General features: G+C 50.7%; 51 protein-coding genes (1 of these 51 running past the window's edge). 21 read left to right on the top strand and 30 right to left on the bottom strand.

All coding sequences use genetic code 11. From position 1 onward, the window contains the following. From KKH67_10190 to KKH67_10160, 7 genes are all read left to right on the top strand, one after another. Positions 1-898 carry the 3' portion of a sigma-54 dependent transcriptional regulator gene (locus KKH67_10190; protein ID MBU1319546.1) on the top strand. Its footprint begins 482 nt before the window's first position, so only the last 898 of its 1380 coding nucleotides appear in the window; the start codon falls outside the window, past its left edge; it ends in the stop codon at positions 896-898. Positions 899-1161: 263 nt separating this feature from the next. After that, positions 1162-1704 (top strand): hypothetical protein, encoded by a 543-nt coding sequence (locus KKH67_10185; GenBank protein MBU1319545.1) that lies wholly within the window; start codon positions 1162-1164, stop codon positions 1702-1704. 41 nt (positions 1705-1745) lie between these two features. Beyond that, positions 1746-2816: a tetratricopeptide repeat protein gene (locus tag KKH67_10180; GenBank protein MBU1319544.1), complete on the top strand. Its 1071-nt coding sequence runs from the start codon at positions 1746-1748 to the stop codon at positions 2814-2816. 9 nt (positions 2817-2825) lie between these two features. Further along, positions 2826-4736, top strand: coding sequence for a tetratricopeptide repeat protein (locus KKH67_10175; GenBank protein MBU1319543.1), 1911 nt, complete (start codon positions 2826-2828; stop codon positions 4734-4736). Positions 4737-5251: 515 nt separating this feature from the next. Beyond that, positions 5252-6349 (top strand): ribosome small subunit-dependent GTPase A, encoded by a 1098-nt coding sequence (rsgA, locus tag KKH67_10170; GenBank protein MBU1319542.1) that lies wholly within the window; start codon positions 5252-5254, stop codon positions 6347-6349. A gap of 3 nt (positions 6350-6352) precedes the next feature. Further along, positions 6353-7057 carry a GNAT family N-acetyltransferase gene (locus KKH67_10165; protein ID MBU1319541.1) on the top strand — a complete coding sequence of 235 codons (705 nt, stop codon included), beginning with the start codon at positions 6353-6355 and terminating at the stop codon, positions 7055-7057. Between the two features lie 249 nt (positions 7058-7306). Further along, on the top strand, positions 7307-9451 hold the full coding sequence (locus tag KKH67_10160; protein ID MBU1319540.1) for an RNA-binding transcriptional accessory protein: 2145 nt from the start codon (positions 7307-7309) through the stop codon (positions 9449-9451). Positions 9452-9468: 17 nt separating this feature from the next. Here the strand turns inward: KKH67_10160 and KKH67_10155 are convergent, their stop codons facing one another. The 4 genes from KKH67_10155 to KKH67_10140 all read right to left on the bottom strand — a co-directional run bounded on the left by KKH67_10155 (position 9469) and on the right by KKH67_10140 (position 13529). Then, positions 9469-10815 (bottom strand): hypothetical protein, encoded by a 1347-nt coding sequence (locus tag KKH67_10155; GenBank protein MBU1319539.1) that lies wholly within the window; start codon positions 10813-10815, stop codon positions 9469-9471. Between the two features lie 285 nt (positions 10816-11100). Beyond that, entirely contained in the window at positions 11101-12534 is a 1434-nt protein-coding gene (locus KKH67_10150) for a M48 family metallopeptidase (protein ID MBU1319538.1), read from the bottom strand. Positions 12535-12561: 27 nt separating this feature from the next. Then, on the bottom strand, positions 12562-13119 hold the full coding sequence (locus KKH67_10145) for a LemA family protein (GenBank protein ID MBU1319537.1): 558 nt from the start codon (positions 13117-13119) through the stop codon (positions 12562-12564). Between the two features lie 23 nt (positions 13120-13142). Next, a complete protein-coding gene (locus KKH67_10140; protein ID MBU1319536.1) occupies positions 13143-13529 on the bottom strand; it encodes a zf-TFIIB domain-containing protein in 387 nt (128 codons plus the stop codon). Positions 13530-13850: 321 nt separating this feature from the next. Between KKH67_10140 and KKH67_10135 the strand changes: the two genes are divergently transcribed. Next, the gene (locus tag KKH67_10135) at positions 13851-14669 is read left to right on the top strand and encodes a hypothetical protein (protein MBU1319535.1); all 819 of its coding nucleotides are present in this window, start codon (positions 13851-13853) and stop codon (positions 14667-14669) included. A gap of 6 nt (positions 14670-14675) precedes the next feature. On the opposite strand, the gene KKH67_10130 is transcribed toward KKH67_10135, so the two are convergent. The 7 genes from KKH67_10130 to KKH67_10100 form a co-directional block, all read right to left on the bottom strand. Continuing rightward, positions 14676-14972 (bottom strand): 4Fe-4S binding protein, encoded by a 297-nt coding sequence (locus tag KKH67_10130; GenBank protein MBU1319534.1) that lies wholly within the window; start codon positions 14970-14972, stop codon positions 14676-14678. A 13-nt stretch (positions 14973-14985) separates the two neighbouring features. Continuing rightward, the gene (locus KKH67_10125; GenBank protein ID MBU1319533.1) at positions 14986-16134 is read right to left on the bottom strand and encodes an acetyl-CoA synthase subunit gamma; all 1149 of its coding nucleotides are present in this window, start codon (positions 16132-16134) and stop codon (positions 14986-14988) included. Positions 16135-16146: 12 nt separating this feature from the next. Then, entirely contained in the window at positions 16147-16842 is a 696-nt protein-coding gene (locus KKH67_10120; GenBank protein MBU1319532.1) for a hypothetical protein, read from the bottom strand. 16 nt (positions 16843-16858) lie between these two features. Further along, positions 16859-17401: a hypothetical protein gene (locus KKH67_10115; GenBank protein MBU1319531.1), complete on the bottom strand. Its 543-nt coding sequence runs from the start codon at positions 17399-17401 to the stop codon at positions 16859-16861. A 33-nt stretch (positions 17402-17434) separates the two neighbouring features. Then, positions 17435-17782, bottom strand: a complete 348-nt coding sequence (locus tag KKH67_10110) for a metalloregulator ArsR/SmtB family transcription factor (protein ID MBU1319530.1) — start codon at positions 17780-17782, stop codon at positions 17435-17437. A gap of 128 nt (positions 17783-17910) precedes the next feature. After that, positions 17911-18939 carry a cytochrome d ubiquinol oxidase subunit II gene (gene cydB / locus KKH67_10105; GenBank protein MBU1319529.1) on the bottom strand — a complete coding sequence of 343 codons (1029 nt, stop codon included), beginning with the start codon at positions 18937-18939 and terminating at the stop codon, positions 17911-17913. Then, positions 18936-20282 carry a cytochrome ubiquinol oxidase subunit I gene (locus KKH67_10100; protein MBU1319528.1) on the bottom strand — a complete coding sequence of 449 codons (1347 nt, stop codon included), beginning with the start codon at positions 20280-20282 and terminating at the stop codon, positions 18936-18938. Before KKH67_10100 ends, cydB begins: the two co-directional genes overlap by 4 nt. A gap of 397 nt (positions 20283-20679) precedes the next feature. Here KKH67_10100 and KKH67_10095 point away from each other — a divergent pair, with 397 nt between their 5' ends. The 4 genes from KKH67_10095 to KKH67_10080 are packed head-to-tail and all read left to right on the top strand — an operon-like array spanning position 20680 to position 23570. After that, on the top strand, positions 20680-21411 hold the full coding sequence (locus KKH67_10095; GenBank protein ID MBU1319527.1) for an SDR family oxidoreductase: 732 nt from the start codon (positions 20680-20682) through the stop codon (positions 21409-21411). After that, complete coding sequence (locus KKH67_10090) at positions 21411-22274, top strand: CDP-alcohol phosphatidyltransferase family protein (protein MBU1319526.1); 864 nt, start codon at positions 21411-21413, stop codon at positions 22272-22274. The genes KKH67_10095 and KKH67_10090 overlap by 1 nt, the downstream gene beginning before the upstream one ends. Positions 22275-22303: 29 nt before the next feature. After that, complete coding sequence (locus KKH67_10085) at positions 22304-22711, top strand: 6-carboxytetrahydropterin synthase (protein ID MBU1319525.1); 408 nt, start codon at positions 22304-22306, stop codon at positions 22709-22711. 31 nt (positions 22712-22742) lie between these two features. Then, a complete protein-coding gene (locus tag KKH67_10080) occupies positions 22743-23570 on the top strand; it encodes a GTP cyclohydrolase I FolE2 (GenBank protein MBU1319524.1) in 828 nt (275 codons plus the stop codon). 164 nt (positions 23571-23734) lie between these two features. On the opposite strand, the gene KKH67_10075 is transcribed toward KKH67_10080, so the two are convergent. After that, positions 23735-24898, bottom strand: a complete 1164-nt coding sequence (locus tag KKH67_10075) for a DUF401 family protein (protein MBU1319523.1) — start codon at positions 24896-24898, stop codon at positions 23735-23737. 67 nt (positions 24899-24965) lie between these two features. Further along, positions 24966-26357, bottom strand: a complete 1392-nt coding sequence (locus tag KKH67_10070) for an MFS transporter (GenBank protein MBU1319522.1) — start codon at positions 26355-26357, stop codon at positions 24966-24968. A gap of 362 nt (positions 26358-26719) precedes the next feature. On the opposite strand from KKH67_10070, the gene KKH67_10065 reads away from it, so the two are divergent. After that, positions 26720-27295 carry a DUF1579 domain-containing protein gene (locus tag KKH67_10065; protein ID MBU1319521.1) on the top strand — a complete coding sequence of 192 codons (576 nt, stop codon included), beginning with the start codon at positions 26720-26722 and terminating at the stop codon, positions 27293-27295. Between the two features lie 163 nt (positions 27296-27458). On the opposite strand, the gene KKH67_10060 is transcribed toward KKH67_10065, so the two are convergent. From KKH67_10060 to KKH67_10035, 6 genes are all read right to left on the bottom strand, one after another. Next, entirely contained in the window at positions 27459-28349 is an 891-nt protein-coding gene (locus KKH67_10060; protein ID MBU1319520.1) for a DMT family transporter, read from the bottom strand. Positions 28350-28669: 320 nt separating this feature from the next. Further along, positions 28670-30622 carry a DUF3857 domain-containing transglutaminase family protein gene (locus KKH67_10055; protein MBU1319519.1) on the bottom strand — a complete coding sequence of 651 codons (1953 nt, stop codon included), beginning with the start codon at positions 30620-30622 and terminating at the stop codon, positions 28670-28672. Between the two features lie 40 nt (positions 30623-30662). Continuing rightward, positions 30663-32654, bottom strand: coding sequence for a DUF3857 and transglutaminase domain-containing protein (locus KKH67_10050; GenBank protein MBU1319518.1), 1992 nt, complete (start codon positions 32652-32654; stop codon positions 30663-30665). A gap of 312 nt (positions 32655-32966) precedes the next feature. Further along, positions 32967-34067, bottom strand: a complete 1101-nt coding sequence (locus KKH67_10045) for a radical SAM protein (protein ID MBU1319517.1) — start codon at positions 34065-34067, stop codon at positions 32967-32969. Positions 34068-34095: 28 nt separating this feature from the next. Continuing rightward, positions 34096-34554: a radical SAM-associated putative lipoprotein gene (locus KKH67_10040; protein MBU1319516.1), complete on the bottom strand. Its 459-nt coding sequence runs from the start codon at positions 34552-34554 to the stop codon at positions 34096-34098. Positions 34555-34745: 191 nt separating this feature from the next. Further along, entirely contained in the window at positions 34746-35312 is a 567-nt protein-coding gene (locus tag KKH67_10035; protein MBU1319515.1) for a hypothetical protein, read from the bottom strand. A 299-nt stretch (positions 35313-35611) separates the two neighbouring features. Here KKH67_10035 and KKH67_10030 point away from each other — a divergent pair, with 299 nt between their 5' ends. After that, a complete protein-coding gene (locus tag KKH67_10030) occupies positions 35612-37171 on the top strand; it encodes a hypothetical protein (GenBank protein MBU1319514.1) in 1560 nt (519 codons plus the stop codon). Between the two features lie 71 nt (positions 37172-37242). Here KKH67_10030 and KKH67_10025 read toward each other — a convergent pair whose 3' ends face one another. After that, a complete protein-coding gene (locus KKH67_10025) occupies positions 37243-39522 on the bottom strand; it encodes a putative Ig domain-containing protein (GenBank protein ID MBU1319513.1) in 2280 nt (759 codons plus the stop codon). A 111-nt stretch (positions 39523-39633) separates the two neighbouring features. Then, on the bottom strand, positions 39634-41484 hold the full coding sequence (gene aspA / locus KKH67_10020) for an aspartate ammonia-lyase (protein ID MBU1319512.1): 1851 nt from the start codon (positions 41482-41484) through the stop codon (positions 39634-39636). A 217-nt stretch (positions 41485-41701) separates the two neighbouring features. Here aspA and KKH67_10015 point away from each other — a divergent pair, with 217 nt between their 5' ends. Genes KKH67_10015 through KKH67_10005 form a run of 3 tightly spaced genes read left to right on the top strand, consistent with a single transcriptional unit; the run spans position 41702 to position 44121 of the window. Further along, the gene (locus KKH67_10015) at positions 41702-42622 is read left to right on the top strand and encodes a DUF4412 domain-containing protein (GenBank protein MBU1319511.1); all 921 of its coding nucleotides are present in this window, start codon (positions 41702-41704) and stop codon (positions 42620-42622) included. Positions 42623-42682: 60 nt separating this feature from the next. After that, positions 42683-43438 carry a hypothetical protein gene (locus tag KKH67_10010; GenBank protein ID MBU1319510.1) on the top strand — a complete coding sequence of 252 codons (756 nt, stop codon included), beginning with the start codon at positions 42683-42685 and terminating at the stop codon, positions 43436-43438. Next, entirely contained in the window at positions 43435-44121 is a 687-nt protein-coding gene (locus KKH67_10005) for an HAD-IA family hydrolase (GenBank protein ID MBU1319509.1), read from the top strand. The genes KKH67_10010 and KKH67_10005 overlap by 4 nt, the downstream gene beginning before the upstream one ends. Before the next feature lie 61 nt (positions 44122-44182). Here the strand turns inward: KKH67_10005 and KKH67_10000 are convergent, their stop codons facing one another. The 8 genes from KKH67_10000 to KKH67_09965 form a co-directional block, all read right to left on the bottom strand. Next, entirely contained in the window at positions 44183-45931 is a 1749-nt protein-coding gene (locus KKH67_10000; protein MBU1319508.1) for a hypothetical protein, read from the bottom strand. Between the two features lie 304 nt (positions 45932-46235). Further along, a complete protein-coding gene (locus KKH67_09995; GenBank protein ID MBU1319507.1) occupies positions 46236-46790 on the bottom strand; it encodes a transposase in 555 nt (184 codons plus the stop codon). Positions 46791-46854: 64 nt separating this feature from the next. Beyond that, a complete protein-coding gene (locus KKH67_09990; GenBank protein ID MBU1319506.1) occupies positions 46855-47478 on the bottom strand; it encodes a hypothetical protein in 624 nt (207 codons plus the stop codon). A 165-nt stretch (positions 47479-47643) separates the two neighbouring features. Further along, the gene (locus tag KKH67_09985) at positions 47644-48873 is read right to left on the bottom strand and encodes an aminotransferase class I/II-fold pyridoxal phosphate-dependent enzyme (protein ID MBU1319505.1); all 1230 of its coding nucleotides are present in this window, start codon (positions 48871-48873) and stop codon (positions 47644-47646) included. A 30-nt stretch (positions 48874-48903) separates the two neighbouring features. Next, positions 48904-49866, bottom strand: a complete 963-nt coding sequence (locus KKH67_09980; GenBank protein ID MBU1319504.1) for an L-threonine 3-dehydrogenase — start codon at positions 49864-49866, stop codon at positions 48904-48906. A gap of 192 nt (positions 49867-50058) precedes the next feature. Continuing rightward, positions 50059-51240, bottom strand: coding sequence for a Fic family protein (locus tag KKH67_09975; protein MBU1319503.1), 1182 nt, complete (start codon positions 51238-51240; stop codon positions 50059-50061). Positions 51241-51491: 251 nt separating this feature from the next. Then, positions 51492-52076 carry a NifU family protein gene (locus KKH67_09970; protein MBU1319502.1) on the bottom strand — a complete coding sequence of 195 codons (585 nt, stop codon included), beginning with the start codon at positions 52074-52076 and terminating at the stop codon, positions 51492-51494. A gap of 27 nt (positions 52077-52103) precedes the next feature. Then, on the bottom strand, positions 52104-53282 hold the full coding sequence (locus KKH67_09965) for a P-loop NTPase (protein MBU1319501.1): 1179 nt from the start codon (positions 53280-53282) through the stop codon (positions 52104-52106). Between the two features lie 235 nt (positions 53283-53517). Here KKH67_09965 and KKH67_09960 point away from each other — a divergent pair, with 235 nt between their 5' ends. From KKH67_09960 to KKH67_09945, 4 genes are all read left to right on the top strand, one after another. Beyond that, entirely contained in the window at positions 53518-54348 is an 831-nt protein-coding gene (locus tag KKH67_09960; protein ID MBU1319500.1) for a DUF4846 domain-containing protein, read from the top strand. Positions 54349-54443: 95 nt separating this feature from the next. After that, positions 54444-55058 carry a hypothetical protein gene (locus KKH67_09955; protein ID MBU1319499.1) on the top strand — a complete coding sequence of 205 codons (615 nt, stop codon included), beginning with the start codon at positions 54444-54446 and terminating at the stop codon, positions 55056-55058. Between the two features lie 272 nt (positions 55059-55330). Beyond that, positions 55331-55942, top strand: coding sequence for a hypothetical protein (locus KKH67_09950; GenBank protein ID MBU1319498.1), 612 nt, complete (start codon positions 55331-55333; stop codon positions 55940-55942). A 278-nt stretch (positions 55943-56220) separates the two neighbouring features. Then, positions 56221-57027, top strand: coding sequence for a class I SAM-dependent methyltransferase (locus tag KKH67_09945; protein MBU1319497.1), 807 nt, complete (start codon positions 56221-56223; stop codon positions 57025-57027). A gap of 15 nt (positions 57028-57042) precedes the next feature. On the opposite strand, the gene KKH67_09940 is transcribed toward KKH67_09945, so the two are convergent. Next, positions 57043-57671 (bottom strand): hypothetical protein (locus KKH67_09940; GenBank protein MBU1319496.1); only part of this gene is annotated, 629 nt, incomplete at its 5' end.

The raw sequence follows: 57671 nt of genomic DNA, 5'->3' as shown, positions 1-57671 counted from the left end.
CAGCGCATTGATTCTCGGAGAGACCGGGACGGGAAAGAGTCTCGTGGCGAAGATACTGCACAATGCCGGTCTCAGGTCCATCCACAATCTCGTTGAGGTCAATTGCTCCGCGATCCCCGACGAACTATTCGAGTCCGAGCTTTTTGGACACGTAAAGGGTGCGTTCACCGATGCCAGAAAAGACAAGAAGGGTCTTTTCGAATATGCCCAGGAAGGAACTCTTTTCCTGGACGAGGTCGGGAATCTGTCCGCATCAGCGCAGGCGAAATTACTGAAGGCGCTTGAGGATAAGAAATTCCGAAGAGTAGGTGCTCTCGCCGAGGAAACGATTAACGTGAGGGTTATCGCCGCCACAAATCTTCACCTGAAAGATGCCATAAGTGCCGGCAAATTCAGAGAGGATCTATACTATAGACTAAACCTCCTCACAATAGAGATTCCGCCGCTTCGCGAGCGACCGGATGATATCCAGGATCTTGTGGAGCATTTCCTCGAATACTACTCATCAATCTACAAGAAACCGAGAGTCGGAATCGCGGCATCGGCGCTCGATAAAATGCGATTTCACCAGTGGCCCGGCAACACGAGAGAACTCTGCAATGTAATAGAGAGAGCTGTTCTGCTCGCGAAAGGTAAATACATTCGCGACAATGACATCGGGGCAGCCTTCAGCAGCGATAGAGTCAATCTGGCCGACAGGCAGCAGATCACAATTGATGTGCCTCCTCAGGGGATCACTCTGCGCGAAATAGAAAAACGCGTGGTCAAGCATGTGCTCGACACGTGCGAATGGAATAAATCTGAAGCCGCGAAGTTTCTCGGGATATCGCGCGCGCGCCTGAGGCGAATCCTTGAAGACGCCGGATTGAACCAAAACAGACGCCAGAACCGATCCTGACACGAAATGCACCACACGGAGCTTGACGGCTTTATCCATCATACTCGCAAAGAGTTGCCCGTTTTCTATTGAAACAGGTGGTACAGACCGTTCCAACCCGACCCATCAGAATCCTTGATTGAGAATCCCTGTGCTTTGCTGTAAGCCGTTGGAAATGAATCAGATGTCCAGATTCCACGGGGATGGCACGTCGCTTGCTCAAGAACAACGACAGGAACAATGCAATGAAAGAAATGACGTTTACCTTTAGAAGGAGAGACGCGATGACAGGAACAAAGCTTACCAAGTCACTGTGTGCCACCGTCGCGATAGTAATTTTCGCGGCATTGGTGTTCTCAGGATGCTCGAAGTCTCCGATGAGTGTTCAGAAAGTCACCGAAGAACCGAAAGTGCTTTCGCGCTCAGCGAGTTACTCGGCGTTTTCCAGCCCGACTTCACCAAGCTTGTACGCAGAGAAAATTATCTCTGCCAGCACGGGTGGCAGGCTGGAACTTCTCGATGTGATCCTTGACGTTCCGCCGGGAGCTGTCGATGTTGACACTCTATTCAGCATCACCATTCCGGATGTATCGGTTTTCTTCAACGATTTCGGGACCAACGGTCTCGTATTCAACAAGCCCGTTTCTGTGACGATGTCTTATCGCGATGCCGATCTATCTGGTATAGATGAATCTACCATTCGCATAGGCTGGCTCGATAAAGATTCAGGCGAATGGGAAGATATGGTATGTGAAGTCGATTTTATGAACAAGGTTGTAACGGCAGAACTCGATCATTTTTCGGCATACGGATTGATCTCGGACTGACAATCTTAAAGGATCAATTTCTCTTACGAGGAAATTATCAGATGACAAACACACTGGTTACAAGCAAGGCCTTAAGCGGAGATCGAGCGAGAATCCGGGACAGGAGAACGCTCCTGCTACTGGCTCGCGGCTGGCTCAGACAGGGTAACCCTGTAGTAGCTCTTGAGCTGCTGAAGTCAGCTATCGATTCCGCAGAAGCCGAGTTGGATCAGGATCTCCGGGCGCAAATCCTCAAAGAGACCGGTCGTGCCATGATGATGCAATCAGATTGGGAAGTTTCAGAGTCGTACTACCTTGAAGCTCAGTGGTTGTTCCTGAATATCCACAACTACAGGGGAGCCGCCGAATGCGCCAGGAACCGGGCCAACATGCATTTTCAGCAGGGAAATTACGGCGACGCAGAGCAGCTCTGTGAGAAGGCGCTCGAGTTCACTTCCACATTGAATGACCATGAGTTGAGAGCTACAATTCTGAACACGCTGGCGGCTATTAAATCGGCTACAGGTGATCTCAGAGAAGCGATCAAGGCGTTCAAACTCTGTCTGGCTGATTTCCGCGCGTCGAATAACGTGATGCGGCAGGGGTACGTCTTACTCAATATCGGTCTTACTCAGAATGACCTCGGTGAACATGACGCCTCCATCGAGAGCCTGAACGAATCTCTGGCAATCGCTCTGAGCGAACAAGATCTCAATCTGGTGGAGATCTGCTACCAGAATATAGCGAAGTGCTACATGGAGCAGAAAGAAATCGGAATGGCCAAATCGGTCATAGATACTGCCCGTAGAATCCTTCCGGGGCTCAATTCCGCAGCTCTGGAAACAGAACTCAATCTTGTCGACTGCAAGATAATGAGGATGATGGGTGATACTGAAAGCGCAGTCAAGCTGCTGCGCAAAACCTACAAAATGACAGTCATTAACAAGCTGGCTGCCCTGAGGGCCGATGTGCTCTTCGAGCAGGGAGTAGTCAGCAGAAAGTTAGGCAAGATCGATGTTGCGGTGGCTAAGTTTGATGCGGCTGCACATCAGTACAAAGAAGTTGGTATCGATAAAGGCTTTAAAGAAGCAATTCAAGTACTCGAGCAACTGGGAAGATCAACCAGATCGTAGGGCAATACGATGAACAAGTCATTCAGATATTCCGACACCAAACCTGATGCTCCCGCTCTTTTTGGAAAGGCTCATTCTGAACCTGACTGGGCAAGCACACTACGAAATCTGATGACTCTTGCAAAGGATGCCTCCAGGTCATTCGACTACGATAAGGCAATTGACTACCTTTGCACTCTCGAAGAAATCTGGGATTCCAAAGGTCTTCCCGAGTTCTCTCTTCCGCTCCGCTTTGAATTGCACCAGGAAAAGGGCAAGGCTCTCGCTCTGCAAGGCAAACTGGATCAGGCAATCGAGGAATATCAGAAGATTCTGAAGTTTTGCCGCGACACGAGCCACCTTTCATACAAATCCGAAACATTTGCTCAGATCGGTCAGTTGCTGTGCAAGCAGGGTGACTACGACCGCGCTCTGGGATATATTCAGAGGGCGATCGGCGTTTATCGCAGGATCGAGGACAAGACCGGAATGTGCAAAGCGTTACGAAACCTGGGAGTCATATATATCGAACTGGGCGAACTCGAGGAAGCTGAGATGACATACCAGGAAGCCATTGCAGTGGCGCAGGAGATAGGCGATCTCATTCTCTATGCGGATCTTGTGAACAACCTTGGATCTATCATGAACATGAGGGGTGATTGCGAACGAGCGCTGGAACTGTTCCATAAATCTCTGGAAGTCTATACATCGCAGAATGAGATCAGAAAAAGCGCCTATACAAAGAACAACGTCGCAATCACACTCGCGGAGAAGGGAATGAATGACGAAGCCTTCACTTTCTTCAGGGAAGCTCACGAGATCGCGACTCAAATCAAGGATGCTTCGCTGACTCTGATAGTAGACATCAATCTGGCAGATCTCTATCTAAAGAGAGGAACGCCGGATAAAGCGAAGGAACACTGCCAACGTGCTGAAAGTTACCTTATTGAGTCCAATCTCACGAACAGCCACCTGGTCGAAATCAAGAAGATAGCAGGGAAAATCGCATGCTATGATAGCGACTATGATTCTGCGTTGGAGTCTTTTGACGAAGCTTACGATCTAAGCCGGCAGATCGGTGCCCGGTTTCTTGAAGCAGATGTGCTGCTTGAACGAGGAACATTATTGAGCACAGTCGGGCGGCATTTCGATGCCCTGAGTGATCTGGAATCCTCCTACCAGATATACAACAACTTGAAAGCTGAAGGGAAACGTGAAAAGACTGAAGGCATCATCGGCTCAATTGAGGTCTTGTATCTCGAAATCTTCGATTCGATGGCGAATGAAGTCGATCTCAAAGATAAGTATACCAAGGGTCATTCCGACAGGGTCGCTTCCCTTGCCCTGCTTCTCGCCAAGGAACTCGGACTGCACAGCGGCATGCTTAAGACTATAGTGGCCGGAGCCCTTCTCCATGACATCGGTAAAATCGGCGTAGAGGATAATATTCTCAAGAAGCCGGGCAAGCTATCCGAATCTGAATTTGCATTTATCAAGAGACATTCGGAACTCGGTGTTGAATTGCTGAGAGGCAAAGAGTTCCCCTGGGATGTCAAGCCGCTCATTCTCCACCATCACGAGAAATTCGATGGCCGCGGGTATCCTCTCGGGTTGAAGGGTGAAGATATCCCCCTTGGTGCCAGGATAATCTGTGTAGCGGATGTCTTTGACGCTTTGACCTCGGACCGGATCTACAGGTCGGCATTTGAACCTCAGAAAGCGCTCGAAATGATGGCCGAGGAATCGGGATCATCTTTTGATCCGGTAGTGCTGAGGTGCTTCACGAACATGATCAATAAGGGTGCTGCGGACATGGTTATCAATGCCCGCACGAGTGAAAAAGAGATGTACGGCATCTGGTCCAGATGTATGCTCGAAGTTGCACCACAGGACACGGAATCTGAAGAGATATCGACGGTGCAGGAGCAAGCTCCCGCTTAGATGCCGATCATCGACGTTCGTTGACGCAGATCCGTTCGCTCTCTGTCGTCGCCCGATTTCACTTGACAAAACTCGGTTTTAGAGTACCCTAAGGACGTTGACAGATAGAGTTTAACCATATTCTCCTGAAAGGAGGCGTGATTTATGACAGTGATTGTGAACACAGAAAATGTAGATTCACGCCTCGGGAATGTCTGATTCTGGACGACTGATCTGAGATTCAGCAGACCGCTATCTTCCACCAAGCGAGGGTATTTTATATCCGGATTGTATCCGCAGGCGTGATTTGCGCCCGCGGCTTTTTGTTGAACTTACCGCAGAGCCGTGGATAACAGTGTCACGGCAATCTTTCCATCGAAAGGAGCATATAATGTCGGTCGATGAATATGTATACATGGATTCTGAAAATCTGAGGAATTCGCAGAGGTGAAACATAAGCAGACCAACTGTATCCTTTGCGTATCACAACAATTCAGTCAATCATTTGCATGCCCAATGCAAAGAGGACTACAGCGATGAACATAAATGAATTAGGTTGGAATAGCTTCTTTGAGAAACACTTCGGAGATTCAAAGAGAGGCGATTTCATACCTGCCAGAATTGCATGTCAGCACAAGGGACGCTATGATATCCATTGCTCGCATGGCAGCATGACAGCCGAAATCTCCGGGAAGCTTCAACATGAATCAGTCTTCATGGCGGAGTATCCTGCGGTTGGAGACTGGGTGGTCGTCACAGCGAGACCTCATGAAGGCAAGGCGATAATCCACAAGATTCTTCCGAGGAAGAGCTGTTTCTCTCGTAAGGCAATTCTTGCCGGGGGGCGCAAGGGTATCGGAGGCGAGACCGAAGAGCAAATTCTGGCTGCGAATATCGATACAGCGTTTCTTGTAAGCGGTCTTGACAGGGACTTCAACATCCGTCGAATCGAACGCTATGTAGCGATAGCGTGGGATAGCGGCGCAAACCCGGTTGTCATTCTCAACAAGGCAGATGTCTGCCGGAATTTGGAAGAGCCTATCGAAGAGGTCGAAACAGTCGCAATGGGCGTCCCGGTTCACGCGGTGAGCGCCATTGAGAAGACCGGCCTCGATGCGCTGCAACAGTATCTGGCACGGGGCAGCACCGTCGTCTTTCTCGGATCATCCGGTGTCGGCAAATCGACAATCATCAACGGCCTTCTCGGAGACGATCTTCTGAAAGTCGGTGGACTCCGCGTACACGACCAGCGCGGTCGGCACACGACGACCCAGCGGGAGATGATTATATTGCCATCAGGTGGCATAGTGATCGACACTCCCGGCATACGAGAGATTCAACTCTGGTCTGACGACGAGGGATTGAGCAGGACATTCGCTGATGTTGAGGAGATCGCTGATCAGTGCCGATTCAGGAATTGCAGGCATCAGGGTGAGCCGGGATGCGCGGTCGAACAGGCACTGGAGGACGGTACTCTCGACCGGGATCGATTCGATAGTTACGGAAGACTCCAGAAGGAACTTAAGTATCTGTCTATCCGTAAGGATCAGAAGGCGCGTCTTGTTGAGACCGCCAAGTGGAAGAAGATCACCAAGTCGATGCGACAGCGATACAAGATGCGTGGAGAGAAATAGCCAATGTTCGAAAACGTTCATCTGGAGACTGAACGACTGCTGATTCGGCAATACGCGATCGACGATCTCGACGGATTCTATGACATTGTGAGTCAGGAAGAAGTCGTCAAATGGGTCGGCGAGACGGTTCGGCCGAAGGATGAGATTGCGCCCAGATTCAAGAAAATGGTTGAATCGTACGGACTGAACAGGCCCGACGACATCGTCAGATTCTCTCTTGCAGTTATGCACAAAGCTGATGGCCGACTCGCAGGATGGGTCGGCCTCGGCCCTCTTCCGATCAATACTACAGAGACTGAGATCTACTACGGTTTTTCGCAGGATTATTGGGGACAGGGGATTGCGACAGAAGCCGCAGATGCGATGCTCCAACATGGCTTTGAGACAATCGGCCTGGATCGCATCGTCGCGATAACGCTGCCCGACAATCCGGCATCGGCGAAAGTTCTAGAGAAAATCGGGATGAAGTTCCGCTGGACAGTTCACGATCTGCCACCCGACCTGGCGCTACTCGAAGGCGTAGGGTATTTCTCGCTGACGAAGAAGGAATACAATCAAGGGCAGGATTCCACGAAGTCTGCCATCTTCCCGCAAGCATCATGCGCGGGCAGGATTCCCCGAAGCCTGCCATCTTCTGCGCGGGCAGGAACCCTGCACGCTCTGATGACTGACATAAAGATTGCCACGTCGCTTCGCTCCTCGCAATGACGGACTCTTGTTGAGCATCGTAGGGCAGGATTCCCCGAAGCCTGCCATCTTCTGCGCGGGCAGGAACCCTTTCCTGCACGCCCTGATGATTGACATAAAGATTGCCACGTCGCGCCGCGCCCCGCGATGAGATGTACTGTAAGGCAGGTTTCCCCGAAACCTGCCATCTTCCCGCGCAATTTCTGTTTCTTTTTCTCCTCATTGGACATATCTTTATGAGATAATGCAGGCATCTTACCGAGGACGAAAATGAACAGCGTACATACAGCAAAAATAGCCACCGAACTGAGCCTTGCCTCTAATCAGATCGAAGCGACACTTTCGCTTCTCGACGACGCCGCCACCGTTCCGTTTATCGCACGGTATCGCAAAGAGGCAACCGGCAGTCTTGACGAAGTCGCGATAACGAACATTCGCGATAGAATCGCACAGCTCCGTGAATTGGACAAACGGCGTGAGGCGATTCTGAAATCGCTCGAAGAGCGCGACTTGCTCACCGACGAGCTGAAGCAGGAACTTGAAGCCGCCGAATCGATTGCGGTGCTCGAAGATATCTATTTGCCGTACCGTCCGAAACGCCGCACACGTGCCACAATCGCGCGCGAACGTGGGCTCGAACCGCTCGCCGAACTGATCTTCGAACAGGATGATATCGATCCCGAACTCGAAGCAGACTCGTTCATCGATCCTGAGAAAGAAGTCGAGACTATCGAGGATGCACTATCCGGTGCGCGAGATGTCATTTCCGAATGGATCAACGAGGATAGCGACGCCCGCGCGAAAATGCGCAGACTGTTTACCGAGCAGGGCGTGATTCAATCCAAGGTGATTTCCGGTAAGGAGACCGAAGGCGCAAAGTACTCTGACTATTTCGATTGGGAAGAACCGATAACCGGCGCAGCGTCGCACAGGATTCTCGCACTGCGACGCGGTGAAAACGAATCGATCCTGAGCCTGCACATTGCACCGCCCGAGGAGGATGCGCTTGCGATTCTCGATGAGATGTTTGTCACCGGCGACAATGCCGCATCGGAGCAGGTCCGGCTCGCAGTGCAGGATGGCTACAAGCGCCTCCTCTCACCCGCGATGGAGACAGAGATTCGAGCTGACTCCAAGCTCTGGGCGGATGAAGAGGCGATCAAGGTCTTCGCTGACAACCTGCGCGAACTCCTGATGGCGTCTCCGCTCGGCAGGAAGAATGTCCTCGCGATCGATCCCGGATTCCGCACCGGATGCAAAGTCGTCTGCCTCGACAAGCAGGGCAAGTTCAATTACAACACAACGATATTCCCGACCGGTAGCGAGAAGCAGAAGAGCGATGCTGCAAACGAGATCGAAGCGCTCTGCGGGAAGTACAAGATCCAGGTGATCGCAATCGGAAACGGCACAGCCGGACGCGAGACTGAGGCATTTGTGCGCGCAATCGGCCTGCCGGATCATATTCAGATCGAGATGGTCAACGAATCGGGCGCGTCGGTATATTCGGCTTCCGAAGTTGCGCGCGAGGAATTCCCCGATCAGGATATCACCGTGCGCGGTGCGGTGTCGATTGGTCGCCGTCTGATAGACCCGCTCGCAGAACTGGTGAAGATCGATCCGAAGTCGATCGGTGTCGGGCAGTATCAGCACGATGTCGATCAGTCCGCGCTCAAGCAGGGTCTCGATGACACCGTGATGAGCTGTGTTAACGCGGTCGGCGTCGAGGTCAACACCGCAAGCAAGCAGTTGCTGACGTATGTTTCCGGTCTCGGACCGAGCCTTGCGAAGAACATTGTCGCATACCGCGATGAGAAGGGCGCGTTTAGATCACGTCATACGCTCACGAAAGTTACACGGCTCGGACCGAAGGCGTTCGAGCAGGCGGCGGGATTCCTGCGGATCGCCGATTCCGACAATCCGCTCGACCGTAGCGCGGTGCATCCGGAGAGCTATCATGTTGTCGAGAAGATGGCGAGCGATCTCGGCTGCACGGTCGAGGATTTGATGACCGACGATAGCCTTCGCAGCAAGATCGATCTGAAACAATATATCACCGACAAAGTCGGAATGCCGACTCTGCGCGACATCATGGATGAACTTGCGAAACCGGGACGCGACCCGCGTAGCGAGTACGAGTCATTCAGCTTCGACGAATCGGTGCAGAAAATCGATGATCTCGAGGTTGGCATGGTGCTTCCGGGGATTGTCACCAACGTCACGAATTTCGGCGCGTTTGTCGACATCGGCGTGCATCAGGACGGCCTCGTGCACATCAGCGAACTCGCGGATCGGTTTGTGAGCCACCCTTCGGATGTTGTCAAAGTGCATCAGAAAGTCACGGTCACCGTCCTCGAAATCGACCTCCCTCGCAACCGGATTGCGCTGTCGATGAGGGAGAAACCGACGATCAATTAACCGCACATCGCCGCATGTCATTCCGTTGTCGGATGCATGTCATCTCTGAGCGCGGAAGAAATATCCCGAGCTTCTGGATCATGGGATTGATCTAGCCAAGTTACCAGTTCGCTGGCTTCTTCAGATGACCTGAGAATGTCAAACAAATTAGAGAGATTCGCGACGGCAGCGCTCTGTGCAAGTTTGACAAATCCGAACAAGGTCCATCTTGCAGCAAGTAGCATTGTGTTGTAGTGCGACTTGGTCATCAGAAACATATCACTTCCGTGAATCACTTTCGAACGTAACTTGTAAATCCAGAGAATCTTCGACGGATTCAAGAAGTGCTCCTTCTGGACAGCACTCAGAAGGACCATTCTGTATGCAATCCTCTCTCCTTTCATCCTATCATCCCTTGTTGTTAACAAACACTCCAGAGCGCTGCAAAGGTAGATGACCTTTAGATCAAGCTCTTCTTCCCTTATCGCATTTCCGATCCAGTTGATCGCTCTCAAAGCAGCGACTTTGATCTTGGTTGGTAACTTCTCTATCCCTTCTGCAACAGCGAATGCTGGGCCGCAGCTTTCGATTATATCCTTGCCTAGGTGCATGCCCCACGCATCACGATGGCGTGTCCACCGTGAACTTACGATCTCGTTGGTTGACGTGTCAATTATGAACGCACGATCCGACAGGTCAAAGAGAAGATTCTCGTCATGGACAAAGCGATTCTCAGTTAAGATCGTCCTTAACATGTTTATGTTCATCCTGGCCTTGGAAGTAGCGCGCTGAAACACTTGATCCAGTCCAGTGCCTTCCTCTTCTACTCGCATGACTGTAGCGCCGTCAAAATGCAATGCGAGTTCTTTATAGCGCCCCGAGCTCTCAGCCATGCCACACTCTACTAGTTCAAGTGCATTGAACCCAGTAATGCCGAAGTCGCCGATCACTATGGGTGCGTTTTCGATTTCTAGACTACATACCCTGTATACGACGTGGTATCTCTTGAGCGGTTTACACACGTCTTCGATGAACTGATCAATGCGGATATTTAGTCTCATTGCGTCGCGATACTCAACACGATTCACCCAAACATCACATAGTTGATACCACATCTTGTTTTTGACTTCTTTGTCTTTGAGATATTCGGTTGAGCGATCATGTGTCAGATTCTCTAGAATTGCATTGTACTCTTTGCACGTATCGCCTTCCAGACAAAGCCAAGTATGGTCAAGTTTCTTCATCTTCTCAGTTAGCAAGTCAACTGGTATAATACTTTCATATGTCGGATAGCGCGGCCCAGCAGCCGCACTGCTCTCTTCTGGCACTTTGGCTACTCCCCTAAGGAACTTTCTTAATATAGCTTTGAGTTGCTTTTCGCTCACAGACATCCCTGCTTGAATTGCATTATGCTGCTGCTATTGCTGAAGAGTATGGTGACCAAGCCAACTTGTCAATTGGATTCGCATGTGAATGCGGATTCTGTGGAATTGACTGGATCGCTACGTTACTCGTTGCGTGGCTTCGGATCGCTGCCCTACGGGATAGATTCCGTTTTTCAACGGAATGGCATGTATCACTATTCGGCCCAGCGCTGTCAGGAATCCTTTCCTGACAGTCCGTGATTCGGGCAGGAAGGGATTCCTGCCCGCGCAACTGCCGACGGATATCTATGATTCGATCTTGATTTTCCGGTTGCAGTTGCTGCAGGTGATCTCTGATGTGTTGAAGGCGGGTGATATCTGGATCGGATGGCCGCACGAACATTTGAACGATTCCCAGCCGGTCGTCGTGCGATGGTATGTCATCTCCGGTGCGAACATATCCTGCTGTGAGGCTTTCCCCTGTTTGCCGAGGCTGTCCGCTATCGCACCGACAGCCGCAAGTTCCGCAACGGGAACCTGAATGTCGCGGCTGCATCGCGGACACGGAAACGTCTTCTTCTTGAAATCGGGCGGAATCTTGATCCGCAATCCGCAGACGCATGACACAAAGAGATACTTATTGACCGCGCGCATCAAATCGCCGACATCGCGCTGCTGCTTCCTTCCGGTCGAAACCGCCTCACGCAAGCCGTCACGAATCGGCACCGCCTCAGTGTCTTTCAGTCCCGACGGCGGAATGACCGCCATCTCGCGCCCCTTGATCCTATTGTACGCTTCCTGATAATTGATCAGACTCGCGCCGTGCGACATCGTGCGAAGAATCCTGATCCGCTCGCTGATAGGAGGATGCGTGCTCGTGAGATCGGAAAGCTTCTTCCCTTTCGCTTTGAGCGGATTGGCAATATACATCGGCGCAGTCGCCTTATTAACCTGTGGCATGTCTTCGGTCGATTGCGAAATCTTCTCCAACGCCGACGCCAGCCCTTCGGGATAGCGCGTCAGCCGTGCACCGGATGCATCGGCGAGATATTCACGTTTGCGTGAGATCGCAAAATATAGAAGCTGCGCGAGAATCGGCGCGAGAATCGCCACGACGATTGCGACAACAAGCATGATTAGCTGCGCCTGCCCACCACCTGAATCTTTCGAACGATACCGGCTCGACCGTCCTCCGCCAAACATCGCCCCGCGCAAGAATATCTGCGAAATCAACACGATACTTCCGAGCATAATCCCCGCGAACGTCATGAACAAAATATCCCGATTGCGAATATGCGACATCTCGTGCGCTATCACACCCTGTAGTTCGTCGCGGGTGAGTCTCGAAAGAAGCCCTGCCGTGACCGCCACCGCGCATTTCTCCGGATTGCGACCGGTCGCGAATGCGTTCGGTGCGGGTGAATCGATGATATAGATTTTCGGCATTGCAGGCAGCGATGCGGCGATTTTCATCTCTTCGACGACATTGAATAACTGCGGATGAACGTCGCGAGTCACCTCACGCGCGCCGCTCACGGAAAGTGCAATCGAATCACCATTGAAATAGCTGACCAGCGAAAGGATGCCCCAGATTACAAAAGCCAGGAATATTCCGATATAGCCGCCGTCGGGAGGAAGAAATGCCGCACCTACCAGATACCCAAGCAGGATGAGACAGAGCCCCATCATGATAAAGAGGACAAGCGACTTGCGCTGGTTTTGTCGAATCAGTTCCCACATAGCTTATCTATCTCGAACCCGCAAATCCTATGAGAAATCAACTTTCGGAACATCCCGTTCGCCCTTGTCTTCAAGCTCGAAGAACTCAGCCACCTTGAAGTTGAACATACCGGCGATCATGTTCGAGGGGAACATCTGGATCTTGTTGTTGAAAAACAGGACCTGATCGTTGTACGCCTGTCGCGAAAACGCGATCTTGTTCTCGGTCGATGTCAGCTCTTCCTGCACAGCCAGGAAATTCTGATTCGCCTTCAGGTCGGGATAGTTTTCGACGACAAGAAAGAACTTGCTCATCGCGCCGGAAAGTTCGCCCTCGGCTCTCGCTTTGTCCCCGACAGATTCGGCAGACATCGCCCGGCTGCGGGCATTGGTGATGCCCTCGAGTGTGCCCCGTTCATGCTTCATATAGCCTTTGGCGGTTTCGACGAGATTCGGGATGAGATCGTGCCGTCTTTTCAACTGCACATCAATCTGCGACCACGCATTCTTGACCTGATTGCGCAATCTCACGAGCGAATTGTAGATGCCGACCACGAACATGACGACAATGGCTACAATCGCAACAAGTACGATAAATCCAACCATATTCCCTTCCTATCTAATTTAGATCACTCACTTCTGAACATGTCTTCAAGCAGCTTCACAACCTTACCGCTCTTATCGCCACTGAACATTTCTAATACTTCTCTGAGCTCTCCTTTATCGAACCAGAGCCCATGATTCTGCGTGCAACGGTCGATTTCGATTTTTGTGTCGGTGCCGAACAGGGCGGCTTCCATGCGTTTGCCGCAGATAGGACACTTACGATCACTGCGCATCACCTCCGCCTCAGATACAGCTTGATCGAGCAGATTATTCACTTTGGAAGGATCATCGATCAGAAGATCGAGTTCACCGGAATCGAGCCAGATGCCGCCGCAATCAAGGCAATGGTCAATCTCGATCTCGTCGAGTTCAAGCACGATCATCGGTTCTTTGCACGCTACACAGTTCATTGATGCCTCTCAAAATGCTTATACACTCAAAATGATATCATTAGCACTATCATTTGTCAACAAACACCGTTTTATCGATTCGGGTCCATCTCAAACTATGAATTTACGCTTGATCTGACGAGAAAAAGTTCTACTTTGTTGCATGTTGGATGAATCATAGGCATCGCAGAATTCGTCATCGCGAGGAGTGAAGCGACGTGGCGATCTCGATCAGTGCGTGGCAGGAATCCTTTCCTGACAGCTGAGTGAATCGGGCAGGAAAGGATTCCCGCCCTCGCAAACAACGCGGTACGCCACCGCCGAATATCAGGAGCGAATCTCATGAAACGCCCATTAGTGTTCTGGATTCTCACAATTGTGATCACTCTCTCGTCTGCAGTGTATCAGCGACTGACAGGACCGACCCGTCCGGTTCGGGGGAGTGTTGAGGTTGGCCAGATTGACGTAAGGTACAAGCTCCTGCGCACTCACAACAGCACCGACGACGCGATCATGAGCATTACGGTCGCCGATCCGGGCATTTCCGGGGAGCTGCAATTTCGACGATATAAGAGTCATGACAATTGGTCGGCCGTGCCGCTCGGGCGGGATGGTGATGATCTCGTGGTTGTTATTCCTCAACAGCCGCCGGCAGGGAAAGTCGTATATCAGGTTAGTCTGATCGATGGAGACGGCACAAGGTACCCGCTGACCGATGAGCCTGTCATCATTCGATTCAAGGGTCCGGTACCGCTGTATGTACTGATGTTGCATGTGGCATTCATGTTTTCTGCGATACTTCTGTCGACAAGAACGGGGTTAGAGGCAGTCGCAGGGGGCAAGAGATGCTACTCGTTCACATTCGCCACAGTAGTACTCCTATTCATCGGCGGGCTGATCCTGGGGCCGATTGTCCAGAAGTATGCATTTGGCGCATATTGGACCGGCTGGCCGTTCGGTCATGACCTGACCGACACGAAGACCGCGTTTGCGATGCTGTTTTGGGTAGTCGCACTGTGGCGGTCGCGGAGTGTTGGCAAAGGGAGAGTCTGGATTGTAATTGCCGCGGTGGTCACGCTGGCCATCTATATCATTCCGCACAGCGCATTCGGCTCAGAGTTGGATTACACGAAGATTGATCAGGTGAAAAGCGCAGTATAGCGGTAATCAGCAGCAGGAAGTGTCTCCTCCGCAGTCGCAGGTCGATTCGGTCCCTCGCAGTTTTCCGATGATGATCCCGTATGCGCATCCAACGCCCGCCCGGACTGTCAGTGCCTCTTCAGGGCAGTTGCCAGCGCACGCACCGCATTCCATGCATGCGTTGCGATCCATAAGACGCGCCTTTTTCTTCTCGACGGCGATCACGGCGTGAGGGCAGACGAAAACGCACATACCGCAACCGGTGCATTTGTCGACATCGAGTTCGAGTGTAGTGACATCGGGTAAGTATTGTAATCCGAACAAAGCATGACCTCCGTTACACGAACAAGCCTGCAGTCCAGAGCCCTACACCCGCAACTGCGACAATGATCTGACTAGGTACAGCAATCCGCATTTCCCTGAGAACTCCCGACAGGGACGTATAAGTTGAACTACCCGTAAAATTCATCGCCATAAAACTCGTGACCGCCGTCATCACGCAGAACCATCCGGCGGCGCTGAACCAGCTCCGCAGCAGATCGGGATTACCAAGATAGATCCATCCGAGCAAGGCCGACATCGCAATACCGATCCAGACACCTTTAACAGAGAATGATTTTCCGGGGAGATACGGCAGAAGCAACGGCGGCAGTATCGCCCCCGCGACCGCGGTCAGAACACAAAGCACGACACTCACCAATCCAAACGACACAACGCGGTCAAGAGAGTATATACCGGGACCGAGTCCGGAAAGTAGCAACATGCATGCGGCCACAATAAGGAGATACTTCTCAGTCTGTCGCAGCTCGATCGGTGCGAGCACAATGCGGCCGCGAAGAGGAAATCTGATTCGCCTCATTTCCGGCGTGGCCTTAAAACCGGCTTCAAGATATGCCGGGATATCCGATGCGCGCACCGGACCATATATTACGTGAAATCCGCTCTTGTTCTTCACTTCGTGCGCACGCACTCCGGGTGCGCCAAGCTGCGGGAGGATCAGTCGACGGTGCAACACAACCTCGCTAAGTCGCACCGCCGCAATTCGCCTTACGATTTCATCCGTCCCGAAAGTACCTTTGCCAGCAGCGCACCAGACATTGATTCCCTTGGTGTCGATCACCATGATCCACGCATCGATATTCTTAAGCTCGGACCTGACTCGATCAAAACTCATTTTGTAGTTCGCAGAAACAAATACGTGTGACTTCTCAGTCGGCTTTCCGATAGCGTACAGACCTGGAGCAACAACATAGCTCATCCGGCCGATCCCCCAGCGCGCTTTCCATGATCCGATTCGATCCGATGACTGCAGACTAGTGCTGACGACCGGGACTTCGCCAATTGCAGTCTGTACTCTCCCTACAATCCATGCATGATCCAGAGACGGTACAAAAGTATCGATGCCTGCTGTCAGATCAGCCAGGTTTGAATCTGGCTGGCAGCAGGCTGTGCCTGGAACGGATTCGCTTCGCTTTGAATCATCCATTGGCCATTATCCTCATACAGTTGCAAGCAACCAAAACCCTACGCCTATAAGTACAATTCCCGCAACAATGCGAATCGGCTTGATCGCCCTCTGAACCACTGTGGTCACTCTCCCCATTCCGACGCCAAGCATCAGCAATGCAAGCGGCAGGCTGTATCCTATGGCGAATGAAGTCAGAATCGCTGCGCCCCATGCGCTCTGGCCTCGCAGGGCTGCCATGCCTAATACGACCGGAAGCAGCGGTCCGCTGCATCCGAGTGTACATGTAATGCTTGCTGCTCCGACAGCAAATCCGAACAGAGTAGCGCCAACGGGGCCGGGTGCTTTGTACTTGTCTGACAGGTTGATCGATGGCAGACGAAACGGCAACAGGTTCAGAGTTGCCAAGCCGAAAATTATGGCCGCAAATCCTGTAGCCATCGTTCCGTATCTGCCTACTCCTGCATTCGCAAACTTGCCGAAATAGCCAACAATGAGCCCGAGAATGGCGAGTGATACGACAGTGCCGAATAAGAAGCTGACGGACGTGAAGATCGCGTCGCGGCGACGGAACGAATCATCACGGCTTCCTGCATATCCCGCAATCGCAGCAATTATCCCGAGATTGCAGCAGGAACTGAATGCCGTCAGAAGACCCAGCAGAATGCTTGCCGGAAGGATTGCCATTCCGAATTCGCTCGACTCAAATATCTGTCTAACCCATTCCATAAGTGCTCTATCCCTGTTATTTCGGCCCCGAAGATGGACAGCACGAAACTGCTGACGCCTGCTCATAGGCTCTCATCAGTTCCGTCTCTGAATATGTTCCACGTGTAACGACAACACTGTTTGACTTCGCGAGTGCGATTACTACGGGATATTCAGCCACCTTAAAAAGGTTGGTAGCTTCCGCAAAACCGGGATTGTCCGGATGTAAAATCAACGTCCTCGTGCGAAGCTTCTTCGATTCTATCTTGATGGAGGCCGAGACGACAGATTCTGAAAGTTCTTCCGGAAGGCTCTGGTCAGAACCCAGTAGAACAACAAATGCGAAATCATATCCGGAGAGTTTCTCGTTCCAAGCTTCGACCGACAAGATGTTCCCGCAGGGTGTAGAACATCCGCCGTCAGTTCCGCGCGTAAGCATCGAATATGCGGCGACAGTTACTGCTGCGAGAATAACGACGACGAAGGCTATTGTCTTCCAAGGGCTGTTTCGGGATGTCCGTGGCGTGCAACAATTGGGGCCGTTGCAGTTTGCATCATCACCGCAGTTGATCTGTGTCATTATTCCCTCTCGTGCAATTATAAGAGTTTCGGATCAATCTGGTATCATGAGAGCTTCGCGAGACGATCCACACAGAAATCGCCGCAGATCCTTTAGCGTATCTTTGTCCACCCAGCAGCGGATCGACTGACCGCTTCTCTCCATTCTGATCAAGCCAGCCATGTGCAGCTCCTTAATGTGATGGGAAACGGTAGATGGCGAGATTTGCAGGTCAGCGCCAAGTTCACCAACACAAGCGCTCACCTCGTCTTCAGTGCAGGAATGTTGCTCTGAGTCACAGCAGGATGCCAGTTGAGAGAATATATTGAGACGGTTTGGATTGGAAAGAGCCTTGAAAAGCCTTGCGAAACGCTCAATATCATCATTTCGATTATTCGACATATATCGAATATATGAATTGGGGGAGATTTGTCAACACTTGTATCCTTGTTAGTCCTCATGTTTGAATTGGACAAATCATTCTGGTGAACACGCCTCTGAGTGTCAATCCCCAAGCTGGATTTGCAGACCTAATAACTCGTCTCGGTGATTTTGACTTTTCCCCGGAAGATCCAGTAGATGCTGACCGTGTAGGCAATAACAAGCGGCATACCCATCAGGGCCATTATCAGCATGATCTTGAGAGTCTTGGCGGAGGATGCTGCATTGTAAATGTTCAGGCTATTGGCGCCATCCGGGCTAGAGAGAATCAGGTTCGGAAACAGACCGAGACCGAACAATGCCAGCAGAGCAGCCATCGAAGCGCACGACGACAGAAACGCACGAAAATCTCTGCCATGATGTATTTCGCGAGGGATATTCGCTATCGCAAGTGCATTCAGAATAGGCAGAATGAACCAGACGGGAAAATTCCTCATATGCGCCAGCATGTGCGGAAGATAGATCAGAGTAGCTATGGTCGTTAGTGCATAGCATATAATGAACACTATGATCGTGCGATTCACCCATCCGCGAATCTTCGCATGCAGATCACCCTCTGTTTTCATCACGGCATAGATTGCGCCATGCATCATGAAAAGCGCGACGGTAGTGACGCCGACGAGAACCGCGTATGGATTCAGAAGGTCCCAGAATGATCCGATGTACTCATGTCCTACATCGAGAGAAATCCCCCAGGCAATATTGCCGAGTGCGACACCGATAAGCAGACCAGACATGATGCTGCTGACGCTGAAACTGATGTCCCAGAACTGCCGCCACCATTTCATCGGCTGCTTGCTTCGGAAATCGATAGCTACCGCGCGAAAGATCAATCCGAACAGAAGCAGCATCATTGCAACATAGAATCCTGAAAACGATGTTGCGTAGACTTCAGGGAACGCCGCGAATAATGCACCGCCACCGGTGACCAGCCAGACCTCGTTGCCGTCCCACACGGGGCCGATTGAATTTATCATAATGCGGCGCTCAGTGTCTGTTTTGGTGAAGAGATGCAGCGCGCCGACGCCGAGATCGAAACCATCAAGGATGGCATAGCCGGTGAAAAGAACACCCACCAGCATAAACCAGATAGTATTGAGATCGAGGCTGAAGTTCATGCCAGGTGCCTCCCATCGTTCCCATCAACTGTCTCTGGGCCGTGCTGGATTTTCTCATTTAGAAGATAGAAGAATAGCGCGAACAGTAACATATAGATCAAAGAAAACATCACGAGAGACAGAGTAACCTGGCCGGAACCGACGCTCTTCGAGAGCCCCTCCGATGTTCGCAGGAGACCGTAGACAATCCACGGCTGCCTCCCGACTTCGGCTGTGAACCATCCAAGCTGATTAGCCAACTGCGGAAGGAACACCGAGAAGACGAACACCCAGAGCAGCCACTTTCGTCTGAAGAGGCTCCCGCTCCAGAGCCAGATCGCACCGAGAAGTGCGATAAGTATCAGCAGCATCCCAATCGAGACCATCACGTGATAACTCTGGAAAACAAGGTTAACCGGCGGCCTGTCTTCCGGCGGAAACGCTTTCAATCCGGTAACAGGTTCATCGGCGTCGCCATTTACCAGAAAACTCAGCAGCCCCGGAATTGCTATGCCGCTGACAGTCTCATTATCGTCATCGACCCAACCGAACAGATATGCCCCGGCTGGTGCACTTGCCGGATAGTGCCCCTCGAATGCAGCCAGTTTCGCGGGCTGAGTTTCGGAGACTGTGATGGCGCTTGAATGCCCGGTAACAAGTTGCATCACCGATGCGAATAGCGCTACGACTACCGCAATCTTGATCGAGGCCTTGGCAAATTCAGTGTGCTTCTTCTTCAATAGATAGAATGCACTTACACTGAGGACAAAGAACGCCCCCGCCTGCCATGCACCCATGTAGACGTGGCTAACCCTGTCAAGAAATGACGGATTGAAGACTACCTGCCAGAAGTCGACAATCTCCGCTCGCATTGAATCGCCGGAATTCACAATGTGGTGACCTGCCGGAGTCTGCTGCCATGAATTCGCGACAACAATCCAGATCGCGGACATGTGCGCTCCCAATGCTACCAGGAGTGTCGAAATGAAATGTGTCCTCGGCTTAACCTTGTCCCAGCCGAAAAGGAGTATCGCGAGGAATCCGGATTCCAGGAAAAACGCGAATATGCCCTCGGCAGCCAATGCGCTCCCGAATACATCACCGACATAGCGTGAATAGGAGGCCCAGTTCATGCCGAATTGGAACTCCATCACGATTCCGGTGGCAACGCCGAGAGCGAATATCAGGCCAAATATTTTGACCCAGAAGCGGGTCATCTGCTCGTAGAGTGGTTTGCCGGTCTTGAGAGCAATCCCCTCCATGATGACAAGGATCACGCCGAGGCCGATACTCAGCGGGGGGAATATGTAGTGGAATGCGATTGTGATGCCAAACTGCAGTCTCGATAAGAACTCAAGATCCATAAAATAACACCCATCCGATCCACACTTCAGAGCTTGTTGAAGAGCCCTTGAAACCGTTATTGCGAGCGCAGCGTGGCAATCTCCACCTTTCCCGATAGCATGATTGACATCGAGATTGCCACGTCGCTTCGCTCCTCGCGATGACGACTTCCGACAACTCCGCCACTTGCTAACACGCTCGTCAGAGCAAGCTACACTTGCGGTCAATTCTTACGATATTGCATGCGAATCGTCAAGAATAAAACCAACGGGAAAATGCAATACTTGAATACTCCTATTCTAGCCAGAAATATCAACCAAAGTACTTGTCAACTCGCGGTAATGACCATAACTTGACAGAGTTGTGAGCGCATCAGCCCTTGGTGTGACAGCACTATAAGAAAGGACTCAGGAAGATATGATTGCAGGTAAATTAGCCGGAAAAACGGCTCTAATCACAGGAGCCGGGAGAGGCATCGGGAAGGCGACCGCGGTACTCTTCGCCGATCAAGGAGCGAGTGTAGTCATTATATCCCGCACCAAGAGTGAACTCGAAGCGACAGCGGTTCTCTGTGCTGAGAGGGGTAATAACGAGCTCGCAATGATGGTGGATGTATCAAAAGTGAGTGAGGTCGATCTACTATTCGAGAATATCGCAGAGCAGTTTCCACGAGTTGACATCCTGATAAACAATGCGGCACTATTCGACTCCGGCCTTATGGCAGAGTATCCAATAGACAGGCTGGAGACCATGCTGCGGACGAATCTTCTGGCACCGTGTTACCTCGCACAGAAGATGATCGCTTCGGTTGACCCGGCGATTGGTGGCACCATTGTCAACGTCTCATCATATTCCGGATGTGTCGGTGTCGAGAAATTCCCGGGATTTGGAGCGTACAACATCACGAAATATGCTCTCTGGGGATTGACCGAAATTCTCGCTCTCGAGAACAAACATCATAATATTCGCGTAAATCAGGTTTCGCTGTCCGGAGTCGACACAAAGATGTTCCGCGAGGCAGTCCCACCGGGTACCGAGGCCGAACTCTCAGCGGATGAAGTTGCAGAAAAGATTCTCTATCTTGCATCTGAGGACTCTGCTCCACTGACCGGACAGAACATCCTGCTACCGGGACCTGGGCAGATGTAATGATCGATTGGGAGAAAGCAGAGAAGCTTCCGCCCGAACACAGATACCTGAACATCTCGAGTCTCTGGATATTCTACTACAGGTCAGTCGTCAAGATCCTCTACAAACTGCGGGTTCCACATGAAGTTGTGACAATCTTCTCGATAGCATGCGGTGTCGTTGCGGCGATTCTGTTTTACGATTCAAGATACATTCTCGCGGCAATCGCGTTGCATTTCAAAGACATCTTCGATGCGTGCGACGGCTCTCTCGCCCGATTGACCGGACGCGGACATTTGATCGGGCGGTACCTTGACTCAGTTGGAGATTTTTTCTCACTCGCTCTCGTGATAATAGCAATTGTGTTCTCAGCGAGTCGGTCCGGATCTGATGCATACATGCTTTGGGGAGTCGCCACGATATTGTCGGTGTTTATCCAGTGTTCATTTTTCAACTACTATCAGCTTGCTTATCTGGAGATCCACGGAGTCGACAGGCTGCTGTCTCGAAGAAACGAGACCACACGCGACGATTTGAATGGTACGGCACGGAGTGTGGCGGGAAAACTACTGGTGTCATTCCTGCGCTTCTGCTATCTCATCATCTATAGCTGGCAGGATCGCCTGGTAGCTGCAATCGACAAGTCGATGCTGAAGGGCTCCGGAGCATCAGAACGCAATTGGTATGGAGACAGGCTACTCATGGTTCCTCAATCGGCGTTATGCTTTGGCACGCATATATTTGTGATTATCGTCTTTTCAATTGTGAACAAACCTGAGTATTCGCTCATCTTCATTTCGACGGTTATGAACATTTTCCTCGTTTCCCTGTTGCTAATTCGCAGATATAGGTTTAGACTGAAGGGTTCGCGAATTCGAATCTGAAACAGATAGAGTATTCTGAGGATCGCAAATTGAACGTGACAGTAACGAGACGGGTGACATTTTCTGCCGGGCACCGGCTGCATAATCCGAAGTTCGACGAACAGAAGAATCGTGAGATATTCGGAGCCTGCGCAAACGCAAGCGGGCATGGTCACAATTATCGTCTTGAAGTGCAGGTGACCGGCCCCGTAAATGCAGAAACCGGAATGGTTGTCAATCTGAAGGAGATAAAGCAGATCATAGAAGAAGAGGTTATTTCGAAGGTCGACCACAAGAATCTCAATACAGATGTTGATTTCATGAGGAATGTCATTCCGACCACGGAGAATCTCGCAGTGAAGATATTCGAGATACTTGATAGTCGGATCGGCAAGGGGTTGCTCTCACGCGTCGTTCTTTGGGAATCGGAGAACAACCGCGCAGAAGTATGCAGATAGACTGGAGGAAGAATTGAAAGATATACAGAACATGCCGGATGAACGCAACATCCATATAGACAAGGTCGGCATCAAAGACCTCAGACTGCCGGTCGTGGTGCAGGATCGCGCACACGGTACTCAGCATACTGTGGCAGATGTGAACTTCTATGTCGATCTGCCGCATCAATTCAAGGGTACTCACATGAGCAGGTTTGTCGAGATTCTCAACGACTATCGCGAATCGTTCGAGATATCCCGCATGGATGAAATACTTGCGACTGCACGCACGAATCTTAACGCTGTCAAAGCGCATCTGGAACTGACTTTTCCCTATTTCATCGAGAAGAAGGCGCCCGTGTCGAAAGCACCCGGAATGATAGACTATTTTTGCACCATCTCAGCCGCCGGAAACGGGAATCGCAAGGTCTCGATCACATTGACAGTCAGAGTTCCTGTGACATCGCTCTGCCCATGCTCGAAAGAGATTTCCGATTACGGCGCTCACAATCAGCGATCGATCGTTACCGTTTCCGTTATGACATCGAAATTTATCTGGCTTGAGGAACTAATCGATGTCGTTGAAGAGCAAGCATCATGCGAGGTGTATTCTCTATTGAAGCGCGAAGATGAGAAGTTTGTTACTGAGAAAGCGTACAACAATCCTGTCTTTGTAGAAGATATCGTTCGCGGAATTACCGACGTGCTTTCGAAAGACTCCCGCATCGACTGGTTCAGTGTGGAGTCGGACAACATCGAGTCGATCCACAATCACAATGCCTACGCGTCGATTGCGCGCAATCTGAAGGCTGAACGCGAAGAGACGCAGAAGCTCGCGGGAAGCAGCGTTCGAGACGAAGATGTAGTAGCACGAAAATAACCACTTACTTCCTGCGCTGTCAGGAACCCCTTCCTGACAGCTGAATAAATCGTGCAGGAAAGGATTCCTGACAGCGCGAAACAATACGTCGAATAATAGCCCTTGACAACGCGCTCTCAGAGATGACGATTCTCGGGGTTGCTCAACAAGCCCTTAAATCCAGTTTACATCACGAGAATGGACAAGAATATTACGATGCCCATCACAATCGCAGTCGGCACGGCAAGCCTGTTGATCATTCTCTTGATCGGGACGTGGAAATATTCGCATGTCACAACAAGACAGGGATGAACCGGCGAAATAATGTATCCGAAGAATATCGCAACATAGATGAGCGCGAACAAGATGGGGGTAATGCCGCCGGTCGCGGCAAGATACACCGGATAGACTATCGATCCCGGAAGTTGGACTCTGCCTGTCAGCAATCCCAGCACGAAGCCAGCCACTATCGCCAGCGTGAGCGGGGGAAGCGAAATCCCGGCAATCAGATTGCTCGCATCGGATTCCTGAAAAACATACAGATAGAGAAACATACCGACAAGGATCAACGAAAAATTCCACGGTTTCATTTTGGCTGCAATGTGCTTCAGATCAAGTCGCCGTCTGCTCAGAGCAATCGAAAGAACCAGCCCGGTAACAACGCCGATCAATGTTGCTAAGCTGCCGATCGAAAGGATTCTTTTGAGACTGAAATCGAGAATTGGTGCACTCAGAATGACAATGAGCGGAATCGAGAGCTCTTTCCACGAGAAGATGTCATCGTGCTTCAGTTTGCCGTGCACTTTCCTCAGGTAGAACACATATCCGATCAGCGCCGCCAATAGAGCACCCGGAATCAGATAGATCACGGTGACATAGAGATCGAGATCGCATATTTTGGCAGAGGCAATCAGCGCCGGACTGAGCGGATACATCATGATGAATAGATGGCGGAACCAGTTGTTGATTGCCGCCTTGAGATCGTCAGCGACTCCCTCGCCCGCCTTCTCGATAATCGGCGCAGACAGTAGCGCTCCGCCCGGCATCGGCAGAAGTCCCATCAGCGCAGCCGAAAAGGGCAGCATGTATCTCTTGCTGATTCTGACATTGCTGACAAGACTGTCGATCTGTCCGCTCTCTTTCATCGTTCCGCCAATCATCGGGATCACTCCCATCGCGAGGGCGAGCAGCATGATGGAGGAGTCGGTAATTGTATAGAAGATGCGATCAAGAAGCGAATCTAACGACAGAGTGAAGAGTCCGAGTATGATTGCTCCCGATATGAGAGCCAGCGCGAGGTTTTTCCGGGATATTACCAGAATAGCTGCGAGCGAGACAATGAAACCCATCCAGACCATTCAGACATATACATAGGACAACCGCTGTTGTCAAGCTAACTTGAAGCATCTTCCGGCTTCACTCCTCATGCCGTTTCGGCGACCACGACAGCAACTGTCGTCCGACAGAGAGTCTCTTGAGCATGGCGTATCCCATAAACTGCATCATGATCGGGACGCTCTTCTCTTTAGCCTCATGGAACGTTGTGATCAGACCGGCTGAGATCAATCGAAGCACGGCTGAGACGACAAAAATGATGTGATAATTGACAATGGTCTGCGGACCTGCTTTCCAGGCAATGCCGCTCCATGACTCGGTAAGAATGCCACCAATGGTCGACGCCGCGAAGAACGCAAGCCCGGTTGCGACGTTGAACAGAGCGAGGTAAGAAGAGCGGTTTTGTTTCGGACTATTCGCTAAGGGGATGTTGAATGCGGCGAGATTGAAACCTGTCCAGAGCGCTCCTGTATAGAGGGCCTCGAATGCCAGTATTATCAGGAAACCGCGCCGAGGAAAGAGCCAGACGAGCGGGATAAACGCAATCCCGAATGCGCAGAAGGCCGCCACAGGTTTTGAGCCGAATCTATCAATCAGCGCTCCCCACGGCCTGTTAAGAAGAATGGCAGCCACAACCGCAGCGACCGAATAGAGTGAGATAAGCGTGAAACTCATCCCCAGGTTGGAAAGCATGTGCGGAGCGAAAAAGGGTGCCGAGATGCCGATAGAGAAATTCCATGCGAAAAACACGAACAGAAGCCGTCGGAATGAACGATTCTTCAGCGGCTCCAGCATACCGGGCCATGAAAAAAGACTCGGTGGATCGCCACGATGTGGATCAGGAATCTTCCGCAGTATCACAAGGGCAACGCCTGCAAACAGGCAGGAGAGTGCGATGATTATGGCGAAACCGAGGCTTTCATGATTATGTGAGCGTGCAAGATCGAGTATCACACCACCGGCAAGGGCGGTTATCGCTGTCGAGATCGCCAATGCGGTGTTCCTCATTCCGAAATATCTGCCCCGTAACCTATCCGGAACGATATCAGCTATCCAGGCCATCCACGAAGGAGTGACCGCCATAATGCAAACATTCGAAAGCAGGACAACGAGCAGCATCGCCTCGAGTCGCCACTCGAAATCCGCCAGCAGAATGAACGGAACAATCCACCAGATTTGTCTACCGATTGCGGACAACGCAACAACCGCTCTCTTGCGACCCTTGAACAGGCTGGCAATATATGTGGATGAAAGCTGCGACAGATGAGACAGAAATGGGATAGCTGCGAGTATTCCTATCTGAAAATCATTGGCGCCGAGCAGAAGCGCCAACCCTGTGATGAATGCACCGCCAGTATAGGTTATGAAAACGTTAGCGAATGCTCCCTCAATGGTGCAGTATCGAAGCCACTTCTGATGGGCATCACGATGATTGCCTTTGTTGGAATTATCGTGTGTAATTTGCGGAGCCATCCCGGGTGTATCCTCTGAAGTTTCCGTAGTGTCGGTGTGCATCCTCGTGCATAGGCAGCATTCGCCTCAGCGTCAGATCCTTCGAGACTCAGGAGGCCTGTCCTCATCTGCCCCTGCCTCACTATGAGCGAAATATGATTGGCATAGACATGGCGAGCAAGGAAAAAGCATCTATCTTCCAATGCAACCGTTGCACACATTGAGCAATCTCTATCTGCAATAAGACGTCGCTCTAAGTACTGCAATAACAAAAACTTAGCATCGCCTGGGCTAAATAGTCGTTGACTTTTCGGACCTGTATTTACATTTTTGAATAGCTTCGAAGCAATTGACCACACAAAACTGATAATTCGGAGGAAGAAATGAGGAGAATCAATCTACTGTTTCTGTCGATGATGGCGCTCTGCCTCATGTTCGCGGTTGCCGTCGCGCAAGAGGGCGAGATGAGTGGCGAGCAGGAAATGCCGCCGATGGGACCGCCTGATGAGATGAAAGAACTGGCGCATCTGGAAGGGACATGGGATGTGGCTATGTCCTCGAAGTGGGACCCGACAGACACGGTGTGGATCGACGAGACGGCCACAGCGGTTTTCAGGTATGCCTGCAATGGTGCGGCGATGATGGAAGAGTTCACCAGCCAGATGATGGGCATGCCTTTCACCGGAATGATGCTGCAGTGTTTCGATCGCGAAACCGGCATGTGGCAGACTGTCTGGACCGACGACACGGGCGCGCGGATATCCTATTATACCGGCAAAACGATAGACGGTAAGACTGTCGTGGAAGGCGAAGACATCTACCAGGGCCAGTCGATGATTACACGCATCACCACATTTGACGAGACCGATACGAGTTTCAAGTGGATGATGGAGACTTCGATGGATGACGGCGCGACATTTTTCAAAGTCTCAGAAGCTACATACACCAAGCGCAAATAGTCGATCTCATAGTTGCTGATATTTGGGGTTCTTGCGCGGGCAGGAACCCCTTTTGCCCGATAGACAGAGCTGTCAGGAAAGGATTCCTGACAGCGCGGAGGTATAAGATCGCCACGTCGCTTCGCTCCTCGCGATGACGGCCTTTGTGTTACACGAGACTTCTTCAACAGTCCCTTTCAACGGAATGCCGCTGCCTCCTCTGCGCCCAGTAAACACCGGCGAGAACGAGGATGCCTCCGACAGCAGTGTATATTCCGAATGATTCATTGAGCAGCGGAACCGCTAAGCAGGTTGTGGCGATCGGTTCGAGATAGAGGAATGTGCCCGATTTATAGGCGCCGATTGTCGATATGCCCTCTTGCCAAAACCAGTGGGCTAACGCCAGCGCTATTACTCCGAGAAACAACAAGGCAACCAGCGGTTTCGCCGGCACCGCAACAATCCTGTTCCAGTCGGATGTGAACGCCATATAGATCAGTGTCACGAACAATGCCGGTACCATCAGCACAAATGTCACAATCAGCGGCGGACGTGCGCGCGAAATATCTCGAGTGATGACGGTGTAGATAGCCCAGGTGTGCGCGGAGGCGAGTATCAGCCAATCGCCGTAGCTTGACAGCCAGCCACCAATACTCGAGATATCACCTCTTGATATGAGCAAAACAATCCCGATTGTGGCGACGGCTATTCCGAAGATCTCCCTGCGACCGATTTTCTCCTTCAGGAAGATGCAGGACAATACTACGAGCACCAGCGGGATTATGGCGATTATCCAACCGGTGTTGGTCGCGGAGGTGTATTTCAAACCGGTGACTTGCAGGAGGAAATGAACGGTGAGAATTGCCGAACCCGCAAGCATTCGTAATCTCAACGGTTTATCGAATTTGAAACTGATTCCCTTGACGAGAATAATGATGAGTAGAATGGGCAAACCGACAAGCAGCCTGAGTCCGAGCAATTCCACAGGTGTCAGATAATCGAGGCATATCTTGGCCGCGACGAATGACCAGCCCCAGATTGTTACAGTGAAGAGAAGCAATAGACGAGTCAGCATGTTTTCCCTGCAGCACAGGCTAAGGTCGGGCAGATGCGGACAGGCCTCCTGAGTCCCGAAGGATCTGCCGCGCCCAAATTCCGCTCGCTCTAATCTCAAGTGAGAACATAATCGAGCCAATCGAATTGACAAAGAGAAATCGTTTCTCGGTTGGATTGGCTGGAGCGATGGCAACGCTGGCATAAAACACGCGGCCGGGAACCTCTTCCTGCACGCATTCAAAAAAGAACCGTCAGGAACGGATTCCTAACGGCGCAATAACACGCGGGCAGGAATCCCTTCCTGCCCGCTCTCACAAATTGTCAACGATGACTGTCGATCTACTTCTTCTCGAGAAGAATCAAACTGTTTTTCGGTTTGCTGAAATTGTCGAATGATTCCTTGAACAACATATACTCATCGGCGTCCATTTCGATATCTACCAGCGTAGCCTCCGAAACATAGTGAATCGCATTGCTCTGCTCATCGACAGTATATTCGGTAGACCACTTGCCGAATTCATTCTCTACGCCGAATGGCTCCGGAGTATAGACCGTCTTGTATCCTTCAGGCAGATAGATCGAACCTTCGGTCCTGACTTTCATCTGGCAGTCCAGAACATAGTCATAGAATCGCATCGCCTCCCCGGTGGCAACCGGTGCAATGGCGAAGTCATACGGAATCGCTGGCGGATGGAAGATCATCATATCCCCCTCGACAACGCCGAGCTCAGGAGTGGAAAATGTCTGCACCACACTCACCGGTTCGAGAAGATTGTCAAGATCGGTAGTCTTGAATTCCACACTCCGGCTCCCCTCGCCGACTGCATTCACGGTAGATTGAAAATACTGATCGACTTTCGTAGGCGTCTCGTCTTTTAAACGCGAACGAGCTTGCCAATCGAAGTACCCCTCCAGTTGGCAGGCTACGTTGCCATCGACATCGCCATTCGATCTGAGATGCAGTTCGATATTGCTGTGGGCTATATTGTCCTCAGCCTTGGTATCTTTCATGGCAACAATTTCTGAACCATCTCTTCTGACCATCAGAACTTTCGAACCCTGACCGAACGGAAAGTAGCCGAAATAGCAATGATCTGCGAATGGATTGATCCACAGTGGCTGTCCATTATAACTCGGGACGTACACGTAAATCGAATTGAACTGCTTGAGAGACGGCTGATCTTCAGCCAGGACCGCTGAATTTCTTTGAACAAAGACTGGGTAGCTTTCGATACCGGCAGATTCGAGAAGCGACACGAGGAGTACCGCCTTGTCGCGCCAATCACCATATTTATTGGTCAGAACGTCCTCCGCATCGTTTGGCTCATAGCCGGCAATGCCGAGCGGCAGTGACGATTCACCGATGTCGCGAATATCGTTGATAACGTACAAAGCCAGCGCACTGATCTTCTCGTCAGGCGCGGAGAGCTTTGTTGTCAGCTCTTTTGCCTTCTTCTCGATCTTCCCACCTTTCTCCACATGGGAGAAAAACTTCTCCGACACCCAGTTGCCTACCTGCTCCCAACTGGTTGCACTGGTATAGATCAAGCGGGGCGCGATTTTGGAATAGTCGGGCATGAACGGTTCAGGGATGATCTGAGGAGAGTTATCCTCGTACCATCTGTGCGTTACAAACCCATCGGCCTCTGATGTCTCGTAGCCGATGCCTTCATTCTGGACTTTGTAGGTAATAGGCTTCTCCGAAGGAGCCGTCAGAGACATCTCCTTGTGCAGTATTGGTTCCTCGCCCTGAAACTCCCCTGTACCCCAGATGAAGATCTCTTCATCCTCCTCGGGAGCTTTGGAAAATCGCCTCAGTTTCAATTCGATCGTAACACCGGGAGCGATTCCGGAAAAAGAGACGACCTTCTGCATTATATTCGAATAGACTGTGGCATTCGCGAGAAATGCCGGCGTTATGTCGTTGATCGCCTTCGGATCGACTTCGATGACCGTACCATCGGCAAGATGAGTCACTGCCATGATGACCACAAGGCTGTCGGACTCACTGTCATAGCGACGTTTGACATCACCGAACGTGTTCTTTCCTCGATCCTGAAGAATCTTTACGACGAGATGTTCGTCCGCAACCGCGCTGTAGTCCTTTTCGAAACGGACTGTGGTCTGCTGCAACAGAATTGCTGCACCTGCCTGCGGGAACATTTCCGGACCAGGCGCATTAGCAATCATCTCAGCGACATCTTCGACAGTATACTCTTTTGAATACAAGACTCCAGCTGTCATCACAGCTATGAACGCCGCCAACCAAATCATCAAAACCGCTTTTCTCATATCAAAACTCCTTCAAAACGTCTGCGCTCAGCTATTCCAACTAACCCTCATTCTCTTTGACCATGATAATATCTCCGCGGGAAGACTTCGACCTCGCCTGCAATACTTCCTTGAGCTTTTTGTATTCCTCAGGCGACATCTTCTTGGATTTCAACAATAGTTGCTTGCGGTAGGTCACCTGGGTGCCACCCTGATCGAGATCAGCCGGGAGGTCCGATGTGTATGTCATCCTGTATTCGATTGGACCGAAGTCTTTCACGACAGCATCTGGTACCGCTTTGAGCTTGTATCCCGCTGGAAGTGTTATGGTCTCCTCCTCAGTCGCACCAAACGTGAAGCCGAGATTCCATGGGTACTTTCTCTCAGGCAGAGAAGCGGACGAAAAGACCGACCTTGAAATCAGTTCGAATACTCCGAGTGAGATCGGCGCCTTCACCAGCATGAACGCATTAGCTTCAAGCCGATAATCCGGAATCTGGTAGCTGAAGTTCAATTGCAGCGGCGTTGTCAGGTCCTCCGGGTCGCTGGTGCTGAAATTAGTCAGCATTGTACCGGGATAGATATCCTGGATGAGGTAGCCGAAGATCATCTGAAGCTGGGCTGACGGAATTCTCTTGAGGAAGCCGCGCATCGCCATATCATAGAATCCATCCATGACAAAAGTAACATCCGATGTAAACAACCCCGATTCAGAGAGCTTGGAAGTCGCCTGAATTGTACCCATATTCTCTTCAGGAGGAGAGTAGGGTGTATCGGCGAGACCCGACCCGGTGGCATTGCATCGCAGCACCTGTTGTTCCGCCTCCAAAGAGGGGAGCCAGTCGACTGAGTTTTCCACTGTCGGGTCGGCGTAGGTGTAAGTGCCATCGTCATTCCTGATAGCTACAATCGCGTGATTAAAGCCTATATATGGCAGATCGTAGAAGACTTCGCTACCCATACTGGTCAGCACGATATCACAATCGACATCTGCCTCGCGCAGCATTGCCACCATCAGTGCGGCAACATCGCGGCAAACTCCGTACTTGGTCTCGTATGTTTCGACTACCGGTTTCGGTTCGAAACCTTTCTTCTTTCCTGTGCCGAGTCCCATATAGCGCACTTTTTGAGCTACGAAATGATAGATAGCATCGACCCTCTCGTCACGAGTTGTCGCATCCGCTGTGAGCACGGCGACTTCGGCTCGAAGCGCGTCGTTCATCGCGAGTTTCGACTCGGCAATCTCGTTCCACCAGCGACTTATGTCCTCCCACGAGTCGATTGTAGTAAATATCACTGTTGGGGCGATCTCCGTGAACGACGGCATCGCCGGCTCGGTGACAATCTTAGGCATGTTTTCGACCGACCAGACGTATTCTATCTTGTCACCCTTCTCTGTTTTCTTGAAATCGACTTCGCCATTCTTCACGATATACTTCAGTGGCTTGCTTGCGGGACCTATTACAGTCATCACCTTCTTAAGGATAGGAACAGTCTGCTGGAAAATGTCACCGCCATCGAATTGGCCTTCCATCGGAGCGTGAAAGAGGCTATCGAGGTAATGGATCTCGATGCAATCGCCGATCTCAAGGTTCTTGAATGCTATTACTTTGTCTTTCGCATCGGGATCGTAGATATTCATAAATTCGAGAGGTGCAGCCGAGATGTCTTTGATTTCATCCTCAGCGACATCCACGACGCTGCCATCCTGCTTGATCACGCGGGCGGTGGCGACGCGGACATCATCATATACTTTGTAGTAAAACAGATGCTCCTCTCCATAACGATCAATACCCGCTTCGGTCAGGATCTTTCTGAGTTCATAAACCCACGTCAGACCCGTGCCATCCCCGTTGAATTCGATGTCAGCCTCGGATAGAATGATAAGAGCATCCGCATCCGGATACTCCTCCAATCCTCCCGCTTTGTTGATCAGCTTCATCGTCTCGTCAGGCACAGTCGATGCCTGAACGCTTAGTGACAGTATCAGCATTGCCGCAAAGAGCGCGATCACTGAGATAGGCTGTCTCCTCAGCATGATTTTGGTCGCCATGCAAAAACTCCTTCCCACATCGAGTTCATAATTAAGCTTGATATTTCTGACGTTGCGAATAGCCTTACTAATTTCTCTAATGTCGGACGTAGCGTATCATTCAATTCGATCAGATTCCCTTTCGGATGTTTCACACTTTGCTAACTGAGAATATACACCCTAAGTTGCAGAATATTCATACGGTAAGAAGGTAACTGCGGTGCTCCGCCAATTCAAGTCCTAAATCAGCGGTCATGTTACCTGTTCGTGATGAGGTGAGGTGTGTTGTGCATGCGAGCGGATATCGACGTTATAACCTAAAGGGAGATAAGATCATTGCGCTGTTCGATTGACACTGCGGGGGGCTTCATTCAGCAATTTGTAGTGACATACCCTGGTCTTCTTATTCTCAATATCCCACAGGTGAAAGCTGTTTCCCCGGCAAAGACTCCACTCAGAACATTCCCTGCATTGCCCCGTTTTCATCCAGGATCTGTCTCTGAAGACAGCAAATCCGTTTTCCCATACATCAATAAACGAATCTCTACCGATATTACCCTGCCCGAATCTACGGTCGATATTGGGGCAGGCAAGTATATCCCCATTGAGCATTACTCCTGCTACGCTGATACCGGCCTGACAGAAACTGCACTGATCTCTCACCCCTTTTTCGACTTCTGTACCGAGATAGCCTGATTCTGAGTACGTGACTCCGATTTCATTTCGAGTTCTGTAGTCTGCGATCTTTCCAAGGAGATGTCTGAACTCGCCGGCATCGAGGAACAGCTCGGAATGATCAAGCGCACGACCGATCGGAGAGATGGTGAACAACCTCCATTGCTTGACTCCCAGATCTTTGATTAATTGATATGTCTCATCAATCGCTCCCAGGTTTCTCTTGTTGATACACGTCACAACATCCATCGCTTGATAGAACGGATCATCAACAAGCATCTTGATCGTATTGACAGCTCTCTCAAAGGAGTTACTCCGACCTCTAAGCCAGTTGTGCTCAGGTGCGAGACCGTCGAGGCTAACAGTTATAGAATGCATCCGGGAGGTCTTGGCGGCACTGATAGCGTCCTTAGTCCATGCATATCCATTCGTCACCATTCCCCACGGAAACTCCATGTCGACAATCTTCCGTCCGAGATCGAAGACTCCCGGATAGCAGACCGGTTCTCCGCCCGATAGTACGACTGAGATTTCGTGAGGATTGTATTTCAACTTTATTTCTCTCAGAACCCGTAGCACATCATCAGCGGGCAGATCAGGCACGTTCGTTTCTCGTACACAGTCGCTTCCACAGTGCAGACACGATAGATTGCACCTGTGAGTAAGTTCAAAGAAGATATAGCGCAGATCATGCAGATTCGCGGTTGCATTTCTATATGCGGATAGCAATTTCTGATTCACAAATGAACCGATGCTCACCATGGTCCTCCTTGCGGCGATCGGCCAGCTATTCTTCTTCAGTCAGTTCAATTCTGACGTCGTGTTGTTCAAAGGTCCCCTTATCCCAGGTGCCGGATGCCGGCTTTGTCTGGGTCAGACTCAGATCAATTTGTTTTTCCTCGAATGTCCCCCCGTTTTCATCACCGTCAACATCCTGCGCTGAAACATCACACTCGGAACTTCCATCGGCCCCACAAGGATAGATTTGCTTCGTGATTGACCAGTCGCCATTTTCGTCGGAAAAAGTCATGCTGCTGGAATCGTAATCTGAAGCATCCGAGGGGAATTTAACCCTGATTCCTTCGACCGGTTCTTCGGTTTCGGCATTCACAACCGTACCGTCCAGCACGTACTTTGCGTAAGGCATGCCGTATTCCGGTTGCGGTCCCGGTCCGTTTCCGTTATCGCACGATATACCGGTCAGTCCCAGAATAAGGCCGATCATTCTGCAATATAGTCGTTTCATAGCAAGCATTCCTTTCGATACCAAGAACAGTTCCTAGCCCACCTCAGTGAATCATCGCGTGCTGGCGCATGCGACAAAAACATACAACTGAATGATAGACGTTTCAATGCTAATTTTGTCGAGTCCTTCATGCTCAATCAAACTGTGTGCTTCTTCCCATAGAACAGATTGGGGCTCCTGATGGCTGCAAATCAATTTGTAACGTTATCCCCCTCAAGTTTCTTCCTCGTCCAGTACTTCTCCAGATACTTGTCGAATGACATCATCGCGGGAGAGAGTTCGAATATCTCGGTGAAATGATCGTTGTCGTTGAATATGAATGTAGTGCGCGCCACCCAACCATTCGGCACATTCTCGATTCGCTCGGTTGTGAACGTCATCGTCTTGCGATCGGCAGACATACTATCAAGCACATAGTAATAGACAAACCCCTGTTCCTGGAACTGCCGGAAGATCACTTTCTCGCGGTACTTGTCCCAACTGAAAAAACTCCAGTCTTCTTTGCCCTCACCGAGCGAGTCCTTCTCGGAGCCCATCCTGGATACATTTCGCACGTATAGAAATCTTTGATCAAGGACCGGACTATAGCTGCGAACGCCTGTGCCGGTGTCGGACTTCCCGTACTCGACACCTTCCCACTGCCCGATGAGAAACTGCAGTGCTTTCCATTCGGGAGAATTATCTTTCGATTGTGCATGAGTTCTCGAGCTGATCGAAATTGTTATCAGAACCAGAAGCAACGCAGTTCGTCGAAGCATGTTTATCCTCCAATTGTATCGTCTGCACTTTTACAAACTACATCACAAGGCGGTTCAGTGCAATAATATTTGTGGATTCAGCATTACAGAGTTAGTCTAACATTTGATCGGAATGTCAAGGATTGAAGATAGTATGTTTTCCAAGAGTGAGTTATTAGGTTTTCTTGTTGACTGCCATCAGCAAAATACCTTAGATCATATTAATCAAAGTCTGTGCCGCAAGCAATAGTTGGAATATCTCAAGCTTCATTTATATGATGTACAAGATAAAATAGCAGGGAAATAGGTAGGGAGGTAAGATGTCAAATCAAATTAGAATCAGTGTGCTGTGCGCCTTTGTCCTTCTTGCTCTGTCTTCATTCGCAGGCCAAAATCTTCGAGCACAGACTTTGGAGGAAAATCCAGGCTGTGTCGATTGCCATCGTATAAACTCGCCCGCACTGGTTATGGAATGGGAAAATTCACTTCATGCGGAGAATGATATTGGCTGCATCGACTGCCATCAGGCCGAGAAGGGCGATATTGACGGGTGGCTTCATGAAGGCGAATACGTGACTGCACTGGTAACTCCACGTGACTGCTCCAACTGCCACGATCAGGAGTATGAAGAGTTCAGAAGAAGTCATCATGCGAGGGCCGGCGAGATTCTAGCGAGTCTCGATAATGTTCTGGCTGAGAAAGTCGCGGGGACTCCCGAAAACAAGGCGGATGCGATCAACGGCTGCTGGCAGTGTCATGGCAGTGTGATCAAATTTGAAAGGGACGATAACGGTAAAATCATCACTGTGGGCAGAGAATCGAAACCGAAAGTCGACCCGTCAACATGGCCAAATAGCGGTATGGGCAGGCTTAATCCTGACGGTTCGGCTGGGTCGTGCCATGCGTGCCACTCTCGCCACTCTTTCCAGGCAAAGCTAGCCCGCTCCCCCGAAAATTGCGGCAAATGTCACATGGGTCCGGACCATCCACAGATTGAAATCTACAACGAATCCAAGCATGGTATCGCTTTCTACGCAAACAGGGATAGGATGAACCTCGATAAGGATGGTGAGTGGGTTCTTGGCAGAGACTACTCGGCCGCTCCGACTTGTGCCACCTGCCACATAAGCAGCTATATGACGCCGAAAGGTGTTCACGTTGGCAATACGCATGACGTCGGTGAGAGGATTAGCTGGACGTTGCGCCCGGTGGTTAGTGCAAGACTCAACATGGTTGTCTATGATGACGGCTTCAAGGAAGACTATCCACATACTCGAAAACTGCCCGCCGTCGGCTCTGAAGTCAATACCGTTGAGATAATTGTCGAGAATGAGCAACTTATCAGCCAGAATGTACCTCGAAAGATCGATAAGATCGTTACATGGGAGGAGCGCCGTCAGTCAATGAAAGGCGTATGTCTGAACTGCCACAGCGACACATACGTAGACAATTTCTATGTTCAGTTTGATGGTCTTGTCGACCTCTACAACGATAAGTTCGCCATACCGGCTGCAAGAATTATGGATGATCTCAAGGCCGACGGTGTGCTGAAACCTGATGCGCCATTTGAGCATGAAGTCCAGTGGGTGTTCTGGGAATTGTGGCATCATGAAGGACGGCGGGCACGCCACGGTGCTAGCATGATGGGGCCCGACTATACACACTGGCACGGCATGTACGAGGTGTCAAAGCACTTCTATGTCGAGTTCCTTCCGGCTGTGATTGAGGCCGCCGCGCAGAGCAGCCCTGAGCTGGGGACTAAGTATGAGCAGATGGTCGAGGAAATGATGACTCAGGAAGAGCATCTGTGGATGAAGGGGTTATCACCAGAAGAAGCCGAAACACTGCGCAAAGCGTACAAAGACCGCTACAATCAGTGATCGGTTCTTTGTGGTTGGTGTATCCTTCGGAAGCTCTGGACCCGCGTCCTCGTGCACCAACAAAACGTGTATTAACTCCCCGCGCACGGCTCCGGGCCACCGGAGAATATGTACGCTATCAAGTACACGACATCATCGATATCGATAGCTCCGGAACTGTCGGCATCGCCTGCTTCGAGTGGGTCGGGAGCAGGTCCACCAGAGAATATATAGGCGATAAGATAGACAACATCATCAATATCGACTTCGTCGCTGCCATCAGCATCGCCGCAGAGATGCGGTGGTCCACCGACTTTCAGATTGAATGAGCGTGTGTCGATGTTGGCGGGGCTATCTGAATCGGTACAGCGCAGTTGCACGTAATACGTGCCCTCCCATGTCGGTGTGCCGGAGATTTCACCGGTCGCGGAATTCAGAGTAACGCCGGGTGGGAACTGCCCGAGGATCTTATCCCACGTATGATCTCCGACTCCCCCTATTGCCTGCACTGCGGTGCTGTATGGCTCATTGATGACGGCAATAGGGAAATTGACCGTATATATATGCATTCCAAATGGCACATAGTGTGATGTTTTGAGGATGTTCATATTCGGATCAATCGTGACACTGGTGATCGTATCCGGCAAATGGAATTGATACAAATCACCGATCGTCCCATTCCAGACCCTGAAAGTCGAATCGTATGCGCCGGCAGTAACTTCAATATCAATATGCATCGGAAAGAAGCCATACGATGCTGTCTGTTCAATGAACAGGTCGACAAAGTAGCCGCTGCCGGAGATTGTATCGGGGTGCCACTGATATGAGTATTCATACTTCGGCTGCCCCTCCTGATAGACCCACGCACTGAAGAACCAGCTCATATCAGAGCCATAGAACTGAGAAACAACAGAATTCAGATCGTCGGTACTCGCAGACTTGCCAGCGAATTCTGATTCTTTGTAGAAATACTCCATTGCCGGGAAAAAGAGCGAGTCACCCATCTGATCACGCAGCATGTGAACCAGCCATGCGCCTTTCGCATAGACGGTCGAGCCATCGAAAATGTTGTCGTTGTCGAGATCCTCGACATAGGGCGTTCCTCTGTTAAGGCCGTAATAGCCCATCAACCACTGTTTCGCAAATTCCGGTCCTGCCCATTGTTCGAAATAGATGATCTCGAAATATGTCCCGAAACCTTCGTTCAGCCAAACATCGTGGAATGTCTTGCACGTAACCTGATCGCCCGCCCACTGGTGCGCCAACTCATGAATGATAACATACTCGCCGCTCCAGTAAGTGCCGATCGATGACATAGTCTGATGCTCCATGCCGGGAAAGTTGCAGTGCATGTTGCCGTACTTCTCATCGACGAATGGATACATTCCGAAATGATCGGAGTATGCCTGGAGAGCGGGAACGGTGTATTGAAGCATGCCATATCCCGATTGATATGGATCACTCGGGCTGATATACGGAAACATGTTGTGCACAACCGGCATGAATTGGCCCGGCGCATACTCCCATTGCTGGACTGTCTGGTCGAAATCAGTTACCATAAGCGCGACCAGATAAGTCGCGATCGGATACTTCTCGAACCAGTGCGTCGTAGTGGTACCGTCGCCGTTGTTTGTGACAGACATTAGCGTCCCAGCCGATCCGCAATCGATCTCGTAACCGTTATATGTCGTGGGGTGAGTGATGATTATATCCATGCTGTCCGGTTTATCGAACGGGAAATCTTTGCATGGCCACCAGTTTCGCGATCCAAACGGTTCGCAGGTAGTATTGCAGGCGGTATGACCGTTGTTGTAATCGATAAACATTCCGCCCTCTTCATCAAAGTACGCATATCCGTGATACTCAACCTTCAGCATAAATTTCTCGCCGGTGTCGAATGTCTCATTTAGGTTTACCGACAGAATCTGAGTGCTGTGCGTAAATGACTGCGAGACACCATTGAGACGGACCGCGCTGACATTCAAATATGGCGTCAGATTGAGGTCTACATACGACAACCCATCAACCAGACTTGCAAGCTGCATTTCGACGTATCCATCGGTATAGTCGTTATACAGCAATATTTCGAGGTTTATCTCATAATAGAGAACGTCGTAGTCGTACATGTTCGATGTTGGAAGTGTGATCGATGCAAGCGTGGAAGATTTGCTTCTCTCCGATCTCGCACTCGATTTCAGCGCGCAGAAATGAGTGTCGCCTCTTTCTTCGATCATCTGCTGCATGTATTCGCGGGTGATCGGTGCCCTGCCGGGCAGATTGTTGCCATCAGACGGTCCAAGATACACATCACCGAACGCTGCAGCAGCGAACAGCAACAGCCCGAACATCAATTTGACAATTAATTGATTCATAACGCTTTCTATGTCAACAAAGACGGATGAGTAGCTTACATGTCAAATATAGCGCGAGCAGTCAATTACGCAAGGGGATTTCTGGAATTGCGGTCACCCTCTGCCCATCGGCTATATCATGTTCTCCGGTGCAAGTAGCTCGTCGAGTTTCTCTTTCGAAAGAAGTTTCTTTTCGAGCACCAGTTCATACACGCCGCGGTCGGTTTCGAGCGCCTCTTTTGCAAGAGACGAGCAGACCTCATATCCGAGAACAGGATTGAGCGCGGTCACGAGGCCGATGCTGTTCTGCACCATTCGAAGGCAATGCTCTTTGTTAGCGGTGATTCCATCGATACAGCGATGCTTCAGTGTCGCCATGCCATTCTTGAGCATCTCTATCGACTCGAATATGCTCTGTGCTATCACTGGCTCCATGACATTTAGTTCGAGCTGCCCCGCCTCGGCGGCGAGCGTGACAGTCAGATCGTTGCCGATGACTTTGAATGCAATCTGGTTGACAACCTCCGGAATGACAGGATTGACTTTGCCCGGCATGATCGATGATCCCGGTTGCATCGGCGGGAGATTGATCTCATTGATTCCGGCGCGCGGCCCAGAGGATAGTAACCGAAGGTCGTTCGATATTTTCGACAGCTTAACCGCCAGCCTCTTGATCGCCGAGGAGTACATTACGAACGCACCGGTGTCCTGAGTCGCTTCTACAAGATTCAGTGCCAGAACAACCTCAAGGCCGGTAATATCGCGAAGATGACCTATCACTTTTCCGGAGAATTCCGGATCGGCATTTATGCCGGTCCCGATTGCGGTGCCCCCCATGTTCACTTCGAGAAAGAGCTTCGCATTTTCGCTGAGCCGGTCGATTTCCTCGCCAAGCGTCACCGCATATGATTCGAACTCCTGCCCGAGTGTCATCGGCACCGCATCCTGAAGCTGTGTCCGCCCCATTTTGATAACTCTTGCGAATTCCTCGGCTTTTGCCCTAAACGATGCAATGAGCTTTCTCAGATCGTCCAGTAACATGCGATTGCTGTATATCAATGCAATCTTAAGCGCAGTCGGATAGGCATCGTTCGTCGACTGCGACAGATTGACATGGTTGTTCGGATGACAGTACTTGTATTCGCCTCTGCTGTGGCCGAGTATTTCGAGTGCCCGGTTCGCAATAACTTCGTTGGCGTTCATATTGGTCGATGTCCCCGCGCCCCCCTGTATCATGTCGACCACGAATTGAGTATGGAATTTACCGTTGATTATATCGCCGCATGCCTGCACGATCGCGTCGGCCACCGGCTTGGACAGCTGCCCAAGCTCAAGGTTCGCTTGTGCACACGCCATCTTGACCATCGCAAGCGCATTTATCAAGACCGGATAGTGGGTGAGTGATATTCCACTGATGTTGAAATTCTCGAGCGCACGGAGAGTCTGCACGCCGTAGTAGTACTCATCCGGCACGTCGCGCTTGCCGAGGAGATCGTGTTCGCTGCGTGTCCTTCCCGATATGTATTGCGCCGCGACATTGACAACGCGAGTGCTTGTCTGACGCATCCTTCTCGAAATGACTCTGGCAATGCGCGAAAGAATCTTCATGCCGATGGCCGGATTCTCTTTGCAGATTTTGTGGAATTCCTCGCGGCTGATAGCGAATGTGACCGTCTTCATCAGCACTCGTGCAGAAGTCGAATGAGGATAGTCATCCATGAGCGCGCCTTCGCCTAGGAAATCATGCTTTCCGAAGAGTGACAGCCGCTTCTCCTCACCGAACGGTGTTTTCTTGAAAAGCTCAATTTCGCCGCTATGGATGAAATAGAGCCGCTTGCGGTGGCTGTTCTCTTCGAACAGAAGCGTGCCCGGCTCATATTCGATAACCTCGACTCGATCGGCGAACAGCTCCTGTTCTTTCTCATCGAGATCGGCAAACAACTCCACTTGTCCGATGAACTCTTTTATGATCGTCGCTTTCATTTCTGTCTCCACGAATAGAGTCTTTTGGTGCACGTGAACGCGGGTCCAACCACAACCGTATTGCACGCATTGTACTCTCAATCGATCCGTGATGCAATAAGATACTTTCCCAGAAACAGCTTGCATCCATTCTGAACAATACTTAGCTTCGAATCAACACGTTATGATTTGCCGGACAACGGAGATCAATTAAATAACCCCGGGGATCGGTATCAAAATGACTAAATTCATTGCACTTGTATTATTGTCAGTGGCGCTTCTGGCTTCCTGTTCATCTGAGCCTCAGATCGAGGGTACTCAATTCAGCGCGAACATCCTCGCTGCTCAGGCCGGTGACAGCGCGATCGGTAAGATCTATGTCAAAGACCACATATATCGCATGGACCTTCACCAGCATGGCCATGATTTCATCGTGATCGTCAACGAGGACTCCAACCTCACACAGCTTTTGATGCCTCCCGAGAAAATATATATGGACATGCCGACAGACGATCAGATGAGTACCAGAAACGATCCGTTTCAGGCGCTCAAATATACATCATCAATCGGCGAGAACAAGCTCGTCGCCACCGAGAAGATAAACGGTCAGCAGTGTGATAAATATACCATCACGATCGACTCAAATCAAATTTTGGAATACTGGCAACACAAGAAACTTGACTTCCCGATCAAAATAGTCGGCACGGTCGGTCCCCGCAACACCATGGAGTTGTCCAATATCGATATCACTGAGATGGACGATACTCTCTTTCGGATCCCCGATGGTTACGATCCATACAAACAGGGCATGCAGCGTTTCCCGGAGCCGGAATGGCTGACAAGCCTCGATTCTCTGCCGGTCATGAATGCGCCGTTCACTTACAACATGTCAGCAGGCAAAATCATCCGCGTGCCGTTCGAGGACAACAATGTGCTAACGGTCACCGCGGACAATCTCGCCGATGACAAGTCACAATATGTCGCACTCCCGCTGCTAAATGGCAAACCCGTCAGCGATTTCACCCAAAATAGCCGATCAGTGCCAAGCACAACTGAGAGCTTCAGGTTCAGCAAAAAAGAGCGGACCATGGACGAAGTCGTGATCTGGGTACAGCAAGGGAAGATTGTTGTATTTGTCGAAGTCCTCGATAAGAGTTGAAGGTAAGATGAGTGTGAAGGACATGAATCTGACATCCACTATCAAAAATGGGAGGAAGGCATGGAAGAGAACACGCAGGAAAAGGAAGGAATAGTCGCAATTCTGGATGTTCTTGGGTCGCGCACATTCTCAATCGAGGATTCGCAGGCGTTCTTACTGAAGAGAAACAGGCTTCTCGATTCCATTGAAGACAACAGACAGCTCATTCGTGAGTTGAAAATGCAAGAAGGCCAAGACTGGATCCTGCCGGAGGTTATCAGTTTTGGCGATTCGTTCGTCATCTCATGGGAGGTCAAGAATAAATCAATCTGGTTTCTTCTGGCTGTCGGTCTCTGGCTGAGCAAGATCATCGCAACCGGATTTCGGAACGGTCTTCTTCTTCGTGGCGCACTTTCGTATGGCATGTATATCAAGGATGCAACTGCGGTACTCGGGCCTGCTGTCACAGATGCAGCTAACTGGTATGATCGGCCGCAATGGATAGGTGCGATCGCCACACCGAGCTGCGGACATAAACTATCATATATAGAAGAATATTCTATCGCTGCAGGCAAGCAGGAAGACTTGGATATGCTTTCAACGGTCTTTATGAAACATAGTGTACCTATTAAGGGATCCGAGAATGTTCTCCTCTGGTCGGTGGCTTGGCCGCATCAGTTCCTGGAAATGCCGATTGAGAATGGAATGTCAGGAAGATCAGCCTTTCATTTCCTGCTATCGAAGTTCCCAGTACCTTACAGCACGGAAAACAAATACGCGAATACAATCGCCTTCTTCGATGCGTACGCGAACAAATATCACGAAATGAACAAATGACCAAAGCCATCATCTTCGATTTTGACTACACGCTCGTGGATTCATCCAGAGGCGTGATTCTGTGCGTCAATCACGCACTTGACAAACTCGGCCTGCCGAATGCATCCGACGACGAGATCAAGAAAACCATTGGGTTCACCCTGCCGGAGATTGTTGTCTATCTCGCAGGAAACGAACATGGTGACAAAGCCGATGACTTCGTGCGGCATTTTATCAACAAAGCTGATGAGGTCATGACTCCGATGGCGCGTATGTTTGAGTCTGTGCCGACAGTTATGCGAAATCTGAGAGACGACGGATATCTTCTCGGAATAGTCTCCACAAAGTTTCGATACCGCATTCAAGAAATCTTGCAGAGAGAATCACTGCTCGATTGCTTCGATATCATCGTAGGTGGCGAAGACGTGACGGTTCACAAACCCGATCCGGAAGGATTGCGTAAAGTCATGAGCGATCTGTCACTTAATCGCGATGAGTTGATCTTCGTCGGTGACAGCGAAGTGGATGCTAAGGCAGCCGGGAACGCCCGTGTACGATTTGTCGCGGTGCTTACAGGCGTAACACCCAGCCTCGCTTTCGATCAGCATGAATCTATCGCGATTCTGAATGATCTGAGTCAACTACCCGGCGCTCTGCGAGACTTACTCGGCGCTGTCAGGAACCCTTTCCTGACAGCTGAGTGAATCCGTCAGGATTGGAATCCTGACGGCTCCCACAGCTACCCGGCACTCTGCAGAGCTTGCCTTATTCCGGATGCTCATAACTCGTGGAGAGCTTATCGAGAGCGGCCTTGAACCTGGGGTGATGGTTCGATCTCAGAACGAATTCCCGCTCGCGAAACGCTCCCTTGGAGCGAATCAACTGCGCCAGTGATCTCTTATCGCCATTCGACCACTCTCTCAACCGGGGAATGTTGACTATCAACGGTGCAAGCCTCCTCAATGCTGTCCTCTCGTCCGCTGACCACTGATCAAGTCGCCTGATCTTCAGCGTGCGAGCGACACTGTGCACTGCGTGGCTGGTGCCTCGCCTGCGGTCGCCGTCAAATTTCTTAGCAAAGTACCGCGTAACGACATATCCGAGATTCATTATCGGGAATTCCTCGTAATCATCCATCTGAGAGGGATCAGCATGAAAGAATACATCGCTGACAGCAAGGCGCTTCAGTCTCTTGAGAGGTGAGCGGTACTTGCGATCAGCCAGGATCAACTGATGTTCTTCCTCTGCAAGTGCGCGAACTCGTGGTTTGACTGCTCGAAAACCGAGCTTATAGTAGAACCAGAACGCTCCCGACTTGAGAGGCTCCCAGTCACCGTCCCCCATCTGTCGACTTCGAACAAGAAACACGCGAGATCCGAAATGGTGATAAAACAGCCGAAAGAACTGCTCGATTACATACGATGATTCTCCCGACCTGAATGCAGGAAACATGTTTATCGCAATTTCCACGCGATCGAACAGAGTCGCGCCGACACCATATCCGATCGGCAGGCCGTTTCGCACAAGCATTGCGCCAAAATTCGACTCAAGCGGCAGCCTTATTTCCGGCGAGGCACCGAATACAAGAATCTGCACGCCGCGGCCCGGCTCATACGAATAGACCTCCGCAGGGTTAGCATACGACAATGGCTGCAGCTCGCGATATCGAACCGCAAGGACCTCGTTAATGGCACGCACCGCCTCTCTTCCCTCTCTCAGCGTGAGAGATTTAAGAGGCACTGACTTCTTCTTCAATTCTCTCCGAAGATCGCGCGTGCGCCCTATGTGTGGTCCTTTCTGATAGTATATACGCTTCACAGGCACTCGTTTCAGATTTCGCGCAGTGGGACATCCGGTCAAATCCCACTTCATCCAGAAATCGAGTTTTTCGAACAAATACTCCTGAGCGTTGCGCGGCAAGCCGGATGTTACAAACAGCTTGTGAAGAGCTCCTAGATCCGTACGCGTCCAGATTCCACGAGCAATGGAAAGCCACTCCTGCGAATCGACCGTATCGTCATTGTCGATGGCGTCATTCTCATGCCACGACACGAGAAGCTGCAGAAGGTCGGTTAGATCGTAATCTCCGCCATCTTCCATCTGCTCCCAGTCGATGTCGAATTTATCGGGATGCGCTTTCAGCAACAACTCGAGGGCTTTGTATCCGAACGAGTGCAGCACAGTGGTCCCGGCAATTCCCGAATTGAGCAGCTTGTGGGCGTCTTTGTCGCGAGTTTCCTGTTTGTACAGATCAACTCGATCTTCAAATCCAACAAGCTCACTATCAACGGCGGAGAGTATCTTGGGGTTATCGGGATAAGCTCTCATATAGGCGAGCAGATCATGATAATCGAGCAGCAACTTCGGATCGAAAACCCGTATGCTGCGCAGCCGATCAAGGCTCTTCAGCTTCCTGTCTGCCGATTTCTTATCGAATTTCGAACGCAGACTCTTGAGCAGCGCGAGAGTATTGCGAACCTGATCTGCAGATGATTGCTTTGAATCCTGCTTCATTGTCCTTCTTCACACATTGCCATAGAGCCGTTCCCATCAGCCAGCAACATCGCAACCTGCAACAAATTACGAGATTGGGTGTATTGCATCAACAAATTTCTCGATTGAAACAGTTCTGGAAAATGTCATTTCAGCAGAGTGGCCGTGATCTCTGTCAGTGTGGCCGCGATCTCTGATCGCGGTTTACAGAACGCCTCTCCTAAAAACATCATCTCCAACTCGACCACATCAGCAACAACGTGACCGCGATCTCTGTCAGTGTGGCCGCGATCTCTGATCGCGGTTTACAAAGCGCTTCCGGCTATCAGCCGTCATCCCAAGCAACCGGGTCAACGTCAAGCAGCACTGCACCAGAGCTCGTGCACGCAGCTGCGCTCGACCACTTCCAATCGGCAGCATCCTTGACAAATCCAGCCTTCACTGGATTCCATTCGACATAATCGATAGCCTTGCGGACAGCCTCGAGCGAGTAGATGTTCCTATCGAATCCTCCGCCTTTCTGCCATACGCGGTGGCGCACTCCGAAGGAGCTGCCAACCTCAAGGCGTTTTAGCCTCGATGGATTCCGTTCCTTCCAATCCGCGATTAAATGCCTTGCAAATGTCCCTTTCACTGACTTGAGGATCTGAGTAATCTCATAATTCTCTCGGCGAGGGTAGATCAGTAGATGAATATGATCGGGCATGAAGACATATGCCCACAGACAGAATTGGTGACTCTCACGTGCGCTGTTGATCGACTGTGCGAGCATGGCGCAGGCTTCTTCATCCGTAAATATCTGGCAACGGCGAAAACAACTGCATGTAATAAAATGAGCATGCCCCGGATCGTTGTAGCTCTGTCGACGTTCACGCCCCACTTTCGACTCCGTCGACCGCGATCAGAGATCGCGGCCACACATTTAAGATAATGTATAATATAATCTAGATTTTCAGCATCGGCCCGCAAAAATCCTCTACTCTTTGCACTATTCGAACAACATCATTGAATATTTCGTCTCCTTCGCCGCCATAACCCCATAGAATGAGCCTGCAGCGTTGAAGATCCTCCAACGCCTGTTGAGAATGCTGTCCGCCCGGAGAACGATAGTCCCTCGCCCAGAATGCGAGTTTGCTAGCCGCTCTAAACATCTTGCTCTCCACTTCGAGAAGCTCGTCAAATGGTTCTGCTGCTTTCACTCTAAAGGTTGCCTTGAACCGATATCGAACAGCACGCAGCTTGCCGAATAATTCTCTGTAAGGCTCAAAGCGCTCGTATAGCGCATAGCCTTCATCCAATGCTGCCCTTTCCTCATCAGATTCGTCTTCTTTTCTTGGCCGCGTGCTTCCTTCGCCAACCCGAACACCAATCGACCTGATACGGCGTAGTGTTTCTTGTATTTCGTATACAATGGCGAGCGACTGCTCCGCTAGCTCTATTCGTCTTTTGCCTACATGCTCTCGTCTCCAAGCATTTATCCCCCAGACTGCAACACCCGAAGCAGCAATTATGGCCAGATAACTTATTAGCTCAAGCAGTTGCAGAGCGATTTTAATTACTTGGTCCATCTATGACTGCCTATCCGGAGTGCGTGGCCGTGATCTCTGATCGCGGTTTACACTAACCCTCTCAAAACGAGGTTCTCTTGTCACTTGCCAGAACATTTCTCGATATCGTTCGACTCCGTCGAACCGCGATCAGAGATCGCGGCCACACATGTAATTATACCAAACTCACTTCTTCTTATACTCCCCCAGCACGCCCAGCGCATAGTCGATGTCTTTGATGGTGTGGTCGGCGGAGACCTGGAACCTGATCAACTGACTTCCCTTCGGCACCACCGGGAAATTCAGACCCGTCCCAAGGACACCTTTGTCACGCAGAAACGCTACCAGCTCCGCAGTCTTCTGCGTGTCGCGCACCATCAGCGGCACAACCGGATGCGGACTCGGGATTGTCTCGTATCCAAGTGACACCAACCCATTCTCGAATTTCGAAGTCATTGCTGCAAGATGTTTCAGCAGCGCTTTGCCGGTATCACTATCGAGAATGTTGACCGCCTTCAATGCCGCGGTCGCCTCTGACGGCGTGATCGGATTGCTGTATATATAAAATGGGTTCTTCTCTCGCAGGAACGTAATCACGCTCTTCTTCGACACAATATAGCCACCATTGACTCCAAACGCCTTGCCGAGTGTTGCTACAAGGATATCGACACCGTCGGCGTGGGTGAGTTCTTCGGTCCCTCGACCAGTCTCGCCATAAGCACCGGCGCCATGCGAGTCATCGACTACCAGGACGATATCATTGGGGAACTCAGCGTTATATTTCTCGATGATATCGCATATCTTATTGAGCGGAGCATAATCGCCCCTCATGCTGAATACACCGTCGGTGATCACTATCGCGCTGTTGCATTCGCCGATCGACTCTATGATGCAGTTCTCGAACGCGCCCAGATCCAGATGCGGGTATATCTTCTTACTCTTCGGGCGGGAAAGTTTCATGGCATTGATAATGCAGTTGTGATTCAGTTCATCGCTGATAATCATGGTCTCCGGCGTGGTGAGCGTCGACACGACTCCCATCACCGAAGTATATGCCGAGCTTGTCAGCATGCAGTCCTCGCGACCGTGGAATGCCGCAAGCTTCTTCTCGAGCTCGATATGCGGCTCAAACGTCCCGCTGATAAACCTGACCGCTCCCGGCCCGACACCAAACCTGGCTGCACCATCCTCTTCGGCCTTAACGACCTCATCGCGCAGCGACATGCCGAGATATGAATTTGCGTTCATGCGAAGAAACGGGCGATCGCCGCAGCCATCGAGGAAATACCTCGGACCGTAACCATCTTTCGCCTTCTCCACCCGAACCACGACCTGCTCGGCACCCTTGGCAGTCCCTGCTGATTCTAGCTCCGCAAGTCCGGCTTCCAGGACTTTGACAAAATTATCTAACGGCATATATCAACACTCCTCTCAGCGTTCCGACATCTACTTATCCGGTGGTTTCAATTTCAGAGCCATATGCTCCAGCATGTCTTTGGTCATGGCCTCGATATCAAACTGAGCTTTCCAGCCCCACTCTTGTCGAGCCGCCGAGTCATCCATGTAATTCGGCCAGGAGTCTGCAATTGCTTGCCGGACCGGATCGATCTCGTAGCCAATCTCGAACTTCGGGAGATGCTCTTTGATTTTGCCAGCCAGCTGATTCGGAGTGAAATTCATTGCCGTAACGTTGTAAGCATTGCGGTTCACAAGCTTTGTCGGGTCCGCCTCCATAAGCTCGATCATCGCCCTGATAGCATCGGGCATATACATCATATCGAGCGATGTATCCTCGCGCAGATAGCATGTGTACTTGCCGTGAAGGATTGCGTCACTGAATATCGAAACTGCGTAATCCGTAGTCCCGCCTCCCGGCTCCGCTTCGTACGAAATCAGCCCTGGGAATCTGACACCGCGCGTGTCGAGACCGAAACGCTTGAAATAGTAATCGCACAGAAGCTCTCCCGTTACTTTTGTCACACCGTACATAGTATCGGGCCGTTGAATTGTGACCTGTGGAGTATTGTCTTTCGGTGTCGATTTCCCGAAAGCGCCGATTGAACTCGGGAAAAACAGCGAGCAGTGATACTGCCGCGCAGCTTCGAGCATATTGTGCAGCCCGATCACATTGATCTGCCACGCCTGGTTCGGTTTGGTTTCTCCTATCGCCGAAAGGATTGCCGCCATGTGGTAAATCACGTCCACATCATAGATCTGCATCACACGGGTGATGTGGTTCGGATCGAGGCAGTCGAGAAATTCGAATGGTCCTTTGTCTCTGAGATCAATATTGCTTGGAAGCCGAATGTCCGTCGCGATAACTTTGTCTGCGCCGTAGCGTTCACGTAATGCAGTAGTCAGTTCTGTGCCGATCTGGCCAACAGAACCGGTAACAAGGATGTTTTTCATGTTCCACTCTGCCTATCAAAAGGATCTATGTCGCTGTTGTCGAGAATCGCATCCACACAGGGATGTCATGCCTCACCTTGTGCGTTTCAACAATTGCGTCGGTATGATAATTGACCGATCTTCCTAAGTCAACCGAGATCGGGGTAGGGAACTGACTGAAGATACAAACCGACAATTTCGGATGATTATCCGTCAAAATCTGAGTGTCTTCGCTCGTGGCATCTTTTTGATCAGATCGAAGAACTTCGTCTCTGTAATCTCGGTCGGCCAGTCAATTCTTACAGAGAAAACGAACTCATTGTCCTCTTTCCGTTCATACTGGACAGCTCCAAGACTCAGCAGGCCTTCGAGATCCCGGAAAATTGCCTTCATCGGTTCCTTAAGGTTCAAGTAGTTACCCAGAACTGCATGCGTCAGGTTCGAAAAATCCACTTTGCTGTGTTTAAGAAGTACCTCCAGTATTTCCAACTGCCGCTTCGCTATCACACGTTTCTTAGGTGATTCTAGTCTATTGAACAGGCTGTACATCATATTTCGATAGAGTGCTTTCGATACCTCTTGACGGATTCCCAAGAGAACTCTCCGGCTTTGGACTGCAATACCCTTCAGACCGAACTTCAGGAACGATGTCAGGTCATGAGCAGAAGATCGCACATTAGCCAACGCTGACAAGTAGCTTTGCTTCTCATCATAATAGTAATTCGACATCGCAATGAAGCAAAAATCGCGTAAGCCAGCTCTCTGCATAAAGAGAGCTTCCAATGCTCGTGCGGTCCGACCATTCCCGTCAAGAAATGGATGCATGGCCGCCAGATGATAGTGAACAGCCAGCGCCTGTATCAGGGGATCATGCTCTCTAAATGTTGTCTGGATGCTGTTTACCAACCCACTAAACGCTTCTTCACATTCCACTCCCCCGTCTGCCCCTCTGTGACGAGGCTGACCAAAAGTGACATTCTCATCTTGCTTCCGAAGCACGCCTGGGCAACAATGATCATCATCAGCATCGCGAACAATCATTGAGTGGATTTCGCATATCAAGTTCTTGTCGACAGGCCTGTCATTAGGTATCGTGGCAATCCATCTATAGGTCCGCATGGCCGCTCGAGCCTGCCGCTGCGACCTCGTGATCAGCTCATCGCCCGATTCCTGTACAGCATCCTCAAATTCCTCTTCCGTGAAATCAGCTCCTTCGATTCGCGATGTGCCCGCAACCTCTCGTTTTAACTCCATCTCCAGCAGATTCTCTATCCAACCCCTTTCATACGGCGTATTCTGAAGAGACAATATAACTGCTTTGGCTTCCACTAACTCAGAAGTGATCTTGAGGAGAGAGTAATTCATCCAGCTATGCGGCAGCTCGTATTTTATCATAATTCCAAGATAATTTCTGATGAGTTACTTGTCAAGTAACTAAGGGATCGACTTTATGTGTTTCTCTTACAATCAGTTATAACAGCATACATAATCTATGTGTCGGCATTCTTAGCGCATTATTTCGTAATTATTTCCGGATTGTTTCTGGTTTTTCGCAGCTTAGGATGCCGCCAGCCACTCAGTCGCCCGATGTTCTTGCGACCCGAAGGCCATGTTCGGCATGATAGAACATGGAGGTAGCTGTAAAACTACTGAATATACGGGTTCCGGCCTGCAGAGTGGTCGGTAACATCCACAATTTCAGTCACTTCCGGTATGTTTCCGAAGATTAGCTTCTCCAGCCCCTGCCGAAGGGTAACCGAAGCCGATGCGCAACCCTGACATCCGCCACTCATGTGGACGTAGACGACCGTCCCCTTGATATCGACAATCTCGATCCTGCCACCATGACTGGCGATATACGGGTTGATCTCTGCCTCCATCAGCGTTTCGATCTTTTCGCGCAGCTCTTCCTCCGACGGCAGCTTCTCGCTCTGATTCTCGGCGATAAGTGGCTTACCTGATTCGAAGCTTTTCCGGATTGCCGCACCAATGTGCTTGCCGATCACCTGCCACGGTTCTTCGGTAGATTTGGCGATGGTGACACTGCTGCCGAACACGAGAATTTCACGAACACCCTCGACCGCAAATAGAGCTTCCAGAAGCGGCGAACCCTCGGCCTGGCTAACGCTCCTGCAACTGACAGAGCCTTCCGGAGAGAGAATCCGATTCACTGTAAACTTGCAGACTGCAGGGTCTTTTGAAGGCTCCGCTGAAATTTGGATAGATTTCATATCTGTACTCATATAGTTAGGCCTCGTTCAAACACTGAATGACTCGTTCTTGCTACCCCTCGCAGCGTAGCATTCAGGACATTCGCAAATTTCTCTCAGAAATTCATATTTGTAGATTCCGGTGCTATGCCGATCAGAGAATGTGAACGCCATCGCATACCGCCCAACCGGCTGGAAAGACTCGATACGAATGTCGAGCGGGATCTTCTTATCATCAATCAGCCGACTGCCGCTATTTTCATCGATGCATGCAGCACATGTACAGCTCCTGCGAAGATTATATGGCGTATATTCGCCTTGATGACCATCCGGCCACTGAACCACCAGATCGCCCGAATCAGATAATTCCGCACTGATCGGCTCGATCGCATCCGCAGTGTCGGTCTCCCGTTCTATTTGAACCCGAAGACCTTCGGCGGTGGCAGCAAATGCTCTTGCCGATGCCGAATCGGGCGCCTGCTTAACGACGGGAGCGCCTTTCTCGCTGCACGCCATGATCTCCGGATCGAGCGGGATCGCTCCGAGATATGGGACATTCATCGCCCGCGCCATCTCTTCGCCACCCCCCTGCTTGAATATCGCCGTAACCTCGCCACAATGCCCGCAGGTGAATCCACTCATATTCTCAATGATTCCGAGTATAGGAACATTCACCTGCTCGAACATTTTCAAACCCTTGCGAGCGACACCGAGAGCGACATCCTGCGGAGTCGTCACAATGACAGCGCCGGTCAGGGGAGCTTGCTGAGCCAAAGTTAACTGCACATCGCCGGTTCCGGGGGGAAGATCGATCAAAAGATAGTCAAGATCGCCCCACTCGACAGATTCGAGAAATTGATGGATCATCTTCATTGCAATAGGAGCGCGCCAGATCACCGGACCGTCATCATCCATCAACAAGCCCATCGAAATGAACCGGACGCCGTGGCGGCTCACCGGCTTGACACTGTGATCTCCAATCGACGGTTTCTCGCTTCCGGCTCCGAGCATTCCGGGCTGGCTCGGACCGTATATGTCAGCATCCATGAGCCCAACCTGCGCGCCGCCGGCACTCAGCGAAATCGCGAGATTCGATGCTATTGTCGATTTACCGACTCCTCCCTTACCGCTGGCAATTGCCACTACATGCTTGACCCTCGAAAGCCCCGGCCAGTCTTCCAGATTATTGTCTTCCAAGATTTTCTCTTTATTGCTACCGATTGCCATCGCGAATACCTCTCAGTACAGATGATGTACAAGTGCTTGCATGTTAGATCAACAACTTCCCGACAGCCTCAGTTCCGTTTTTCCTGGCCGCGTGGGTTGGGCAAGAGCTATTGGTTCGTACCTAAAATAACGAGAATTTCTGCAATGTACACTGTATAATGCAAAAAGTCTGTCTGTCAGATCATCGTGACTCACATCTGATCCGGGAAAGGTGATCACCGTGCGGATATTTCTAATGCTTGCTCTTCTATTGGCTGCACTGCTGCTGAATTCGGCCACCACGATCGCTCAGAGCAGTCACTACCTTTGGTTGGAGAACTATAGCGGATACGATACGCTCAGCAACAGGATTCCAGCACCGCGAGGCTATGTTAGAATCGAAGCAAAGGATGGGAGCTTTGCGGATTGGATCAGACATCTTCCGCTCAAACCGGGAAATCCGAGTATCAAACTCCACAATGGCCTCCGTGCCGCATTTCAGGATCATCACTGCGCAATAGTCGAAATTGATGTTGGTTCCAAAGACTTGCAACAGTGCGCCGATGCGATTATCAGATTCCGGGCAGAATATCTCTACACTATCGGCAAGAGCAGACAGATTGCATTCAATTTCACCAGCGGCGACCGTGCAGATTTCTATCTCTGGGCTGAAGGGTATCGTCCCACCGTGAATGGAAACACTGTTTCATGGCAGAAAAGCGCACCGGTCGACTCATCCTACCGGAGCTTAAGAGCTTACATCGATATTGTCTTTGCTTATGCAGGGACATACTCGCTGAGCAAAGAGCTACAGGTCGTTGAGAAGGCAGACGATGTCGAAATCGGTGATATTCTTGTGCTGCCCGGATTCCCCGGTCATGCAGTGATGGTTGCAGATGTCGCAGCGAACTTACAAACAGGTGAGCGAGTTTTTCTTCTGATTCAGGGATTCAGCCCCGCGCAGGATATCCATCTTCTAATAAATGAGTCGAACCCTGAACTGAGTCCATGGTTTTCGATTTCGTCCGACACCCCGGTCAAAGTGTTGTGGTATGAATTCACCAGAGATCACCTGCGACGATTCTGAGTTTCTTGCGGGCACAGCCTCGCGACATCATTTTGTGTATTGACACATGTGTCCATAATGCTATATTCCAGATAGACTCACTATAGGAGGCACATGTGATAGTAAGGAACCTTACCAAATTCGCTGTGCTGCTAATGTTATCATGCACCTTCATCATTGCTGGTAGCTCAGTTTCGCAAACCGCCCAGATCGGTGACACCGACTGTTCCGGTGCAGTCGATATCGACGATGTCGTGTTCCTCATCGCTTACATTTTCACCGGTGGACCGGCACCATGCAATCCCGATTTTTCCGGAGCTGTTGTCGGTAACGGCCCATGCAAGACTTCAATGAAGACAGCGGACGTCGACACAATTCCAAACACACAAACCTGCATTGAATATACCTACGATGGCGTAAGCACATTGCAGGTCAGACACCTCAACGGCGGATTCAATTGCTGTCCGGTGTTTGTGGCTGAGTTCAGCATTGACGGGGACGTTATCACAATTACGGAGATCGATTCGCTCTATATGGGCGGGTGCGATTGTGAATGTCTCTTTGACATCGATTACGAATTGGTCGGCGTCATGCCGGGAGTCTACACGATCAGTGTTGTCGAGGTTATAACCTTTCCCGGCGAGGATCCACTCGAATTCCCAATTGACCTGACGACTGCCACATCTGGACTTTTCTGCGTCGAGAGATTGCATTATCCCTGGAACTTATAGCGCGGACAATTTCACGAGTTTTACTTCTGAGAGGCTCCCAATCGGGAGCCTCTCTGGAGATCACCTACATCCGGACGCAAATCTGATCCCTTCCTGACCGCCGTATTTTCAGATGGATATATTGACAGGACGGGCACCGTCTGGTCAATCTTAATTGCTCGCGCTACGGTTCTGACTTGACAAATATCACCGAGCTGGTAGATTATGATTAACAGGTCCGACATGCATTGAATTGACCACATCATGAATTATATGTTCGAGCGGGAGGAATTATGCGTACGCAAATCTTCAGACTCTCTCTAACCGTCGCGGCGCTGTTGCTGGTGATGACGGCAACGAGCTTGGCGCAGACGGTTTGCGGCGACGCCGATCAAAGCGGTGATGTCGATATCGACGATGTCGTGTATCTGATCGCCTACATATTCTCGGGCGGCCCGGAACCATGCCCGTATCAGAATCCGTACGGGTTTCTCATTGGTCACGGTCCATGCAAGCAACCCGAAAGCACAAAGACTCCGAACATGGTCCCGAACGATCAGGAGTGCATCGAGTGGGATTATGATGGCCAGGGTGGGCTGACGCTTTACCACCAGAACACGGCATTCAATTGCTGTCCCGATGAGATCCTTGGCAGTGTCTGGATCTACAACAACACGATCACAATAACAGAAGATGAGACTTTCGATTTCGAGCCCTGCCCCTGTCTCTGTCTCTACGATCTTGAATACACGTTTGCGGATATCGCGCCAGGTGAATACACAATCGTGATCAACGCAATTTACATTCAGCCGTCCGATGAGATCGTGCACACCATCAACCTCTCGACCGAGCCATCGGGTCAGTACTGCGTCGACCGACCTGACTATCCGTGGGGTGACTGGTAGACCGCAGAATTCGAAATCAACTGACTATTCGCTGAGCAAGATCCTATGTAGACTGCGCGTGCAGGAATCCTTTCCCGCCCGTACTATTTTGCCCTCACGATGGGAGATCGCCACGTCGCTTCGCTCCTCGCGATGACGGCATTTCAACACATAGAGACCTACTCAACAAACCCTTGACAACCTTGTCCAAGGGCTACATATATGCACCACGTCGACAATCTCGGTGGTGCAAAGAGTCATCATCTAATTAACTATCTGTGGTCATAGTGAGTAAAGACATGGATGAATTCTTGCGTGCAAACCAGAAACTCTGGGATAGTCTGACACCGATCCATGAAAAGTCTGACTTCTATGACATGGAGTCATTCCTGAATGGTAAATGCACGATCGAGAAGATCGACGTGCGTGAGTTAGGCGATGTCTCGGGCAAGAGCCTGCTGCATCTTCAGTGTCATTTCGGACAAGACACTCTGAGCTGGGCGCGGCGGGGCGCCAAAGTCACCGGTGTGGATTTCTCGGCAAAAGCCATCGATCTCGCGCGTTCACTCGCGGATAAGCTCGCTATCGACGCTAATTTCGTTTGCTGTAATCTCTATGATCTGCCGGAGCATTTGACGGGACAGTTCGACATTGTCTATACATCAGGCGGTGTGATAAGCTGGCTGCCCGATCTCGAGAAATGGGGCGAAGTCGTGGCTCATTTTCTGAAACCGGGAGGCATTTTCTACATACGAGAATTCCATCCCACATCATATATTTTTGCCGATGATGAGCAGGATACGACTCCGCGAGTGCACTACCCCTATTTTCGTCCCGATCAACCGATACGATTCGAGAATATGGGAAGCTATGCCGACAGAGACGCTGATGTTTACAATGTCAACTATGAGTGGCCGCACAGCATGGGAGAGATTATCAATTCACTGATCGACGCCGGTCTGGGAATAGAATTTCTGCACGAATTCCCCTTTTCGACGTATAAGTCGCACCCATTCATGAAGAAGCGGGATGATGGCTACTGGCACTATCCCGATAAGCCGAACAGCATTCCGTTTATGTTTTCGATAAGGGCGACTATGGTTTGATCGCAGGTGGTCTTCCTACCACCAGACCTGTTCGCCATCCTCGATTGTGAAAATCCGCTCCTCTTTATCAGAGTCCGTTGCGACCAGCCAGTAGAGGCCACCAAACGGAACATTCTCGAACGTAATTGGTTTGTCGCCCGCGACTAACTTCCCAATCGACTGCCATCCGTCAGACCAGTAGAACAACTCATACTCCTGATCAGCCGCCAGGAATGTCTTTGCGATGCCATCGGTCGATACAGCTTTCTCGCGTTTGGTCGTAGATGTGACCGTGACATTGACCGCCTTATCAGTATCACAACGAAGCTCGCGTTGGGTGCTGTCTGCCTGAAGTATGAATGGTTCCCCATACGGGACTATTTCTTCGTTCATGTAGAGTGCCGGCATGTATGCGATATCGGCGCCCATGTCGGTGAAGAGCGCCGCGCCATCTTCGACCTTTCCCCAGTGGATCGCCCTCCACTCGCCCGAATTGAACACACACAGATACGCGATATCGACCGAGTCGGGAATCTCCTTCTCGAATGACACTTTCACATCGCAAACATCGACATAGTCGCGTGTAACATCGAGATAGCTCTTTCCCGCCAGCCAGCCGGGGACTTTCTTCTGCTTTCGATCCTGGAAGATCAGATTCCCTTTCT

The organism is Candidatus Zixiibacteriota bacterium (assembly GCA_018820315.1).
In the GTDB taxonomy this organism is placed as follows: domain Bacteria; phylum Zixibacteria; class MSB-5A5; order JAABVY01; family JAHJOQ01; genus JAHJOQ01.
Note: the sequence above shows the minus strand (reverse complement) of the source record. Positions and strands in the feature narration are given on the sequence as shown.

Excerpts from the sequence above, each read along its gene's own strand:
- KKH67_10065 (MBU1319521.1), top strand. The coding sequence starts at position 26,720 with ATGAGGAGAATCAATCTACTGTTTCTGTCGATGATGGCGCTCTGCCTC.
- KKH67_10120 (MBU1319532.1), bottom strand. The coding sequence starts at position 16,842 with ATGGAATGGGTTAGACAGATATTTGAGTCGAGCGAATTCGGAATGGCA.
- KKH67_10015 (MBU1319511.1), top strand. The coding sequence starts at position 41,702 with ATGACTAAATTCATTGCACTTGTATTATTGTCAGTGGCGCTTCTGGCT.
- KKH67_10030 (MBU1319514.1), top strand. The coding sequence starts at position 35,612 with ATGTCAAATCAAATTAGAATCAGTGTGCTGTGCGCCTTTGTCCTTCTT.
- KKH67_10180 (MBU1319544.1), top strand. The coding sequence starts at position 1,746 with ATGACAAACACACTGGTTACAAGCAAGGCCTTAAGCGGAGATCGAGCG.
- KKH67_10095 (MBU1319527.1), top strand. The coding sequence starts at position 20,680 with ATGATTGCAGGTAAATTAGCCGGAAAAACGGCTCTAATCACAGGAGCC.
- KKH67_10025 (MBU1319513.1), bottom strand. The coding sequence starts at position 39,522 with ATGAATCAATTAATTGTCAAATTGATGTTCGGGCTGTTGCTGTTCGCT.
- KKH67_10090 (MBU1319526.1), top strand. The coding sequence starts at position 21,411 with ATGATCGATTGGGAGAAAGCAGAGAAGCTTCCGCCCGAACACAGATAC.
- KKH67_09970 (MBU1319502.1), bottom strand. The coding sequence starts at position 52,076 with ATGAAATCTATCCAAATTTCAGCGGAGCCTTCAAAAGACCCTGCAGTC.
- KKH67_10040 (MBU1319516.1), bottom strand. The coding sequence starts at position 34,554 with ATGAAACGACTATATTGCAGAATGATCGGCCTTATTCTGGGACTGACC.
- KKH67_10125 (MBU1319533.1), bottom strand. The coding sequence starts at position 16,134 with ATGGATGATTCAAAGCGAAGCGAATCCGTTCCAGGCACAGCCTGCTGC.
- KKH67_10005 (MBU1319509.1), top strand. The coding sequence starts at position 43,435 with ATGACCAAAGCCATCATCTTCGATTTTGACTACACGCTCGTGGATTCA.
- KKH67_10100 (MBU1319528.1), bottom strand. The coding sequence starts at position 20,282 with ATGGATCTTGAGTTCTTATCGAGACTGCAGTTTGGCATCACAATCGCA.
- KKH67_10035 (MBU1319515.1), bottom strand. The coding sequence starts at position 35,312 with ATGCTTCGACGAACTGCGTTGCTTCTGGTTCTGATAACAATTTCGATC.
- KKH67_10080 (MBU1319524.1), top strand. The coding sequence starts at position 22,743 with ATGCCGGATGAACGCAACATCCATATAGACAAGGTCGGCATCAAAGAC.
- KKH67_10160 (MBU1319540.1), top strand. The coding sequence starts at position 7,307 with ATGAACAGCGTACATACAGCAAAAATAGCCACCGAACTGAGCCTTGCC.
- KKH67_10135 (MBU1319535.1), top strand. The coding sequence starts at position 13,851 with ATGAAACGCCCATTAGTGTTCTGGATTCTCACAATTGTGATCACTCTC.
- KKH67_10165 (MBU1319541.1), top strand. The coding sequence starts at position 6,353 with ATGTTCGAAAACGTTCATCTGGAGACTGAACGACTGCTGATTCGGCAA.
- KKH67_09945 (MBU1319497.1), top strand. The coding sequence starts at position 56,221 with ATGGATGAATTCTTGCGTGCAAACCAGAAACTCTGGGATAGTCTGACA.
- cydB (MBU1319529.1), bottom strand. The coding sequence starts at position 18,939 with ATGAACTTCAGCCTCGATCTCAATACTATCTGGTTTATGCTGGTGGGT.
- KKH67_09990 (MBU1319506.1), bottom strand. The coding sequence starts at position 47,478 with ATGGACCAAGTAATTAAAATCGCTCTGCAACTGCTTGAGCTAATAAGT.
- KKH67_10175 (MBU1319543.1), top strand. The coding sequence starts at position 2,826 with ATGAACAAGTCATTCAGATATTCCGACACCAAACCTGATGCTCCCGCT.
- KKH67_10150 (MBU1319538.1), bottom strand. The coding sequence starts at position 12,534 with ATGTGGGAACTGATTCGACAAAACCAGCGCAAGTCGCTTGTCCTCTTT.
- KKH67_10115 (MBU1319531.1), bottom strand. The coding sequence starts at position 17,401 with ATGACACAGATCAACTGCGGTGATGATGCAAACTGCAACGGCCCCAAT.
- KKH67_10140 (MBU1319536.1), bottom strand. The coding sequence starts at position 13,529 with ATGAACTGTGTAGCGTGCAAAGAACCGATGATCGTGCTTGAACTCGAC.
- KKH67_09975 (MBU1319503.1), bottom strand. The coding sequence starts at position 51,240 with ATGATAAAATACGAGCTGCCGCATAGCTGGATGAATTACTCTCTCCTC.
- KKH67_09950 (MBU1319498.1), top strand. The coding sequence starts at position 55,331 with ATGCGTACGCAAATCTTCAGACTCTCTCTAACCGTCGCGGCGCTGTTG.
- KKH67_10110 (MBU1319530.1), bottom strand. The coding sequence starts at position 17,782 with ATGTCGAATAATCGAAATGATGATATTGAGCGTTTCGCAAGGCTTTTC.
- KKH67_10050 (MBU1319518.1), bottom strand. The coding sequence starts at position 32,654 with ATGGCGACCAAAATCATGCTGAGGAGACAGCCTATCTCAGTGATCGCG.
- KKH67_10185 (MBU1319545.1), top strand. The coding sequence starts at position 1,162 with ATGACAGGAACAAAGCTTACCAAGTCACTGTGTGCCACCGTCGCGATA.
- KKH67_10000 (MBU1319508.1), bottom strand. The coding sequence starts at position 45,931 with ATGAAGCAGGATTCAAAGCAATCATCTGCAGATCAGGTTCGCAATACT.
- rsgA (MBU1319542.1), top strand. The coding sequence starts at position 5,252 with ATGAACATAAATGAATTAGGTTGGAATAGCTTCTTTGAGAAACACTTC.
- KKH67_10145 (MBU1319537.1), bottom strand. The coding sequence starts at position 13,119 with ATGGTTGGATTTATCGTACTTGTTGCGATTGTAGCCATTGTCGTCATG.
- KKH67_09965 (MBU1319501.1), bottom strand. The coding sequence starts at position 53,282 with ATGGCAATCGGTAGCAATAAAGAGAAAATCTTGGAAGACAATAATCTG.
- aspA (MBU1319512.1), bottom strand. The coding sequence starts at position 41,484 with ATGAAAGCGACGATCATAAAAGAGTTCATCGGACAAGTGGAGTTGTTT.
- KKH67_10055 (MBU1319519.1), bottom strand. The coding sequence starts at position 30,622 with ATGAGAAAAGCGGTTTTGATGATTTGGTTGGCGGCGTTCATAGCTGTG.
- KKH67_09960 (MBU1319500.1), top strand. The coding sequence starts at position 53,518 with ATGCTTGCTCTTCTATTGGCTGCACTGCTGCTGAATTCGGCCACCACG.
- KKH67_09980 (MBU1319504.1), bottom strand. The coding sequence starts at position 49,866 with ATGAAAAACATCCTTGTTACCGGTTCTGTTGGCCAGATCGGCACAGAA.
- KKH67_10060 (MBU1319520.1), bottom strand. The coding sequence starts at position 28,349 with ATGCTGACTCGTCTATTGCTTCTCTTCACTGTAACAATCTGGGGCTGG.
- KKH67_09985 (MBU1319505.1), bottom strand. The coding sequence starts at position 48,873 with ATGCCGTTAGATAATTTTGTCAAAGTCCTGGAAGCCGGACTTGCGGAG.
- KKH67_10070 (MBU1319522.1), bottom strand. The coding sequence starts at position 26,357 with ATGGCTCCGCAAATTACACACGATAATTCCAACAAAGGCAATCATCGT.
- KKH67_10075 (MBU1319523.1), bottom strand. The coding sequence starts at position 24,898 with ATGGGTTTCATTGTCTCGCTCGCAGCTATTCTGGTAATATCCCGGAAA.
- KKH67_10010 (MBU1319510.1), top strand. The coding sequence starts at position 42,683 with ATGGAAGAGAACACGCAGGAAAAGGAAGGAATAGTCGCAATTCTGGAT.